Source organism: Vibrio sp. 2433-A1 (assembly GCF_056726085.1).
In genome coordinates this window covers 345705-402850 of record NZ_JBRESC010000001.1, presented here as the reverse complement: position 1 = coordinate 402850, position 57146 = coordinate 345705, and the positions used below count along the sequence as shown (strand labels likewise).

The window sequence follows — 57146 nt, the reverse complement described above, 5'->3', positions numbered from 1 at the left end:
AATGGATAAGCACAGGCGTTTGCATTGAGCCTTCCAGCACTTGACGGAAGTTCTGTTCATTTAGCTCGACAATAAAAGGTGATTGCATCTGAGTTTTCCTTGCAACGTGGTCTATACAGCAAAGATATGGGCTGAGTGATAAGAGTTCAAGGTAAGTGATTGTACAATGTCATGTTGATAAACAAAAATACCGCCAACTAAGGCGGTGTTTTTGTTCCCCGAAAGGGCAAGCGAAGGTGTCTATAAAACGATAAACAATGTTAGCGCAACACCGACACTCAGCCAGTTTAACTGGTTTAATGACATATTATTATTCCGAATGTAGCGCTTAAATCTATGGGTTAGGGTATGCCCTAATGATTAATTTAGCGTCTTATTGTTACGGAATAATTACAAACATACATTTTGTTTTAGGCGGCTTGTCTCAATATTTTGTCGAGTAGCCTAGTTGGTAAGAGTCGCTTTAGCACTGCAAACACCTTGGTTGGTGTTGTAATTCTATAGCGTATCTTCGGCTTAGAGGACTCTAACGCATCAATCAATGGTGCGATGCAGGACTTTGCGGGTAACACAAATGCATTATTAGATTTATCGTTATCTAGGCGCGCCATTTGTTGATGGTATTGAGTTTCATGTGCGCTTCCCTCAACATCAATCCAGCGTTTGAAGGCAAGTAAAGCATTAGCTCGAAATTGTGTTTCAATTGGGCCAGGTTCGATTAGGCTGATATAGATATTTGTGTCCATCAGTTCTAATCGCAATGTATCTGTCCATCCCTCAATAGCAAACTTTGAAGCATTGTAAGCACCACGATATTTCATTGCAGCAAATCCAAGCACCGAGCTATTTTGCACAATGCGCCCATGGCCTTGCTTTCGCATTGTTGGTAGTAATAAACATACCAGCTGATGCCAACCAAAAAAATTGGTTTCAAACTGCTCTCTAAGCGCGTCTGTTGGGAGATCTTCCAATGCTCCTGGTTGCCCATAAGCGCCATTGTTAAATAGGGCATCCAACTTTCCATTGGTAAGACGTAGCGTTTCTGTCACGCCTTTCTCAATACTTTCTGAACTAGCTAAATCTAGCTGTATACAGGTTAATCCCTCAGATTCTAGTCTCTGTACATCTTTCTGTTTGCGACAAGAGGCTATGACTTGATAGCCTCGTTTATGCAATGCGTGTGCACAGACGTAACCGATACCTGTTGAACATCCGGTAATGAGAATAGATTTGTTCATCTTGATCTAAAAAAGTTATCCATAAAGACGACTAGATTACTGGATTATTCATGGTGTTGTAATAGGTTTTTTAGCGCAGGCTCAATGCGTGAGTAGCTAAAGCGGAAACCAAGCTCGGTCAATTTCTTCGGCTTAGCTCGAATGCTATCAAACAGTAAGACTGAGCTTTCACCCATCGCAAGAGACATCACCCATTTAGGCGTCATAAGAATATGAGGCCGCTTGAGTGTCTTGGCTAAGGTTTGGCTAAACTGTTTATTTGTGACGGGATGGGGAGCACATAGATTAAACTCACCATGCGCATGAGGAGTTTCGAGGAGATAAATGATACCACGGACCATATCAAGCATGTGAATCCACGGCATGTACTGGTTTCCTTGCCCAAGCGGGCCGCCTAGCCCGAGACGGTATGGAGGCAGCATTTTATTTAGAGCACCTCCCTGCGGTGCTAAAACTACGCCGGTCCTTAGTAAGCAAACTCGGGTCATCTCAGATCGCGCACGATTGGCAATCTGTTCCCATTTTGCGCATACCTCATGAGGAAAGCCTAGATCACTCACATGTAGCGTTTCATCAAAAGGGTGTTCTTGTTGGTCACCATAGTAGCCTACTGCTGAGCCGCTAATAAAAACTTCAGGAGGTGTCGTGCTTGCGTGTATAAGTGCCACTAAATCTTCAGTCAGTTTCCAGCGGCTATTACAGATAGTGACCTTTTGTTGTTTGGTCCAACGTTTATCGGCAATCGGTTCGCCAGCTAAGTTAATCACGGCATCAAAATCATTCAGATGGTGAAACTGCTTAAGATCAGAAATATAGATGACGTTGCCAATATCCGTGTGGCTGAGTATGCGTTTGGCCGCTTGGGGTTGTCGAGTGAGTAACACCACTTCATGAGTGGTTAAGTGTTTTAATAATTCTCGGCCGATAAACCCTGTTCCACCTGTCAGCAATACCTTCATTTGAATCTCTTTCACTCCGTTAGAATCGGTTTTTATGCCACCGTTAGTCTTTAACCATAGCCAACTATTGTTACTAATTATAGCGACTTAGCACTAAACGTGATCACATGTAGCAATATCACACAATTCACATTTAGTTACATTTATCATGCGCTATGTTGCTGCTATCACATCAGAAAGGGGAATTGTTTGCCATGCTTACATTTGGCAGGGTAATAAGATTAAGTGAGGGCAACAAATGGAAGCAATGACCGCGCTGTTAAAAGCGCTTTTTGGTAGCTTACGTGACTTGATGCCAATAATTCTTGTGATTGCTTTCTTTCAGCTCGTTGTTCTACAAGAGCCCCTGCCTAATTTAGTCTCGATCCTCTTTGGACTTCTACTTGTCGTTTTCGGTTTAACCTTTTTTATTTTTGGCTTAGAGATGGGGTTATTTCCCATCGGAGAAAGCATGGCTCAAGCGTTTGCGCGTAAAGGCAGTGTTTTTTGGTTATTGATCTTCTCATTTTGTCTTGGCTTTGGCACTACGGTCGCTGAACCTGCTTTAACAGCTGTCGCCGGAGAAGCTGCAGAAGTGGCCGCTGAAGGCGGGATGATCGCTAACGAAGCGCTTGCGATGGAAGAGTATGCCAATGGTCTTCGTTATACCGTGGCGTTGTCTGTCGGTATCGCGATTCTATTAGGAGTGCTGAGAATCCTTAAAGGTTGGCCGATACAGTACATGATTATCGCAGGCTACATCGGCGTAGTCATTCTCACTATGTTCGCTCCGCCTAGCATCATTGGTGTTGCGTATGACTCAGGTGGCGTGACCACATCGACGATTACTGTCCCCTTAGTGACAGCGCTTGGCGTTGGGCTTGCTTCCGCAATTAAAGGACGAAACCCTATGATCGACGGGTTTGGTTTGATCGCTTTCGCTTCTTTATTGCCGATGATGTTTGTCATGGTGTACGGGATGGTGGTGGCATGATTGCGTGGAGTCACTTTGCTGAAATATTCATTGATACGGTCAGCGATGTTGTACCGATCGCGAGCATCATTTTTGGCTTCCAGTTTGCCGTATTAAGAAAACCCATTGCCAATCCTACCAAGGTGATGCTTGGTTTCTTCTATGTCATACTTGGCTTATCTCTTTTTCTTATCGGTCTTGATCTCGCCTTGTTTCCACTTGGTGAGACGATGGCAACTCAATTAACCGCGCCAAATTTTATTAAGCAGTTTCAGCTTTCACTAGGCGCTAACTTTGAGTGGTTTGATTACTACTGGGTTTACCTTTTCGCCTTTTTTATTGGTTTTAGTACCACTATTGCAGAGCCTTCGCTTATTGCCGTTGCTCTAAAGGCTAATCAAGTGTCGGGCGGCAGTATCAGTGTCAATGGGCTAAGAATTGCCGTCGCGCTAGGAGTTGCGTTTGGTATCTCACTTGGGAGCTACCGGATTGTAGTTGGTGACCCGATTCATTACTACATCATTTTCGGCTACGTGATTGTGGTTGTTCAAACTTTCTATGCACCGAAATTGATTATTCCATTGGCCTATGACTCCGGCGGGGTTACGACTTCGACCGTTACCGTGCCGTTGGTTGCAGCATTAGGTTTAGGGCTTGCCTCTACAGTTCCGGGGAGAAACCCGATGATTGACGGTTTTGGCTTGATTGCGTTTGCGAGCTTATTTCCAATTATTTCGGTGATGGGCTACGCGCAAATAACGCAGTGGCTCAATAAAGAAACAAAACGAGAGGATGAAGAAAATGCGCTTTAAATTGCTATTGGCCTTCGTTGAAGACAGTAAAACAGATGCGGTTTTGACTGCTGCAAGAGACGCAGGATCAACCGGGGCGACAGTAATTAACAATGCTCGAGGCGAAGGGCTTAATCAAAAGAAAACCTTTTTTGGTCTGACGTTAGATGTACAAAAAGATGTGCTCTTGTTCGTTGTGGAAGAGCATTTAGCTCGTCATATTCTCGAAACAATCAGTGATGTTGGAGAGTTTGATCAGGAGTCAGGGCAAGGTATCGCGATACAGATCGATATTGAAGATGCCGTTGGGGTCGCACACCAAGTAGAGAAGCTAACTAAAGTGGTTGAGGATGAATTATGAGTCAGCAAACGAAAGTCCGCGTTCGGGATGTCATGGTCAATACTTATGTGATGATTGATGGCTTAACAACGGTGAAAGAGGGGATCCAATTGGCGCGAGAGCATGGTGTTAAAGCGTTGGTGGTCAATAAGCGTCATGATGATGATGAGTATGGGCTGGTTTTAATGAACGATATCGCGAAGAAAGTTCTCGCTCAAAACCGCTCTTCGGAAAGAACGAATATCTACGAGATTATGACCAAACCCGCTTTAAGTGTTGAGCCTGAGATGAACGTAAAGTACTGCGCGCGCTTGTTTGAACGGTTCGGTATTAGCCGAGCACCTGTGATTGAACAGGGAAAAATCATCGGTATGGTCAGTTATAATAATATCGTGATTAATGGTATGGCTAGGGATGACTAATTGGCCCAGAGTGCGTAGAATTTCCTGATTAATTTTGAGGAGATGATGTCGTGAAACTCTTTTTTGCCTCTGATCTGCATGGCTGTTTGCCTGCAACCGAAAAAGTACTGGCTGAGTATAGAAAATCTGGTGCTGAGATGCTGGTTATTTTAGGTGATGTGCTTAACCATGGTCCGCGCAACCCGGTACCAGAAGGGTATAACCCACCAGCCGTTAGTGAGCTGCTCAACCATTATGCTGACCAGATCATTGCTGTACGTGGTAACTGCGACAGCGAAGTTGACCAGATGCTGCTCTCGTTTCCTATGATGATGGATTACGCTTGGGTACTGTTACCCTCAGGGCAGCGTTTGTTCTTAACTCATGGCCATCTTTATAACTCGAATAAGCGACCACCACTGAAACAAGGTGATGTTATTGTTCATGGTCACACGCATATCCCAGTTGCAGAGTTGGATAATGGTCAGTTTATTTTTAACCCTGGCTCGATAACTTTCCCACGCGATGGTTACCCAGCGAGCTATGGTTTGCTAGAAGACAATCGACTTAGCGTGGTTACTTTTGACGGAGAAGTTCTCGCTCAAACGTCACTTAGCTAGTTGAAGGGCAGCCTTACTTGGCTGCCATAACTTTGAGGGCGATGAGATAGGTTATTTTCGATCTGAGTGGCCAAGATCTCTTTCCGGATCAATTTCGTCTCTTACGCGTTGTTTTAGCACTTTTGCTTCAGGAAAACCGCCATCCTGTTTTCGCTCCCAAATCATCTTCCCATTACAGTGGATTTCGAATCTACCACCAGTATCAGGGTGTAATGAGACGGTTTCGATTTCTTCACTAAATGTGTGCAATAGCTCTTGTGTTAACCAAGTTGAACGTAGCATCCAGTTACACTGGCGACAGTAATAAATATCAATTTTAGCTTTTTTCATGCCACCTTCTTCAGACTAATAATTTAACGCCAACCGCGAATGTGAGAACTTCAAAACAGATTTTTATCACCTTGTTACTATAATGTGTCGTAAGGTAAGCGCCAAGGCTACCACCTAAAAACGAACCCAGTAATAGTATAGGCAACCAAGGCCAGTAAATAGGGGCACCGGCTTGAGCGACGGCTATTCCGCCAATACCATTCCAGAATAGACCAACGCATAGCATGGTCAGGGCAACAGATTGTTTGTAACTATAGCCAAACCATCGAACAAGAAATAGAGTGACGAGTAATCCTGATCCTGCAGTTAACGAACCATTTATTATTCCGATGAGCATTATTCCAATGCCACCAATGATCCAACCAACTGAGTCACGGTGAGACTGAACCTCTTCCTGACCAAGTTGCTTTTTGAGGCGAGAGTAGATACCCAGAGCTAAAATCATTGCCCCTAGCATTTTTTGAGCAATGTTTTCTGGAATGAGAAGAACAATATTGGCGCCGATCACGACGCCAATACTACCCACGAAAATCAAGTAGAGCGCAACGCCAACAGAAAAGCTTTTATTTTTGATATGCGTGTACGCTGCGCCGAGTCCCAGAGCAACACTGGCTATTTTATGTGTAGCCAAAGCGACTGAGAAAGGTAAACCAAAGAAAATGAGTAACGGAAATTGCAATAACCCCGCTCCGCCTCCAGAGAGTGAAGCGAGCGTATTGGCTAACAATGAGCCGATAAAGAGGGCGAAGGTATTAATCCAATCCATGATACTAAGAAAAAAGGAAGGGGCTTGAGGCCCCTTTAATTGAATTTAGTTACTGAAAAGTACGGTAGAGCCGTGATTCAGACTGGTCAGCAATAAGGTCTTTTCATTTACGATATCGATGCGACGGCTTTGCTGCGCATCCATCTTAAAGATCTGAGTGATGAGCTTAAGTTGATCTTCTGTAAAGTCTTTGCTTTGCGCAGAGGAGATATCTTTGAATTCAGTTGGAGAGACCAGCAGGTAGTTGTCGCTAATGTCCCAATTACCGGTTTCAGATATGTTTATAACACTCTCAGCAGACTCATCGTCATTAGCGTATAAATGCACTATGGCAACACGAATATAGGTATTGTTCGGTAAATACTTCACGTTAGAAGAAACGTCTACTCTACGTAGTGGGCCAACGGACTCTTCTTGAAGTGGCGCTGTAATGACGGTAACCATCTTTGATTGCCATTCATGAGAAGTAATAACTTGCTCAACTTTTAAGTCGCTACCCCAGTATAGCCATCCACTAAAAAATGCTGAAAAAACAAGTAGGCCAGCTGCAATTTTTTGATTCATTGTGATGCTTCCTATTGGCAAACTTTACTTAGATCTTCTTGCTCAGCGAAGATACGTAATGTGATGTTTTCACCAGAGTGAGCTAAAGAGTGAATATAGTTCAGCACAAGTTGGTTATTTTGGCCTCCGGTTGCAATTACTTCAATTGGTGCTAGGTCACCCGAGTGTGTCTCATTGTACTTTTTCACACATTGCTTAATTGACGGGTACCACTGAGTTAATTCTGGGTGATTAATTGGAGTTTTCACCGGAATATTGTCAAATACACCCAGTTCGCGGAACTCTGACTCTGCTGTACCGGTAAATAGCACTGCGCATAATGGTAGGAATAAAGCCAATGCTAAGAAGAGTTTAGACATTATACTCCAACCTGAGCGAAGAGCCGGTTGTTCCACTGGTTTTGGCTGCTGCATTTCTTCAGCTTGAGGGCTAATCGCTACCTCTACGACTGCCTCGGTATCAATGATATCGACAATTTTTACGTCGTCCGTCTTAACGCTTTCTTCGATATCAGATTCGCCGCTCATTAGCGGAGTAGTACGTTCTACAGTACAAATCAACTGATAACCACGCTTTGGCACGGTTTTTACAAACATTGGAGACTTAGTAGAATCTTTAAGGAGCTTTCGCAACGTCGAAATTGCTTGTGTTAGGCTTGAGTCATCAACCTCAAAGCCTTGCTTGCGCCAAACGAAATCATGCAGATCGTTTCGGGAGACAATTTCACTCGGTTTTTCACAAAGTAGCAGAAGAATACGGCTCTCATTACTTCCTAAGCGAATAAGCTCATTATCGGTTTCCTTATCGATAAGAGAGTTTGTATTTGGGTCAAAAGTGAATCTGTTTGCAAGATTAAACTTAGTACCTATATTACTCATCAATCATTGGCCATTTTTGTAAAGTTTCAGAAGATAGTACTTGCCCAGTACTGACTGTCACTTATGCGGAAAGTGTTCAGTTTAGAAATTTTGACTTTTTAGAGGTGCAAGGATAGTCAAAATAAAACCAAAAAAACACTGTTTTTATGTGTCCTGACCTTGAATTTACAATTGTCACCCTCATGTTAACTGACAGATTTAGGCCAATTACCAATTCTTAGTATGAATGTATTGGCTTGATAAGTATAGAACTTATGGAGTTATCATGAGCGAAACTGCAACACATAACAAAGAAACTCGTGGCTTTCAGTCAGAAGTAAAACAACTACTTCATTTAATGATTCATTCTCTTTACTCAAACAAAGAGATTTTTCTTCGCGAGCTGATTTCGAATGCGTCTGATGCTTCTGACAAACTGCGTTTTCAAGCATTGTCCAATTCGGAACTTTATCAAGGCGACGCCGATCTAGGTGTAAAACTCTCTTTTGATGAGATATCTAACACTTTAACGATTTCTGACAATGGCATCGGCATGAGCCGTGAAGATGTTATTGAGCACCTAGGTACTATTGCTAAATCGGGTACAGCGGACTTCTTCTCGAAATTGTCCGAAGACCAATCAAAAGACTCTCAACTGATCGGTCAATTTGGGGTTGGTTTCTACTCTGCCTTCATTGTGGCAGATGCTGTGACCGTCCGTACTCGTGCTGCGGGTTTAACGCCTGAGCAAGGTGTGCAATGGCACTCTGCTGGCGAAGGTGAGTACACAATTGAAGATATCAACAAAGAGTCACGTGGTACGGATATCATTCTTCATATGCGTGAAGAAGGCAAAGAGTTCCTGAATGAGTGGCGTTTGCGTGAAGTGATCAGCAAATACTCTGATCACATCGGTATTCCAGTGTCGATTCAAACCGCGGTGCGTGATGATGAAGGCAAAGAAACTGGCGAGAAAAAGTGGGAGCAAATCAACAAGGCGCAAGCACTTTGGACTCGCAACAAATCAGACATCACCGAAGAAGAGTACCAAGAGTTCTACAAGCATGTTTCGCATGACTTCGCTGATCCTCTAGTTTGGAGTCACAACCGTGTAGAAGGTAAAAACGACTACACAAGCCTACTTTACATCCCGTCTCAAGCGCCTTGGGATATGATGAACCGTGACCACAAATCAGGTCTAAAACTCTACGTGCAGCGTGTATTCATCATGGATGATGCTGAGCAGTTTATGCCATCTTACCTACGTTTCGTTCGTGGCTTAATAGATTCAAATGATCTGCCATTGAATGTTTCTCGTGAAATCTTGCAAGACAACAAGGTGACTCAGTCGCTACGTGGTGCTTGTACTAAGCGTGTTCTGACTATGCTTGAGCGCATGGCTAAGAATGATGAAGATAAATATCAAACGTTCTGGAAGCAGTTTGGTCTAGTAATGAAAGAAGGTCCTGCTGAAGACATGAGCAATAAAGAGAAGATTGCAGGTCTTCTGCGTTTTGCCTCTACTGAAGTGGACTCTGCGGATCAGACTGTGGGTCTCGCGTCTTATGTTGAGCGTATGAAAGAAGGTCAAGATAAGATCTACTACCTAACTGCGGACAGCTATGCAGCGGCCAAAAACAGCCCTCACCTAGAGCAGTTTAAAGCCAAAGGTATCGAGGTTGTTCTAATGTACGATCGTATTGATGAGTATGTGATGAACTACCTAACTGAGTTTGATGGTAAGCCGTTCCAATCAATTACTAAAGCGGGTCTTGATCTCAGCAAGTTTGAAGACGAAGCGGAAAAAGAGAAGCAGAAAGAGACTGAAGAAGAATTTAAGTCTGTGGTTGAGCGTACCAAAGAATATTTGGGTGACCGTGTTAAAGAAGTTCGTACGACATTCAAACTGGCAAGTACACCAGCTGTTGTTGTGACTGATGACTTTGAGATGGGCACTCAGATGGCGAAGCTTCTAGAGGCAGCGGGGCAAGCGGCTCCTGAAGTGAAGTACATCTTTGAAATTAACCCAGAGCACGCTTTAGTTAAGCAAATGGCGGATGAAGCTGACGAACAAGCGTTTGGTCGCTGGGTTGAGGTTTTACTTGGCCAAGCCATGTTGGCTGAGCGCGGTTCAATCGAAGATCCATCCCAGTTCTTAGGTGCAATCAATACGCTTTTGACTAAGGGCTAATAGCTCATTTGGTACAAAAAGCTCGCATATTGCGGGCTTTTTGATTTATTTGCGCTCATCGTGAATAAAATTGCGCGAAAGAGTAGGGAATGTGAGTGTTTAAGCATTCTTTAGTCGTAAACCGCGCTTTGGTTTTAAATTGTATGGTAGAATGCAATCTTGAAACCAAGTGGACAGGCGTGTAATGTGCACGCCTGTTTTATTGTTAAATACAAGAACGGTTATACCGAAACTTACCGTGAGAAGCGGCGAAGTCGTGACTTGGCTAAGTATAGTGAGCTTCGGTATAAATCATTATTATCTTAAGAGGATTCAACATGCGCATCATTCTTCTAGGTGCTCCAGGTGCAGGTAAAGGCACACAAGCTAATTTCATCATGGAAAAATACGGTGTTCCGCAGATCTCTACTGGTGATATGCTACGTGCTGCTATCAAAGCAGGTACAGAGCTTGGTAAACAAGCTAAAGCTGTAATTGACGCTGGTCAGCTAGTTTCTGATGAAATCATCCTTGGTCTAATCAAAGAGCGTATCGCTCAAGATGATTGCGAAAAAGGTTTTCTACTAGATGGTTTCCCTCGCACTATTCCACAGGCTGACGGTCTTAAAGATATGGGTGTTGACGTAGATTACGTTATTGAATTCGACGTTGCTGATGACGTAATCGTTGAGCGTATGGCTGGTCGTCGTGCTCACCTACCATCAGGTCGTACTTACCACGTTGTTTACAACCCGCCTAAAGTGGAAGGCAAAGACGACGTTACTGGTGAGGAACTTGTTGTTCGTGATGATGACAAAGAAGAAACAGTACGCGCGCGTCTAGGTGTATACCATGATCAAACTGCTCCACTAATCTCTTACTACGGTAAAGAAGCTGAAGCCGGTAGCACTAAGTACCTTAAGTTTGATGGTACTAAGCAAGTTGCTGAAGTTAGTGCAGATATCGAGAAAGCGCTAGCATAAATCGCTAACAGCGATTTTTGAAAATTTGTTATAGTGAAAGCGACCTTTATTGGGTCGCTTTTTTTATGCTTGCGCTTTGATCCATGATGGACCTTTTCACGTAGAGAACGATTTGAGTATTGATAGGAACCTATGCAAAATAATAAAAAACAAGGTGTGTTACTGGTTAACTTAGGGACACCTGATGAAGCAACTGCTCCAGCAGTAAAACAATTCCTTAGTCAATTTTTGCATGATAAGCGTGTTGTTGATATGACTCGCTGGCTATGGTGCCCAATTTTGCATGGTGTCATTTTGCCTATTCGTGCACCAAAGGTCGCCAAACTGTATCAGTCGGTTTGGACGGAACAGGGCTCACCTCTTATGGTTTACTCTAAACGTCAGGCTGAGAAGTTAAAGCAGTTGCTGGATATGCCCGTTGAGTTAGGCATGACTTACGGTAATCCAAGTCTGCAAACGGGGATTGAGTCACTGTTATCTCAAGGGGTTGAGGAAGTCATCGTGCTGCCTTTATATCCGCAGTATTCAGGTACCACAACGGCAGCAGTTTCTGACGGCTTGACTAAAGCATTTAAAAAGATCCCCGTTACGCCAAGTTTCCAGTTTATCCGTGATTACCACGATCATCCCACTTATATCAAAGCACTAGCAGAAAGTGTTAAACGCACATGGCAAGAGAAAGGAAAAGGAGATTACCTACTCTGTTCTTACCATGGTATTCCAAAGCGCTATGCTGATAACGGTGATATTTATCCTCAGCACTGTCAGCGCACGACAGAACTATTGGCAGAAGAGCTAGGGTTAACGTCAGAGCAAATTGGTATGACTTACCAGTCTCGTTTTGGACGAGAGGAGTGGTTACAGCCATACACAGATAAAACCTTAGAAGCACTGCCTACCAAGGGGATTAAAAAGCTTGATATCATGGCTCCAGCTTTTTCCGTTGATTGTTTAGAGACATTGGAAGAGCTTTCGGAAGAGTGCCGTGAGATTTTTATTGAGCATGGCGGAGAAGCGTTCAGATATATCCCATGCTTAAATGATGAACAACTTCATATAGAGATGATGGCGGAGCTTATTCGCCGTCATTAGATGAAAAATTGTTGTTCAAGTAGGCTGCTGTGAGGCAGCCTTTTTTATGTCCACGATTTGCTGAGTCAAACGTGTCAAAGGAATCGTATTGATCGTCCTTATATTGAAGTGATCGAGATCTCATTATTATTATTGAAAATTAAGTGAAAGATAAATCTGGTGTGACCCAGACCCATATAGTCACATGGTATAAGGGGTGTGGTGTGATAGTGATCACCTCTCGTCATTTTTGATATTTTTATCTTCATTTAAGTTATTGAAAATAAAGAGTTAAATTTCTTTTCTGTTTTTGACGGTGAGCCATGTCTCACTAAGTAGCTATTTATTTTTTATTGGAAAATAATTCTTGCAGTATGAAAAGCAAGCCAGGGAGGCAAACCTTCTTTGCGGTCAATGGTAAAGAATTACCGAGATCAGAACCGCGGTTACTTTTGATACTTTAAGGCAGATTCTAATGAAAAAACTATTTACGCTAAGCGCACTTTCTCTTGCTTTCGCTTCATCGGCATTCGCGGGTTCTTCATACGTAACAGGTAACGTTCAATTCCATGATGATGGTCGTATCCACGGTTCTAACGCGACTTCAACACTAGAAGCTGGCCATACTTTTGATAACCAGTTTGGTGGTCTTACGGTTTACACAGAGTTTGATGGTATTCAACTCGGTAAACTAGAAACAGAAAATGGTGGTGCAGGCAATACGACTCCAGCAATCACTGTCGGTGGTGAGCAGTCATTTAACATTACCGATCACCTATGGGTTGCAGCTGGTTACCAACACCTACTCTCTGCAGGCGAAAGCCTTCAATACCGCCCGTTAGTTAAGATTGGCTACAACTTTGACAACGGCATTTCTCTAAGCAACCGTACTCGCGCGCACATTGATGCAACTGACGCCGATGCGAAGACCGACTACCGCATGGATAACCGCATTGGTTACGTAGTCAATGAAGATGTTAGCCTTAGCTACAACAACGTATACATGATTGAAGCAGAATCTATGGACCATGAGCTTCGTGCAACGTGGACACGTCAAGGCGTTCAGCCATACTTCGAGTTCCGCTCACAGGCTCACGGCGCTGAAACCGTAACAGGTGACAGCCTAGTGAACAACGCATTTGTATTTGGTGCATCTTACGGCTTCTAAGCCAAACTTATTACTGTCCGAAAAAAGCCCAGCATTTGCTGGGCTTGCTTTTATTGGTTGCCTTTATAGTGGCGGTATTCAAACACCTGACCTTTTTCATTAAAGGCGTACACTGAGTACTCATCCTTTTTATCACCATACTCCATGCCTGGAGAACCCATTGGCATTCCTGGTACAGCAAGACCTTTCGCATTACGCGGCGGATTTTCAAGGAAAGCTTTAATGTCTTCTGCGGGAATATGTCCTTCAAATACATAGCCGTTAATCTCAGCTGTATGACATGATGCTAGCTCTGGTGTTATGCCTAGCTTTTGCTTAATCGGATTCATATTTTCATGTAGCTTTTCTTTGACGGTGAAGCCTGCGTCTTGCATGTGTTTTGTCCACTCGGAACAACAGCCACAGTATGGCGACTTATGATTGAGAACATCTGCCGCTACAGCATTGCCTGATAAGAGAACTATTGCGGTAAGAGCGATAGTTTTGCTATTCATAGGAACCTCTACGAAGTTTTAAATAATCTTAATCGGTTAGCGTTACTAACCACGGTAATCGAAGAAAGGGCCATAGCTGCCCCTGCTACAACGGGGCTCAGTAAAAAGCCAAACGTTGGGTATAAAACACCAGCAGCAATAGGAATCCCCAAAGAGTTATAGATAAACGCTCCAAATAAGTTTTGCTTCATATTTCGAACGGTTGCTTTAGAAAGTTCAATGGCTCTAATGATTGAAAGTGGTGACGAGTTGAGTAGTGTCATTTGTGCACTCTCGATAGCGACATCACTACCGCTACCCATTGCAACCCCAACGCTAGCCAACGCCAGTGCAGGGGCATCATTGACACCATCGCCAACCATTGCAACGCACTTACCTTGTCGTTGTAAACCTTCTATATGACTCGCTTTCTCGTCCGGTAAGACTTGTGCAATTACTTGTTTAATTCCTAACTGTACGGCGATTGCTTCCGCTACCATCTGATTGTCACCTGTGAGCATAACAGGGGTAATATTCATTGCTTGTAAGGTGGCAACCGCTTTTTTTGCGTCCGGTTTAATTGGGTCGGCTATCGCAATGACCCCTTGTACTACTCCGTCCATTTGGACGATGATCGGTGTCCATGCATTGCTGAGGTATTGAGTTAAAGTTGGACGTAGAGCCTGTAAATCCCACTGATTTTTTTCAGCAACATTGAGTGATACCAGTGAGATAGCGTTGTTTTCGTATAACGCTTCGACACCTTGTCCGCGATGGTTTTTAAAATCAGTGACATCAACGAGCTCGATGTTTTGCTCCTTAGCTCTATTGACGATAGCCTTTGCTAATGGGTGTTCTGAGTATTGTTCAACGGAAGCGCTAAGAGAAAGAAGTTGAGACTCATTTTCCCTCAAGGAATAGATAGCTTGAACTTGTGGTTTACCCTCGGTCAACGTGCCTGTTTTATCAAACACAACCGTATCGATTTTACTCGCTGATTGTAAAACATTGGCGTCACGGATAAGAATGCCCATTTCAGCCGCTTTTCCGACCCCAACAGTAACAGATAAAGGAGTTGCTAGACCCAGTGCGCATGGGCACGCGATGATCAAAACAGTCGTTGCGACGACCAACATATAGCTCGCGCTTGGCTGAGGGCCAACTAAATACCAAATCACCGCTGAGATAAGTGCAATAGCGACGACAACAGGAACAAATACTGCAGAAATTTGATCGGCAAGCTTTGCAATTTTGGGTTTGCTACTTTGGGCTTGGCGAACCATAGTGACAATACGTGCTAGCATTGTATTGTTACCAATGCCCTGAGCTTGAATAACCAGAGAACCATCTTGATTGATAGTACCCGCAGAGACGGTATCGCCGCTCTGTTTATTAACCGGCATTGGTTCACCTGTAAGCATGGATTCATCTAAGTAAGATTCACCTGATTGAACTCGTCCGTCGACTGGAACTTTTTCGCCCGGTTTTACTCTCAATAGCATGCCAAGTTGAATAGCCTTGATATCAATAACTTGCTCACCTTGGTCTGTCACTAAATTGGCAGTTTGAGGTTGGAGGCCAATTAGTGCTTGAAGAGACAGGGTGGTTTTAGCTTTGGCCTTGGCTTCGATATAGTGGCCAAGAGAGATAAGGCCGATGATCATGGCACTTGCTTCAAAGTAAACATGGCGCGACGGTGCTGGGAAAAAACCTGGCACTAGCACAACTAGCATCGAGAATGTCCATGCAGAGCCAACCCCTAATGCAACCAGTGTGTCCATAGTCGCACGTTTGTGAGTAAGCGCTTGCCATGCGTTAACAAAGAATGAGCGGCCCGCTGTTGCAAGTAACCAAAGACAAATTAGGCCGATAACGCCCCAAGCAACTTGGTCTTGGGGACTGCGAATCATCATATTTCCGCCCAGTACTCCCCAGAGCATCAGTGGTGCCCCGACGGCTAAACCAAACCAAGCGCTGCGTTTGTGGTGTGCTTGTATCAATGCTTGCTGTTGCTGCTGTTTTAGTTGTTGCGTTTCTGAGTCAGTTACAAGTTGCGCTTGGTAGCCGGCTTTATTTATTGCAGGAAGTAGTTGTGTCTCAATTTGGTCACTCGCCAATGCGCTATATACGATTGCACTCTGTTCTGCGAGGTTAACTTGTGCTTTATTTATACCAGCAACGCTCAGTATTGCTTTTTCGACCGATGCAACACAGCTTGCGCAAGTCATGCCTGAGATCAGAAGCTGGTGGGTATGAAGTTGATCAATGCTGCTGTCTTCTTCCGATGAGGTTTGGAGGTCTTCGTTAACCTCTTCTTCTTGAGGGGCACTTAATGTGGCTTGATAGCCAAGTGATGCAACCAAAGCTTGTAAGGTTTCTAATGAATGTAGGGTCGAGATTGACAGCTCACTTTTTGAGGCGCTGAATTGACCCACATACTCATCCTCACTCAATGTTTTTTCAAGCTTGGCGACACATTTACCACAATTGAGTCCACTTAGGTGTAGTTGATAATGGTTACCTGCTTGGTAGCCAAGTTCTTTGATCGACTTTTCTATCTCAAGAAATGTTAGTGAGCTCTCTAGTGAGATAAAGGTTGGAGAACGCTCATAGATTACCGCATCAAGTTCTGAAGTGAGTTTGTTCTCAACCTTTTTCGCGCACCCCATGCAATTGAGCCCTGATAGGGGAATATCAAACTTAGCCATAACCTTACCTATATTAAAAGCGATGATAACTAAGCATAAACCTTATCTTAGGGGGAAGGTCAAACGTTATTGTTCAAAATGCAAAAACGTCAAACTTCGGTTTTTGCTTAGGTCTTTCCACGTTTTTTAATGCGAGTTACTTCTAACTTTTTTATTGATGAATATAAAGTTCCGTAAAATATTCAAAAATCAATGAGATGTAGATAACAATTTTAGTAGGGGGAGAGCGGTGTTTGGCTGTTTTTTTCTAAAATTAACGTTTTTTAAGTTTTATGTGTGCGTTTTAAGGTGTTGATTTTACGTGTCTTTTTGGGGTTTTTACTAAGTCTGTTTTGAAGTGAGTCAGATTTTTCTTTGGATGGTTTTTTGAAGCAAAAAAAGTTTGCCAAGATGAGCTCGTCCATAAATGGTTCTCCCCTTTAAGTCATGCAGCTAGGTGGTTTGTTGGGGAGTGCTAACAAAAAATAACATCTTACTAATAGGGGTTAATCTTATGTCTCATTTCAAAAAGACACTGCTAGGGGCAGTTGTATCAAGCTTGGTTTTAAGTGGTGCTGCATTTGCTGAAGGTGCAAACGCTGACGCAGCGAAGAACTACTTAACTAAGGATTCATTTGCATATGAAGTCTACGGTGTTATTGCGATGCAGGCCGCGTTTCGTGACTATGATACCGGTGTTCAAGCTGATGATGATAACCTTAGTGGATTACAGTTTAACAACGAATCACGTATTGGTTTCCGTGGTAAAAAAGACTTTGCTAACTTCGGGCCAACATTTATTTGGCAAATTGAAGGTGGCTACGTAGACCCAAGTTTTGGTGGTGAGGGAGCCGGTCTTGGTGAACGTGATACATTTGTCGGTTTTGAAGGTGAATCGTTTGGTCAGGTACGTATTGGTCGCGTATTGACACCTATGTATGAACTGGTTGACTGGCCCGCATCTAACCCAGGCCTAGGTGATGTGTACGACTGGGGCGGTACAATTGGTGGTGCTAAATACCAAGATCGTCAATCTAATACGATTCGTTGGGATACACCAACTTACTTTGATGCCCTTTCTTTCGATATAGCAGCGGGTGCTGGTGACAAAGCTGGTACAGGTAGTGGTGATGATTACTTTGGCGGTATTGCAGGCCACTACAAATTAGGTCCAATCCAGTTTGATGCTGCATATGAAGGTAACCGTAACATTCAAGGTGAAAATACAGAGTGGAGCAACGACTCTTACCTAGTTGGTCTTCAAGGTTGGTTTGAAAATGGCATCTCTTTCTACGCTCAGTACAAGATGATGGAAGCAAAATCTCGTGAAGGTGTGAATGAGAAACTCAATGCGATGTCGGCAGCTGTGATGTACACGACGGGTGACTGGCAGTACAAGATTGGTTACGCGGCTAACTTCGATTTAGAGCGTGATGGTCAAACAATCGATAATTCTGATGACAATGTAATCTCTGGTCAGATCATGTACTTTGTTGACCCATCAGCGGTACTGTACGCTCGTGCTCGTTCTCTAGATTTCGGTGATGAAGTGTCATACACAAATGGCTTTAAAGACGCAGATAACGGTACAACTCGTGGTAAGTCTGGCGATTACGTAGAATATTCTGTGGGTGTTGAATACTACTTCTAATCGAGCTTAAGCTTAAAGGGCGCATGCGCCCTTTTTTGCTTTGATACTAATTCAAATAAGTCATTGGGTGAACTGTCTTATTAACTCAGTGATTTATCTAAATTGGTATAAGACGAGAAAACCATAATGAAAAAAACAACACTAATAGGACTTTGCGCACTTCTTTCCGCGCCTGCATTTGCCGCTCGATTAACGCTTCAAGCAGAATTAGCTCCTCAAGTTCTTAACGGTGCGTACATCTCCCCGGAATTAGTCTCTGATGACAATGGTATTCAGCTAGAAAACGGGGAGAATCAACTTGCTGTAACTGTCGGTCAAATTGTATTTGAAGATGGTAAGCGCCGAAAATTTGATTCACAGCCGCTGTTATTGGAATTTGAAGCCGAAAAAGATGCGCAGTTAACTCTGACCTACAATAAATTTCGTACGATTGAAGATGCAAAGGCATTTGAAAAGAACCCTGTGGTTACCTTGAAAGACAAAGCAGGTAATGATGTTCGTTTTTCGGTGACTCAATTAAACAAAGGCGGTCTTCAGGGGTTTCGTGATTATCAAAGAGAGGTTGCAGACTACAACAATGCGGTGAATAAACAGCGGACAACGTCAGATATAACAAATTCTCCAACCGCAACAAAATCGCTCAAGCAGTCATTCAGCGACTTAAGTCGTGAACAACAGCAAGAGTTTATGCAGTGGGCTATGCAAAACTTAAAGTAATACCAAGGATTGTAGAATTACATATCGGTGCTAAAATAACGCGCAATTTTGGCACCATGCCGTTTGGCTTGGTGTGGTCATTTAGACAATCAAGGTATTTTACATGACGGTTAAAACTCGTTTTGCTCCTAGCCCTACTGGCTACCTTCACGTTGGTGGTGCACGTACTGCACTTTACTCTTGGCTTTATGCTAAAAACCAAGGCGGCGAATTTGTTCTACGTATTGAAGATACGGATCTAGAACGTAACTCTCAGGAAGCTGTGGATGCGATCCTAGAAGGTATGAAGTGGATGGGCCTAGAGTGGAATGAAGGTCCTTACTTCCAGTCTAAGCGCTTCGATCGTTACAACGAGATGGTTGATAAGTTACTTGCAGAAGACAAAGCATACAAATGTTACGCTTCTAAAGAGCTTTTAGATGAAGTCCGTGCAGAGCAAGAAGCAGCAAAAGAAATGCCTCGTTACGATGCAAACCACCCGAAAATTGTTGCTGCAAATGCAGAAGCAAAAGAAGGTGATGCGTTTGTTATCCGTTTCCGTAACCCGAAAGAAGGCAGCGTAGTATTTGATGACCAAATCCGTGGTCGTATCGAAATTGCTAACAGCCAGCTAGATGACTTAATCATTCGTCGTACTGACGGTGCACCAACGTACAACTTCGTGGTTGTAGTTGATGACTGGGACATGGGCATTACGCATGTTGTTCGTGGTGAAGACCACATCAATAACACACCTCGTCAAATCAACATCTACGAAGCATTAGGTGCACCAGTACCTACTTTTGCACACTGTGCAATGATCCTAGGTGATGACGGTGCGAAACTGTCGAAGCGTCACGGTGCAGTATCAGTAATGCAGTACCGCGATGAAGGTTACCTACCAAATGCACTAAACAACTACCTAGTGCGTCTTGGTTGGTCTCACGGTGACCAAGAGATCTTCTCTCAAGAAGAAATGATCAACTTGTTCTCTCTAGATGCTGTTTCCAAGTCGGCGTCAGCATTTAACACTGAGAAACTACTTTGGTTGAACAACCACTACATCAAGACATCTGCTCCTGAATACGTAGCGGAGTACCTACAGTGGCACCTAGACAACCAAAATCTAAACATTGAGAATGGTCCAGCGATCACTGAAGTGATTAAGCTTGTCGGTGAGCGTTGTAACACGCTAGTAGAACTGGCTGAGCAAATCCGTTACTTCTACGAAGACTTCGCTGAGTTTGAAGCAGGCGCGGCGAAGAAGCACCTACGTGGCGTTGCTAAAGGCCCATTAGAGCTTGCTCTTGCAAAAGCAGAAGCGCTAGAAGAGTGGACAACAGTAAACATCAAAGAAGGTGTTATTGCTGCAGTTTGTGAAGAGCTAGAAATTGGCATGGGCAAAATCGGTATGCCGCTACGCGTAGCTGTAACTGGTGGTGGTCAGTCTCCGTCTGTTGACGCAGTGATGGAACTTATTGGTAAAGAGCGCGTGGTTGCTCGTATTAAGATGGCTATCGCATTTATCGAAGAGCGTGAAGCAAACGCATAGTTTCCATTCTCTCGATTAGATATCAAAACCGCAGTTTAATACTGCGGTTTTTTTATATGTATTAAAGAGTGCTTATGGCAACTATTACGTACTGACGAATTGATTACTTGTACATATCAATTGGTTTTTTATTTCAAAAATACCTAATCTTGCCGAGTGTGGTGCTGGTTTTATTTGGGAAATGGCCTACAAAATATCGTCTTGAATTTAAGAATACTGTTTTTAGACGCGTTTTTTTTCGTGAAACACGCAAAAAGTGTGAAGGAACGCTAGCCCTTATGCCGCAATAGTTGAGAGTGTTTCCTGAAACTCCTCTGACTTTAAGGCAACTAAATGATGACATTCCCCCCCTTTATTAATTGAACTGATCCTCTTTATAGTCCTCCCCGTTGGTTACATATAGTCACGTTTATTGTTAGCTAAAGCACCGGATTAACCTGGAGCGAAATGACACATCAGGAAGTGAATGAATGGATCTTATCTCCACTTTGCTTGGAGAGATTGAGTGCAGGGTAAAAGCTAAACGATAACGACATTAATATTTAAGTATTAAGGAAACAGTAATGAAAAAATTAGCAGCGGTAATCTCAGCGTCACTTCTTCTCGCATCTGCACCTTCAATGGCAGAGCTTTATGTTGGTGGTAAAGTAGGTAAATCATGGTTAGATGACGCGTGCACAACAGCAAACTGTGATGACGAAGCATCTACAGCAGGTGTGTTCGCTGGCTACGAAATGTGGGATTTCCTATCAATTGAAGGTGGTTACGATTACCTAGGCAAATTCACTGCTGACGGTCTAAATGATGACAAAGTTGAAGCATTCACTTTAGCGCCTAAACTAAACCTTCCTATTACTAACGATATTTCACTTTACGGTAAGTTTGGTGGTGCATACGTAAAATACGGCAATCAAGATGATTATTCTTACCTAGGCGCTGCAGGTATCGAATTTGATTCACATGAAAATGTGACAGTTCGTATTGAATACCAAACAATTACTGATGCAAACAATGAGCAAGTACGTGCTATGGGTAACAGTGCAACACTTGGCTTCGTTTACAAATTTGGCGGCAGTGAAGAAGCAGCACCAGTTGTAGTTGTTGAAGAAGAAATGACTGAAGAAGTTGTAGTAGAAGAAACTCCAGTTGAACCTATTGTTGAAACAAAAACATTCGAAACTCAACAACTCGGTACTGGTAGCTTCAAGCTAAACAGCACTGAGCTAACCCAAGACAGTGCAGAACAACTAGACGAGCTAGTAGAGTTCCTAAATACTTACCCTCAAGCTAACGTAGAGATCGTTGGTTACACTGATACTTCAGGTGCTGCGGACTACAACCAAGTAGTTTCTGAGAAACGTGCTGAGTCTGTAGCAAAAACTCTAGAAGAGAGAGGCATTGATTCTTCACGTATTACTGCTCGTGGTGAAGGTGAAAACAACCCACTTGCATCTAACGAAACTCGTGAAGGTCGTGAGCAAAACCGCCGTGTTGAAGTGAGCGTTCCTGAATTTGAGTACCAAGTAGCTCAATAATAATTCTATAAATAACAGCGTCAGAAAAAGCCTTGACTTAGGTCGCAATGTAGATCAGGTAAGGGTCGGTCAACCGATTCTTATCTGATCTACACTGTGGTCGATGCCAAGGCTTTTTTGTTTTAATCACGGCTAGCATTTGCAATGCTAGAGTATTTGTTAATTGGCAATTATTTTAAATCGATACTGTTTAATCGGCCCATAAACTCCAAGATCTCTAAGTTTTCCTTATTGGCTGCGAGGAGCGCTTTTTTGGTTTTTGAGTAGGCGGCTAATCGTCCATGTTTTTTAATGGAGCAAACGACGCTTCGATAGATCAACTTGCCATTTTCATCATAGTTGCGCCATGCGGCGATATAGCATTCATCTTTAGCGTCTGGGTTATCTTTTGTCGGTCGAGGTTTAAAGATGATCTTAGGTTCAAGTGAGTGGGGTAGACGTGTCATGAGGTAAGGGTCTTTGAGTAGACGGCGCCAAAACTTGCCCCACATCTCGCTGCCCATTTCATTTCGCAACTTAATCGCTTTCTGCAGACCTTTCTTCTCTCCAATACGAATGTAGCCGACAGACCGGTGGATGACTTTGTCATCTGGAGTATGGATGTGAATTTTGAAGGCCGTTTTGGCCTTAGAAATGAAACGATGACCTGTGTTGGTCTCTAAGTTACTTTTTTTCATTGTTTAACTATAGATAACTTTGTTAATAATTATTTTAGATGAAAGTTGAGGGATGGTGAAGTCAAGAAAGCAAAAGGGCCAAGCATTTTTACTTGGCCCAAATATAAGGACGGTGTTTATGGTGGGATTCGACCTGTTAGCAACAGAGCGAGCTACACCTCTGTGCTACGGAGCGTAGTGTCATTTTGGTCATATCGCTACAGAAATTTCTGCATCACATCTCCGATCTGAATACTGCCTGCTAATTCTGCTTGATCGACAGATAGCTCTGCTTCGTTTTCATACACACGAGATACCGTTAGTGTTATGTCAGTTTCTGTGACTTTGTTTCGAGGTAAACCGCGCTGGTCGATGAACGAGCCCGTGTGCCAGAGTTTTAGCTTGTCACCTTCTTGTACGCCATGAACACGCCCCAGGTCGATTGTGATGGTATTGTCCCATTTAGCGACGACTTCAGGTAAGGTGATTTTACAAGAGACTTCTGATTCGAGGTCGAGCATGATGTTTCGACTGACACGTAGCATCATGTTGCCGTAGGTTGAAGCCCAAAAGCGAGCGCTTTTAGTATCGACTTGGCTTGTTTTGGCAAATGGCCAACGTGCCACTTCACGGTAGTTACGGTTATAGACTTCATTACCGGTTTTACCATCGAAAATCGTCATCTCTAGCGCAAACTGGCGGTTGATGACATCATCTTTAATTAGGTTTTTTTCAATCGTTGCCGTGAGGTCGGTAATTACCCCACCAATAATGTACTGCGCGCCTGTATCTTCAGCGATCATTTTAAGACGCTCGGGGTATTTCTTACTGATTTCAAAGTCGGTCGTCCCAACGGAAATAAAGCTAGCAGACTCTTGATCTAACTGGCGGTTGATGACGTTGGCAAAATCATCTCCAATACTGTATATCTGCCCCATGACCGCTTGCTGTGGAGAGGCTAGGTCAATGTTTCCAACTAAGAACGTTTTTTTATATTGGCTGACATGGCAACCTGTTGCCGATGGGTAAATATCGATGCGCGCTTTGACAAACATAACGTCTTTACGGGCTCTTTCTTCTTCGACTAAGATATAGCGCACTTCCGTACCGGTGAACTGATACTCTTTACGCCCACTTTCAAGCAATGGGCGGAGGTTAGCGATGCTACCGATATCAGCGCCTGAAAAGCTCACTGCTTTGTAGATTGCGTCTTCTAGCGCATTAACACGGGCGACTTCTTCTGATGAATCGATAGTCGAAGTCCCCGTGACTTCATACCAACCTGCCAGCGCGCCGTGTGCAAACAGACTTAAGTAGATGGCTGATAAAAAGTTCAGAAGCGATTTTTTCATGATTGATTACCAAGTTGGTTCATTTTTTGCTTAATTAACCTTAGCTGATTTAGGCATTGCCTTTCTGAATAGTTGCATTGATAGAAAAGCAAAGAATGTTCCACTTTTCGTTGTTTTGTAAAAGAGTCGACATTTAGGCCTTAATGTATCGGAGATTAGAGAATGAAAAAATGGTTATCGCTTGTGCCGGTGGTGTTTTTGACCGCCTGTGCGTATGCGCCAATATACAATGGTAAAGAACCTTACAATGGTTCACAGTTTATGCTGATGGACAGTCCGCGTCATACTCTTGACTTTTTTGTAGAGAGCATGACCGAGGACTTGATGGTTTCCAACACCAGTGTATCGGCTCGCACACCGATTGCAGTCACGTCATTTGTTGATTTGCAGAATATGGATACGACTAACTGGTTAGGTAACTCTGTATCGGAAGGATTTATTTACCAGTTTCAGCGTCGAGGGTTCAAGGTTGTTGATTACAAAACAACAGGATCGATTCAAGTGACGAATCAAGGTGATTTCGCTTTTAGCCGAGACTGGAAAGATCTTGCGCAGGAGCAAGATATTCAATATGTACTGACCGGTACCATGCTTCGTCAAGAGGGGGGAGTATTGGTAAATGCACGCGTTGTTGGTATGCAGTCAAGAATTGTGGTTGCCACAGCTCAAGGGTTCTTGCCAGCAGATCGTATTGGTCGAGATCTTGATACACTTAATAGCATTCGTACCCAAGATGGGGTGCTAATTCGTTCTGACCCAACGATAACTCAACCGTATACCGTGATTCTGCGTCCATAGGAGAGACAATGAAAAAGTTATTACTTGTGGTTGTTGCTTTGATGATGGTTGGCTGCCAACCTATGCAGAACATGCGTCCTGACCACTGGTTGACTGCAGTTGGTTACGCCAGCATCAGTGAACAAAAGGGGCGTAATGAAGATGAAAGGCAGGTACGTGCGATGCGCGCCTCTAAAATTGATGCGTATCGTGAACTCGCTGAACAAGTGTATGGCATGCGTGTAAGTGGCAGAGCCGATCTTAAAGATCAACGTCTCGGGACGGAGCTTACGTCTGGTGCTGTAGACGGTGTTATCCGTGGTGCTGAGGTTGTAAGAAGCTATAAAGTTGGTGACAGTTACGTGACTGAACTTCGTTTAGATATCGATAAGATGAACAAACTGCGTGATTACGGTGAAGTTCAACAGGTTCCAGAAAAAAGGCAGCAAACACTTTTCTAGTTGAAATATTCTCTCCAGATACAGAAAAAGCGGCAATCATTGCCGCTTTTATTTATTTGGGTTTTCTATGCAGTTGATGAACAAATTGGCTAGGCTTTAATATTTGTTCCAAGCGTAGTCACATTCTTCGTTTGGCCTTCGGCAGTATATGTCATGCCAAGCTTGCCTTGAGACTGTTTCATCAAGTTATTTAGCTTATTGTAGCTTAACTGTGCGCGTTGCAATGCTTGACCATTCACTTCATTCGCTTGCTGACATTGAGAAATAAGCTCACGGATTTGCTCTACCAGAGGGCTCAACTCTGGATTTGAGGTTAAGCTTTCAACGTCAGGATGGCGACGAATACGATCATCAGTGACTTGAAGTTGTTCAATGAGGGTGACTTTTTTGGTGGCTATCTGTTCAATATTTTTAGATTGACGGCTGGTAATGGCATGTTTTTCTTGCTCAAGAACATCACTAAGCTCTAGGGCATTCTTCAACTGAAACTCGACCAAACCATGTAGCGCTGCCATCTATTGAATTCTCACTTGTTATTTAAAGTCCGCCAAGTTCTTTTTCGAACTTCATCATATTATCTGCCAGCTTTTCCGGATCGACTGTGTAAGAGCCGTTGGCAATCGCTTCTTTTATCGCCGCAACTTTTGCCTGATCAAAGCTAGGTTGCCTAACCATTTGATTATGCATTTCTCCGACCGCTTTGCCCTGAGAGCTTAGTGAAACCGCGTCTTGCGCAACGGTCGATTTTTTTGCTGAATCAGAACCGCTAGTGGTCGAGTTATCATTGCGAACTGAGCTTCTCGTCGTTGTCGAGAGTGTTTGCCCTGAACGTATATTATCAATGCCTGCCATAGATGAGCCTTTTTAAAATAGAACTTGTACTGTCAATATCGACGATCACGGTGAGAACTTTAGCATTTTTATCAGATTTGCTAAAAGATAACTGTGACTTCCGAAATTCCAGATACTCGTCCTTCAATTATACGGTTGGATTTACTATTTTTCACTCTTATCTGTTCACCGTGTGAACCATCTGTCAGAGCAACCCCTTTTGTTGTAATGGTCATTCCTGATTTCACAGCTTTGATAGTAACGGTCTCATTCCGGCATACAATGCAAATGTCTCTGTCTTCAATGACTTCTCCAGCACGAAGGTTTTTCTTCGCTTTTGCGCCGATGACAGCATCGATTGAGGTAAATCCTTGCCGTCTAAAACGTTGTAGGTCTACCATACTAATAGTGACATCGTATTCAGAAATTAGCTGACCACGGGAAATTGGAGAGACCAGGGTGACCTGAGGGCCTGTGCGAATCAGGCGTACTGGTACATAGACTCGCCAATTGTCCTCGGGGCACTCAATCAGAACAGTAATATTACTGGAACTGGGGTTGGTCGACGAAGAAGAGCTCGATAGAGGACTTGGACAGTCAGTGGCAAAGATACGACTATCAATATTCGCCGCTTTCGCCTCAAGGTTACCTCCAATTGGCCACTCAATTTCGGCGATAATGTACTCTTCTGCAGTTTGTTGAATAAGCTTAATTTGACTTTCTGTTGCGGAAAATACTGAAAAACTAAAGAAAAAGAATAAAAAGCCGATAGACTTACGAAACTTTTTATAGAAAGCTCTACAATTAGTTATGGAAATTGAGCGTGATGATGTTCTAGGATATATCATTCTGTTTCTCTGGTTTTTCATGGCCACTACGTAGACTACCATTTTTTTTGCATGAAGTTTGAGATGGAGATGAGCTTATGACCGGTATTCTTGATTCAGTGAATCAGCGTACGCAACTCGTCGGTCAAAACCGATTAGAACTCCTAACCTTTCGCCTAATGGGGCGCCAGCGTTACGGAATTAACGTATTTAAAGTAAAAGAGGTACTTCAGTGCCCTAAGCTTACTTCAATGCCAAACTTGCACCCTCTAGTGAAAGGGGTTGCTCATATTCGTGGACATACGGTGTCAGTGATTGATCTTAGTTTAGCGATTGGTGGGCGTCCTACCACTGACGTTGATAAGGCATTCGTTGTCATTGCGGAATTTAACCGCACGATACAAGCATTTTTGGTGACGTCTGTTGAACGTATCATCAACATGCACTGGGAGGCAATCTTGCCGCCGCCAGACGGTGCAGGTAAGGCGAACTACTTAACCGCGGTTACTAATATCGACAATGAACTGGTTGAAATTTTAGACGTAGAGAAAATTCTTGCTGAGATTGCTCCGGTGGATGAGACTATGGACTCGTCGATTAGTGAAGAAATTGCCCAAGCAGAAACTGAAAAAGAAATTGTACGTCGTATTCTTATTGCTGATGACTCTACGGTTGCTCGTAAACAGGTAGAGCGCGCGATCACATCGCTAGGTTTTGAAGTTGTGTCGGCAAAAGACGGCAAAGAGGCGTATGATAAGTTAGTCGAAATGGCGGCTACTGGTAGTATTTATGATCAGATATCTTTGGTGATATCTGATATCGAAATGCCAGAGATGGATGGCTATACTTTGACTGCAGAAGTTCGTCGCCACCCTGATATGAAAGACTTGTATGTGATCCTTCACTCGTCATTGAGTGGGGTGTTTAACCAAGCGATGGTCGAGCGTGTTGGTGCAAACTCATTTATTGCGAAATTTAACCCTGATGAGTTGGGTAATGCAGTGAAATCGGCACTTACTAATTAAAAGAGAAGTGAATGACAGCAATAACTATAAGCGATCAAGAGTATCGTGATTTCAGCCGTTTCTTAGAGTCACAATGCGGTATTGTTCTTGGTGATAGCAAGCAATACCTCGTTAGAAGTCGTCTTAGCCCACTTGTTACTAAGTTCAAGTTGGCTTCTCTTTCTGATCTATTAAGAGATGTGGTGAGCGGGCGTAACCGTGAACTGCGAGTTGCTGCTGTCGATGCTATGACGACCAACGAAACACTTTGGTTCCGCGATACTTACCCCTTTGAAGTACTCGCTAATAAGCTACTACCGGAAGCAGCAGCGAATAAACGCCCAATTAAAATTTGGTCAGCAGCCAGTTCTTCAGGTCAAGAGCCATACTCAATGGCGATGACGGTATTAGAACAGCAGCAACGCAAGCCGGGCATGCTTCCAAGTGTTTCTATTACTGCAACCGACATCTCTGCAAGTATGCTAGATATGTGTCGTGCGGGTATTTACGACAACTTAGCACTTGGCCGTGGTCTTTCACCTGAGCGCCGGCGTACCTTCTTTGAAGATGCGGGAGACGGTCGCATGAAAGTGAAAGATAACGTAAAGCGCTTAGTGAACTTCCGTCCACAAAACTTGATGGATAGCTATGCGCTGCTTGGTAAGTTTGACATTATTTTCTGTCGAAATGTTTTGATCTACTTTTCGCCAGATATGAAGTCTCAGGTTTTAAACCAGATGGCTAATAGCTTAAACCCAGGTGGATACTTGTTGCTTGGTGCATCTGAGTCATTGACAGGTTTGACCGATAGATTTGATATGGTTCGTTGTAACCCTGGAATCATCTACAAACTAAAATAGAGCGCTCGACTCTTTCTAATCAAAGCCCAGCCTTATCGCTGGGCTTTTGCGTATCTACGGCCCAGAAAATAACTCGAGTACTAGGAGTCTAGCGAGTATACTTTTGGTGAGGCATTCCAAATCTCAACCCTATACTACGGCCAATTCTTAAATTGGCGTGGTTATTGCTGTACAGAACGTGAAAGCAAAATTGGACTAATTATAAAAGTTGGTACACATATTGCTTTGTAATATTACTAACGGTCAGTTCTTTAAGTAGAGGTCAACATGGCTATTTCTTTTGACAAAGCTCTAGGTATTCACCAATACACGGTGGGAGTACGTGAGCGCAATGCTGAGCTGATTTCTAGCAACATTGCACAAGCGAATACCCCTGGATATAAATCAAAAGGAATGGACTTTCAAAAGGCATTACAGGCGGCAACATCAGAGGCAAGCATTGGTCTTAGCCGAACTGATGGTCGGCACATCGCTGCCTCTACACAAGTGACAGGGGAAGTAATGTATCGTCTTCCAACGCAACCTGACACGGGTGATGGCAACACGGTGGATGTGGACTTAGAGCGTAACTTGTTTATGCAAAACCAGATTCGTCACCAAGCGTCACTCGACTTCTTAGGAAGTAAATTCAAGAACTTAACGAAAGCAATTAAAGGTGGTAACTGATGAGCTTATTTAACGTTTTCAATGTAACTGGTTCTGCCATGAGCGCTGAATCTGTTCGTCTAAATACGACCTCAAGTAACCTAGCAAACGCGGATAGTATCGCTAGTTCAGCGAAAGATACTTATAAAGCGCGTCATGCTGTGTTTGGAGCTGAGTTGAGTAAGGCAAAGTATGGCCGCGACTATACGGTGCCGGTGAAATTGATGGGAATTGTTGAAAGTGATAAACCGTTAAGTGCGGAATACAACCCTGACCACCCACTTGCAAATGATGAAGGCTATATCTACAAGCCGAACGTCAATGTAATGGAAGAGATGGCTAACATGATATCTGCTTCACGTTCATACCAAACGAACGTTCAAGTAGCAGATGCTAGTAAACAAATGCTGCTGCGTACGCTGCAGATGGGTCAATAAGGATAAGGAGGTAACAGATGGCCGGTAGCATTAATAATGTTGGTCAGAGTAGCTTGTCCTATATCGACCAGCTTAAACAGCTTCAGGATAAGAATAAGCCGAATGAGACAACTGGTAAGCAAGATCTAAAGCAAGAAGATTTCTTATCGTTGCTCACAAAGCAACTTGCCCAGCAGGACCCGTTTAAGCCGGTTAGTAATGACCAGATGATTGCGCAAATGGCGTCATTCGCAACCGTAGATGGCATTGGCAAGATGAACACTCAGTTTGAAACACTGAATGCGTCAATGACCTCCAATCAAGCACTACAGGCTTCATCCTTAGTTGGACGTGATGTCTTAGTACCAGGTGCTGCGGGCGTGAAGAAAGATGACGGCAATATGGCTGCTATGGTCAAACTACCTCAAGCTGTTGATAACGTGATGGTAAGAGTAGAAGACCAGATGGGACAGCTTGTCCGTACCTTTGAAGTCGGTTCTAAACCTGCGGGTGATAACCGTGTTGAATGGGATGGCAAAGATCAAAACGGTAATCCATTGCCGGCTGGCAAATACAATGTGAAAGCATCGGGTTTGTTAGATGGGAAGGCGAAAGAGTTTGAAGTTTCGACTTATGCAAACGTCAATAGCGTCCTTCTGGGTAAAGGTGATGGTAACGTACTACTCAATCTGGCTGGCTTTGAGTCGCCAGTTCGACTTGCTGAAGTACTAGAAGTTGGTAAGGCGTAACTCTTAATTAAGTCGTTATGCTAGCTAGATAGGAGATTTTGGAATGTCATATGTTGCACTAAGCGGCTTGGCTGCTGCTCAATTAGACTTGAATACAACCAGTAACAATATTGCGAACGCGAACACGTTCGGCTTTAAAGAGTCTCGTGCTGAGTTCGGTGATGTTTACTCGAATTCACTGTTCACTCACGCTAAGACGACACCTGGACAAGGTGTACAAGCGGCAAAGGTGGCGCAACAATTCCACGAAGGTTCAAGTATTTATACTAATAACCCAATGGATTTACGTATTGGTGGCACCGGTTTCTTCGCAGTCGCTAAAGACCGCCTGGCACCGACCTCTAATGAGTTAACTCGTAATGGTGCATTTCACCTGAACAAAGATAACTACATGGTTTCTTCGAACGATGAGTTTTTGTTGGGTTATCAGGTAAACAAAGATACGGGCGACGTACTTTCTTACGAACCGTCACCATTGAATATTCCGAAAGAGTTTGGCAAACCAAAGCAAACTGCGAATATTGAAGTAGGTGTGAATCTACCAGCAGGTGGTGAGTTGAAAGATCCCGCGTTATTTGATTACTCAGATCCTGAAACATATAACCGTTCAACGTCTTCGACGATCTATGACTCTATGGGTCAGTCGTACAAGCTTACTACTTACTACCTAAAAGATCAGAACCAAGCAAACACTTGGCAGACTTATTACACGGTGACTGATAGTGCGGGTGAGAAACCTCTGAACATAACTGGTGGTGATGTAACTTCACCGACAGGTCACGTTGGTCATACCATGAAGTTTAATAATGATGGTACGTTAGCAAGCCTTAACAACGGCCAAAATATTGTTTCTGAACCACTAGGTACTGGGGCAAACCCTGTTGAACTTAACGGTGCAGATGTTAACCAAACACTTTCATTTGGTCTAAATGATGCAACTCAGTTTGCAGCTCCTTTTGAGTTGACTAAGTTTGATGAAGACGGTGCAACTACAGGTTTCTTAACCAAAGTTGATTTTGACGAAAATGGTAGTGTGTTGGGCACTTATTCCAACGGTGAGAACATTATCCTAGGTCGTGTTGCCTTGGTTCGAGTTGCCAATGAACAAGGTCTAGATAAGAAAGGTGGTACTCAGTGGGATGCGACCCAGTTCTCTGGTGCTAAGATCTGGGGTGAATCGAACAAAGGTTCATTTGGTACAATTAGTAGTGGTACGCTTGAGCAGTCAAATATCGACATGACTCAAGAGCTGGTTGACCTGATTTCGGCTCAGCGTAACTTCCAAGCGAACTCTCGTTCTTTAGAAGTGCACAACCAAACTCAACAGAACATTCTGCAAATCCGTTAATCGTCTTACGTTGTTTGGCAATAATCTGTATAGCAAGCTGGTGGCAAAGATCAGCTTGCTATGTTGCCGCCTCTCACTCATTGCCTCCTCTATTTTCTCTATCAAACCAGCCGTTTAGACTTTAATTTATTGATATAAAAAGAATTTTATAACTTGGCATACCTATTGCTTTGTATTGATCAGAATTGTGATTATTGGAGCAAATTATGGATCGTGCACTGTTTCTTGCGATGAGCGGCGCCAAGCAGAATATGCAGGCATTACAGCTTAGAGCAAACAACCTAGCGAACGTCAGTACCACGGGTTTCCGTGCTGATTTGGCGCAAGCGCGTTCAATGCAGGCATACGGCGAAGGTGTTCCTAGCCGAGTGTTTAGCATGACAGAGCGTCCGGGACATAATTTCCAACAAGGTAGTGTGATTACTACGGGTCGTGACTTAGATGTGACGATTCAAGGTGATGGCTGGATCTCTGTACTGGATCAGACAGGTAAAGAAGGTCTGACACGTAACGGTAATCTAAATGTTGATGTGAATGGCTTACTGACCAGTGGCAATGGCCACTTAGTACTCGGTGAAACTGGCGCACCAATAACACTTCCAATTCCAGTAAGTAAAGTCGAGATTGGCAACGACGGTACAATTTCGGTGGTTCCTCAAGGTGCACCTGCAGATGCTATTGAAGTTGTCGACCGAATCAAGCTTACCCGTACCAATAATCAATCACTATTCAAAGATATCAACGGATTATTCCGTGCAAAAGATCCTAATGCGGCATACGAAGCGGATGCCGATGTAAAACTGCTCACAGGCGCAATCGAAGGCAGCAACGTTAATGCTATTGGTGAAATGACTAGCTTGATTGACTTGCAACGCCAATTTGAAATGCAAGTGAAGATGATGAGCACGGCAGAAGACATGGACAAAGCGTCTGATTCTCTGCTTCGTATGAGCTAATAGATTTTAGGAGAAGGTTATGCATCCTGCATTATGGGTAAGTAAAACGGGCTTAGATGCTCAACAAACCAATATTTCAACGATTTCAAACAACTTGGCGAACGCATCGACGGTCGGTTACAAGAAAAGTCGCGCGGTATTTGAAGATTTGTTCTATCAAAATATCAACCAACCTGGTGGTCAGTCTTCACAGAACACAGAACTGCCAAGTGGTTTGATGTTAGGTGCAGGTTCTAAGGTTGTGGCAACCCAAAAGGTACACACCCAAGGTAATACCCAAACGACCAACAACAGTCTCGACATGATGATTGAGGGTGATGGCTTCTTTCAGATCCTAATGCCAGATGGCAACATTGGTTACAGCCGTAATGGTCAGTTCACTGTGAATGACGAAGGCGTTATCGTAACGTCGGGCGCAGGCTATGCACTTGAACCCGAAATTGCTATTCCTGAAGATGCGCAAAGCATCACGATTGGTACCGACGGTGAAGTATCAGTGCGTATTCGTGGTCAGCAAGATAACCAAGTGGTCGGTCAAATTGCCACGGTCGATTTTGTTAACCCTGGTGGCCTTGAGCCTATTGGTCAGAACCTTTACATGGCAACAGGCGCAAGTGGCGATCCTCAAGAAGGTGTACCGGGGCTTGATGGATTTGGTGATATTCGCCAGTCGATGCTTGAGACATCTAACGTTAACGTTACTGAAGAGCTGGTTAATATGATTGAAGCTCAGCGTGTGTACGAAATGAATTCTAAAGTCATCTCTGCAGTCGACAAGATGATGAGCTTTGTTAACCAACAGCTTTAATCTAGTAGGAAGAGGGTAGAAAGATGAATCGATTACTAGCCATGCTGTTGGGGATCACCACACTATCTGGGTGTACGCTTATGCAGCCGCCAATTGAAACGCCGGATGTTGTGCAAGGTACGACTACCGTTGATGCTGTTGAAGGTGATAAATCGAGTGATGATGAGTCTGGCATTATCGATACGCTACGTGGCAGAAATGATCCGGTCTCTGGCGATCCAGCTTGGGCCCCGATTCATCCTAAGCATCAGCCTGAGCATTATGCAGCAGAGACAGGTTCACTATTTAACAGTGGACGTGTATCCAGTCTTTATGATGATTCTAAGCCACGTGGCATTGGTGACATCATTACTGTCACGCTAGATGAAAACACCAACGCATCTAAGAGTTCAGACGCTGACTTATCGAAAAACAATGATGCGACCATGGATCCATTGGAAGTGGGGGGAGAACAACTTAGCCTTGGGAAATACAACTTTTCCTATAACTTAAGTAATGATAATTCATTCAGTGGCAGTGCCGCGGCTAACCAAAGCAATAGCCTTTCTGGTTCTATTACGGTTGAAGTTATTGAGGTACTGGCAAACGGTAACTTAGTGATACGTGGCGAAAAGTGGTTAACTCTTAACACTGGCGACGAATACATACGACTGAGCGGAACCATTCGTCCTGATGATATTGATTACCAGAACACCATAGCATCCACCCGAATTTCGAACGCAAGAATTCAGTACTCTGGCACGGGTACACAACAAGATATGCAAGAACCGGGATTCTTGGCACGATTCTTTAATGTCTCTCTCTAATCCCAGCTAATGCCGTTTTTTTGGCACAAATACAAAGCTGGTTGAGTGTAGAGTAAAGGTACGGTTATGAAAAAGTGGTTTCTCCTTGTTGCAAGTCTGCTGTTTATCGCGACACAAGCGCATGCAGCACGCATAAAAGACGTTTCGCAAGTAGCGGGCGTACGTGGTAACCAATTGGTTGGCTACGGCTTGGTAACAGGTTTACCGGGAACAGGTGAATCCACGCCATTTACCGATCAAAGCTTCAATGCGATGTTGCAAAATTTTGGTATCCAGATGCCACCAGGCACAAAACCAAAGTCGAAAAACGTTGCCGCTGTTATTGTTACTGCTGAGCTACCTGCGTTTTCTAAACAAGGTCAAACCATCGATGTAACCGTCTCTTCAATTGGCTCAGCTAAAAGCCTACGTGGCGGTACATTAATGCAAACCATGCTCAAAGGCCTTGATGGGCAAATCTATGCCGTAGCACAAGGCAACCTTGTTGTTAGTGGTTTTAGTGCTACGGGAGCCGACGGTTCAAAAATTGTCGGTAACAACCCTACAGCAGGTATGATATCTAGTGGCGCAATGGTTGAAAGAGAGATACCTACTCCATTCAGTCGTGGTGACTTCATTACATTTAATCTACTGGAATCGGACTTTACCACCGCCCAGCGTATGGCCGACGCAGTAAATAACTTTCTTGGTCCGCAAATGGCATCAGCGATTGATGCGACATCGGTTAAGGTTCGCGCACCACGTGATGTTACTCAGCGAGTTGCGTTCCTTTCTGCGATTGAAAATATTGAGTTTGATCCTGCTGAAGGTTCAGCAAAAATTATTGTTAACTCTCGCACCGGGACCATCGTTGTCGGTAAGCATGTTCGTTTAAAGCCAGCAGCTGTAACCCATGGAGGGATGACCGTTGCGATCAAAGAAAATCTTAATGTCAGTCAACCTAACGCCTTTGCCGGTGGAGATACCGTTGTTGTGCCTGATACTGACATCGAAGTGACTGAAGAGCGGGGCAAGATGTTCAAATTCGAACCTGGTCTAACATTAGACGATCTAGTCCGCGCCGTAAATCAAGTGGGGGCAGCGCCTTCAGATTTGATGGCTATCTTGCAAGCATTGAAGCAAGCCGGTGCGATTGAAGGCCAATTGATTATTATCTAAGGGAGTGTAGTGATGGTTAATAATGGTAATGATATTGGCTTTATTCATGATCTCGCTAGCTTAGACAAACTTCGCCAGAAAGCCGTAGGTGGAGATGAGAAGAGTGAAAAAGCGGCACTGACGGCAGCAGCAAAGCAATTTGAAGCTATTTTTACTTCAATGCTTTTCAAGTCTATGCGTGATGCGAACTCTACCTTTGAGTCCGGCTTGATGGACAGTCAAAATCAGAAATTTTATCGTCAAATGATGGACGAGCAAATGTCGAGTGAGTTAAGCGCGTCAGGCTCTCTTGGTCTAGCTGATATGATTGTTGCCCAACTTACTTCTGGCAGCGTCGAAAACCAAAATGCTAACTCACGAAACGTCGACTTTGAAGCTATGATGGAGAAAGTTGACCGCATTCGCCAAGAACGGGCTGATACCACGACGGTAATGCAATCAGATAAAGTTGAACCATCAAGATTTAACTCTCCAGAGTCATTCGTTAGCTCGATGAAACCTTATGCGGAAAAAGCAGCAAGAGCTCTTGGGGTCGATTCCTCATTACTTCTCGCCCAAGCAGCACTCGAAACTGGCTGGGGCCAGAAGGTTATTAATAACTCTCGTGGTAGCAGTAACAACCTATTTAATATCAAAGCGGACAGAAGCTGGAGCGGTGATAAGGTAGCAACTCAAACTTTGGAATATCACCAAGGTGTACCCGTTAAAGAGCAAGCGGCTTTCCGTTCATATCAAAATTATGAAGATAGCTTTAATGACTATGTTCGCTTCCTAAATGAAAATCCGCGTTACACAACGGCACTGCGCCATGGTGGCAATAACGAAGAGTTTATTCGTGGAATTCACCAAGCTGGCTATGCAACAGACCCAAGTTACGCCGATAAAGTGCTTAGCGTAAAAGCGCGTATTGATCAGATGTAAGGAAGGGGCGGACTTCGTCCTACAGATTTTCTACGTGCTTTTTGAGATCCCCAACTTGTTCGTAGCTCACTCTTGAGTGATGACATATTAACCTGTTGAAATAAAAAGGGTTAATGCTCTCTCGTTGACCCTCAAAATTCTCCAGTTCTCCAGTTCTCCAGTTCTCCAGTTCTCCAGTTCTCCAGTTCTCCAGTTTGGCACAAATGTTGCTTTTATTAACTTAGATGTTCAGTTAATACTGATTTATATAGGTTTATTGGGGGCAATATGGCGTCTGATCTTCTGAATCTTGGTGCGCAAAGCGTACTGACGGCTCAGAGACAACTCAACACTACAGGTCATAACATCTCTAATGTAAATACAGAGGGTTATAGCCGTCAGTCGGTGATACAAGGCACAAATATGCCGCGTCAATACGGTGGGGAGACCTACGGTATGGGCGTACATGTGGACAAAGTTCGCCGCTCTTGGGATCAGTTTGCCGTTAACGAGCTTAATGTTTCGACCACTAGCCATGCCAATAAAATCGATGATGAAGCGAACTTGGAAATGTTATCCAACATGCTTTCATCTGTTTCCTCGAAGAAAATTCCAGAAAATTTGAACGAATGGTTTGATGGCGTTAAGTCTTTAGCCGATAGTCCAAATGACGTGGGTGCACGTAAAGTCGTGCTTGAAAAAGCTAACCTTATTACCCAAAACCTCAACGACTTCCATGAAACTATTCGTCATCAGGCTGATGTCACCAATAAGAAGCTTGATTTAGGTATCGAACGCGTCAACCAACTTGCGGTTGAAATTCGTGATTTACATCGTTTGATGATGCGTACACCAGGTCCACACAATGACTTAATGGATACGCACGAAAAGCTCATTGCAGAGTTGTCGGAATACACAAAGGTGACGGTGACACCACGTAAAAACTCGGAAGGTTTTAACGTTCATATTGGTAATGGCCATACTCTGGTTTCAGGGACAGAAGCCAGTCAATTGAAGATGATTGATGGTTACCCTGACGTTCACCAACGTCGCTTAGCCATGATTGAAGGTAAGGGTATTAAGGCGATAACCACCAAAGATATCGATGGTAAGTTAGGTTCGATGCTCTCTATGCGTGATGAGAAAATTCCGCAGTTAATGGATGAGTTAGGTAAGCTCGCAACCTCTTTTTCCTATGAAGTGAATAAGTTGCAATCTCAAGGGTTAGATTTAAGAGGTAATATCGGAGGGTTGATGTTTACTGATGTTAACTCAGATGTTGTCGCTAAATCCCGTGTTGTGACTTCGTCTAATTCAAAAGCAGACCTAGCGGTATACATCGAAGATACCAACCAGTTAATCGGTGGTGAATATTCTCTCCAGTACAGTGGCGGCGACTACTACATTACTCGTCCTAGTGGTGAACAGTTTATCGTGCCTGTGGTTGACGATGCTATTAGTTTAGATGGTATTCGGATTGATATTCGTAATGATCTTGCTTCGGGAGAAAGAGTGTTGATTCGACCAACCCGCAATGCCGCAGCACAAATGAGGGTTGAAACTAATGACCCAACAGCCATTGCAGCGCAAAGCTATGAAGCGTCGACCACTTTTGCCCAGGGCAATGCAAAATTTAAGATTGACCGAGCTGGAGGGTTGAGAGAGTTTGAAGTGGTGATTTCCCCAGATGGTAAACAGTTTGCTGTCACTGATACGAAAGGGAAAGTACTGCTTCAACCTCAAGACTATCCGCCAGAGGGAGTCGTGACTGTCCAAGGAACATCATTTGAGCTTACCGATGGAGCATTGCCGAATGACAAGTTTACGGCAAATCTTGTCCCATCAGAAGGTGATAACGGCAACTTGCTAAAAATGCAAAATCTACAAACAGATAAAAAGCTTAATGATGGCGAGTCAACCATTTTGGATATCTACCACAACCTGAATACGGATGTGGGTCTGCAAATGTCGACCGCTTCTCGGCTTACTGATGTATCACGCCTCGAAAAAGAAGCGGCTCAAGAAAGGGTTGCATCGATTGCGGGTGTGAACCTCGATGAAGAAGCGGCGAATATGATGAAGTTTCAACAAGCTTATATGGCTTCTTCGCGCATCATGCAGGCGGCAAATGACACTTTTAATACCATTTTGGCGTTGAGATAGGGAGGCGTAAATGTTGAATCGAATTTCTAGCTTCCATAACTATCAGTCAGTGCAGAATGATTTACGTCGTTCTGAAGCGAAAGTCCACCATAACCAAGCACAGCTCGCGTCTGGTAAAAAACTGATGAAAGCCAGCGATGATCCGTTGGCGACACATTACATTCAAAATATTGGCCAGCAGAAAGAACAGTTACGTCAATACACTGATGCGATTGTGTTGACGCGAAACCGTCTAGAGCACAATGAAGTGATTATCTCTAATGCGGAAGAGTTTACTGATGAAGCAAAGCGTACCGTAATGGAAATGATTAACGGCTCGCTTTCCCCAGAAGATCGACTAGCTAAACGACGAGAAATCGAAGAGTTGGCTAATAACTTCCTTAACTTGGTCAATGTTCAAGACGAATCGGGCAACTATATCTTCGCCGGAACTAAGCCTAAGAATCAGCCATTTTTCCGCGATAAAGATGGCGATGTGAGTTATGCGGGTGACGACTATCAGCGCAAGATGAAAATCTCTAATAGCTTAGAAATGCCCATAAATACTCCAGGCAGTAAGTTATTTATGGAGATTGATAACCCATTTGGTAGCTATGAACCTCAGTACAACTTAAAAGAAGCTTCAGAGCTGCTCTTAGAGCGTGCAATCAATACAAACCCTGATGATCAGTCTGAATATAAAGTGACGTTTGTTGATATGCCAGACGGCAAGTATGGTTATCAGCTCGAGCGTGATGGTTCAGTGGTCAAGGCGGATGTTTTCAATCCGGCTGAAGGCATCAAATTTGAAGGGCTGACAATTCAAGTGAAAGGCCAGCTTACCAAAGGTGATGAAATCACTTTAGACCGCCGTGATACGTACAGCATATTCGATACATTTAAAGATGCGATGTCCTTGTCATCGGGCTCAGTATCTGACGCGTCAAATACCGCTAAGCTTCACCAGATTACTCAAGAGTTTAACGCCGCGTTTATTCATTTAAATAAAGCTAGGACTGATGTGGGTGCTCGCCTTAGTACATTAGATATTCAGGAAGAACAGCACGAAGACTTCAAAATGACTTTAGCAAAGTCGAAGAGCAATTTTGAAGACTTGGATTATGCGGAAGCCATTATTGAGTTCAATGAAAACTCAAGGGCTTTACAAGCATCACAACAAGCTTTTGGTAAGACAAAAGATTTAACCTTATTCAATTACATTTAAGCTCTACGCCTTATGTGCAACGCCTTAAGTGCGAGCTAGTCAATTGAATCGTGTCACCAGCGGCTTTGAAAGAGGCAAGTGGTGGCAAAGTAAGCGGCAAACTTATTGCCGCTGCTTAAAAATGGTAAAGAAGTAAGCGTAATTAATTGTCGGTATTTAACTTAACTTATTGATATTAAGTTATTTTAAATCTATCTGGTAATGACTTTTAAAGTTGGCACGCTACTTGAATTATTCAGATTAGAGTTTAAACAACAAGCTTTGAGTCGGTGATATTCCGACTTAGCTACGAATTTACGGTCAGTGCTTCCAAATGAGACAAAGCTGGCCGCTTCGCAAGCAGTTGCGAACTCAATAGGAGAGCAAACTATGACCATAACAGTAAATACTAACGTTTCGGCGATGACCGCTCAGCGTTATTTAAATAAAGCGACCGGCGATCTTAATACTTCGATGGAACGCTTATCATCAGGCCAACAAATCAACAGCGCGAAAGATGACGCTGCGGGTCTACAGATTTCGAACCGATTAACGGCGCAGTCTCGTGGTCTAGATGTAGCAATGCGAAATGCGAACGATGGCATATCAATTGCTCAAACCGCGGAAGGTGCAATGAATGAATCCACATCGATCCTGCAACGCATGCGTGACCTATCGTTACAATCTGCCAATGGCACTAACTCAGCATCAGAGCGTCAAGCTTTAAATGAAGAAGTAACAGCTTTGCAAGATGAATTGAACCGTATTGCTGAAACGACCTCTTTTGGTGGTCGTAAGCTACTTAATGGTTCATTTGGTGAAGCATCATTTCAGATCGGTGCAAGTTCTGGTGAAGCGATTATCATGGGCCTAACCAGTGTTCGTGCGGATGACTTCCGTATGGGTGGTCAATCATTTATTTCCGCACCAGAAAATGCAAAAGATAAAGACTGGGGTGTACCACCAACGGCGAAAGATCTTAAGTTTGAATTCACGACTAAATCTGGTGAAGCAGTAACACTAGATATCATTGCTAAAGAAGGTGATGACATCGAAGAAGTTGCAACATACATTAATGGTCAAACAGATAAGTTAAAGGCATCGGTTGATGAAGATGGTCGCCTGCAAATCTTTGCCGCTGAACCAAACCTTGAAGGTAACTTGAATATATCTGGTGGTCTTGCTGGTGAGCTTGGTCTTACAGGTGGTCCAGGTACCAATACTACGGTTCAGAACATTGATGTAAATACAGTTGGTGGTGCGCAAAATGCCGTTGGTATTATTGATGCAGCTCTTAAGTATGTTGATTCTCAGCGTGCAGATCTCGGTGCGAAACAAAACCGACTAAGCCACAGTATCAACAACTTAGCTAACATCCAAGAAAACGTTGAAGCATCGAACAGTCGCATTCGTGATACAGACTTCGCGAAAGAAACGACAGCGATGACTAAAGCACAAATTCTGCAACAAGCGGGTACGTCGATACTTGCTCAAGCAAAACAGTTGCCAAACTCTGCAATGTCACTATTGCAATAGTAGTCAATACCTTCACTAGCAGTAACCTAGACGTAGGGTTAAGTGAAGGTATGATGGCAAACATAGGTGATGAAAATATAGAACTCTCTCTCATACCTGTTTTATAACTGAATCACTTATGTAAACGACAACCAGGCTGTGATCATTTCTCTCGATCTCCAACGGCATTGGTTGTCAAATAGCCCCGGTTCTCTCAAAGGAAGGTATGGCTAATTAGTTATACTTGGGGCTACCTCTTTCTAACGCCTTGCTCTTTTATCAGAGCAGGGCGTTTTCTCATTTTAGGCCTTATAGACTTGCCTCTAGTATCTCATTCTTGCGTCTATATCTAGCATATTTAGTCTGGATAGATACCCGACTGATTACGGCAAAACTTTAGCATCTAATTTCATATTTATTTGTTTCGTCATGTTTTCAATGAAATAGCTATTATGTAACTAAATTTACTTCAATCTGCTCTAAAGTTCATCAATTCACTGTCGTTATAAAGGTTACTTTGAGAGAACTCATTGGTTTTCCGAGACGTCGGAAACCTTTCGGATACTCCGGTAAATGGAAAATCAATAGGAGAACCACTATGGCGGTTAATGTAAACACAAACGTTTCTGCGATGACAGCTCAGCGTTACCTAAACAGTGCAAACTCAGCGCAGCAAACGTCAATGGAAAGATTATCTTCTGGTTTTAAGATCAATAGTGCAAAAGACGATGCTGCCGGCATGCAAATCTCGAATCGATTGAATGTGCAAAGTCGCGGTTTAGATGTCGCGGTTAGAAATGCAAATGATGGTATTTCGATGGCACAAACAGCAGAAGGTGCGATGAACGAAACGACTAACATTCTGCAACGTATGCGTGACTTGTCACTGCAATCAGCGAACGGTTCTAACTCGAAGTCAGAGCGTGTTGCCATCCAAGAGGAAGTAACAGCGCTGAATGATGAGCTTAATCGAATTGCTGAAACAACCTCATTTGGTGGGAATAAGCTGCTCAATGGTACGTTTGCAACCAAGTCATTCCAGATTGGTGCTGACAACGGTGAGGCTGTAATGCTGACCATGAACAACATGCGTAGTGATAACGTGATGATGGGTGGTAATAGCTATGTGGCAGCAAATGGCCAAGGCAAAGATTGGTCGGTGCAAGCCGGTGCTAACGATCTAACTATTTCCCTAACTGATAAGTTTGGTGAAGCACAAAATATTACTATCAATGCCAAAGAAGGTGACGATATTGAAGAGCTCGCAACTTACATCAACGGTCAGACTGATCTCGTCAAAGCATCGGTTGGTGAAGAGGGGAATCTGCAGCTATTTACCGACAATAATAGAGTCGATGGCGCAGCAACGTTTGGAGGCTCCCTAGCTGGCGAGTTAAGCTTTGGTGCAGCACAAGCCGTTACGGTTGATACTATTGATGTTACATCCGTTGCTGGGGCTCAGGAGTCTGTTGCAATCGTAGATGCTGCACTTAAGTTTGTGGATAGTCATCGCGCAGAGCTTGGTGCATTCCAAAACCGTTTCAATCATGCGATCAATAACTTAGAAAACATTAATGAGAATGTGAACGCATCTAATAGTCGAATCAAAGACACTGACTTTGCTAAAGAAACAACGGCATTGACTAAGTCTCAGATTCTTACTCAAGCTTCTAGTTCTGTTCTTGCACAAGCAAAGCAAGCGCCCAACTCAGCGTTGGGGCTTTTAGGCTAAAGAGCTGAACTCTTTAGAAACTTATAAAGTCATGACTTAAGTGAAAACCCAGCCTCGGCTGGGTTTTGTTTTATATCTTTTAAAAGTCGCAGAGCATAGATCTAACTTATAAGTCGGTACAGATAAAAGAAAACCCAGCTACAAAGCTGGGTCTCTTAATGATGGTGCGGAAGGAGAGACTTGAACTCTCACACCTTGCGGCGCCAGAACCTAAATCTGGTGCGTCTACCAATTCCGCCACTTCCGCATCAATTTGTAGTCATTACTGATAATTGGATAATCAATAAGACGTTGTATATGGCAGGTCTACCTGGATTCGAACCAGGGAATGGCGGCATCAAAAGCCGCTGCCTTACCGCTTGGCGATAGACCTGCAGTGCTTTCATAAGAAAGACTTAAATAATGGTGCGGAAGGAGAGACTTGAACTCTCACACCTTGCGGCGCCAGAACCTAAATCTGGTGCGTCTACCAATTCCGCCACTTCCGCATCAATTTGTAGTCATTACTGATAATTGGATAATCAATAAGACGTTGTATATGGCAGGTCTACCTGGATTCGAACCAGGGAATGGCGGCATCAAAAGCCGCTGCCTTACCGCTTGGCGATAGACCTGCAGTGCTTTCATAAGAAAGACTTAAATAATGGTGCGGAAGGAGAGACTTGAACTCTCACACCTTGCGGCGCCAGAACCTAAATCTGGTGCGTCTACCAATTCCGCCACTTCCGCAACAAATCTGTATTCATAACGCTAATTGGTAAAAGCGCTATGAAGTTGTATAAATGGTGGCTACGACGGGATTCGAACCTGTGACCCCATCATTATGAGTGATGTGCTCTAACCAGCTGAGCTACGTAGCCAATGGTGCGGAAGGAGAGACTTGAACTCTCACACCTTGCGGCGCCAGAACCTAAATCTGGTGCGTCTACCAATTCCGCCACTTCCGCATCAATTTATAGTCATTACTGATAATTGGAGAATCAATAAGACGTTGTATATGGCAGGTCTACCTGGATTCGAACCAGGGAATGGCGGCATCAAAAGCCGCTGCCTTACCGCTTGGCGATAGACCTGCAGTGCTCTAACTAAAGAGACTTTCTTTCCACCTAAGGAAAGTATGGTGCGGAAGGAGAGACTTGAACTCTCACACCTTGCGGCGCCAGAACCTAAATCTGGTGCGTCTACCAATTCCGCCACTTCCGCATCAATGTGTAGTCATTACTGATAATTGGAGAATCAATAAGACGTTTTTTCTATTCCTAAAAGAAGGAATGGTGGCTACGACGGGATTCGAACCTGTGACCCCATCATTATGAGTGATGTGCTCTAACCAGCTGAGCTACGTAGCCAATGGTGCGGTCGGAGAGACTTGAACTCTCACACCTTGCGGCGCCAGAACCTAAATCTGGTGCGTCTACCAATTCCGCCACGACCGCGTATCAAACATCATTGAGAGAATTGGTAAAACCTCAATGATACTTCCTAATTAAAGGAAGACTAAAACCAGCTTTAAAACTGATTTTTGAAATAGTGGCAGGTCTACCTGGATTCGAACCAGGGAATGGCGGCATCAAAAGCCGCTGCCTTACCGCTTGGCGATAGACCTGCAGGCATAGTCAAAAGACTATTCAACTCATGGTGCGGTCGGAGAGACTTGAACTCTCACACCTTGCGGCGCCAGAACCTAAATCTGGTGCGTCTACCAATTCCGCCACGACCGCATAAGTTGTTTATTTTAGATAATTTCAAGATGGTGCGGTCGGAGAGACTTGAACTCTCACACCTTGCGGCGCCAGAACCTAAATCTGGTGCGTCTACCAATTCCGCCACGACCGCATCTTGAATCTATCTAAATCATTACTGATCAATTGGTAAAAACCAGTAATGTTCCCTTTTAAAGGGGAATAAATGGTGGCTACGACGGGATTCGAACCTGTGACCCCATCATTATGAGTGATGTGCTCTAACCAGCTGAGCTACGTAGCCATCTTTTTGAGCGAGACAATATAAACCTTCGCGCTCTATGTGACAACCCTTTTTGTAAAAGGACTTCCACTTTGAATATGGCAGGTCTACCTGGATTCGAACCAGGGAATGGCGGCATCAAAAGCCGCTGCCTTACCGCTTGGCGATAGACCTGCAGACGACAATCAATAAAGATCATCTTTCTTCTAATCAAGAAGACAAAACATGGTGCGGTCGGAGAGACTTGAACTCTCACACCTTGCGGCGCCAGAACCTAAATCTGGTGCGTCTACCAATTCCGCCACGACCGCATCTATTCCTAATTACTTTCGAAAAAGCATTTAGGAATGGTGGCTACGACGGGATTCGAACCTGTGACCCCATCATTATGAGTGATGTGCTCTAACCAGCTGAGCTACGTAGCCATTACCATGTTTTTTGTTCTCAACAACGTGTTACCTTATTGTTGGGAACGGCGCGCATTATGCGAAGTTGAGTAAGATCCGTCAATAGTTTTTTTGAATAAATCAGCCAAAATGGCTCGTTCGGTTTCTTTTTAGACAAAGAGGCGTGTTAATGGTCGAAAACCGATAACAAAATGACATTCATCAAGGATCTTTACTAATCGGGGATTTAGCGAATAACAAAAAAAGCCAGCATGTCTGCTGGCTTTGAACTCAATGACTTGAGTGAGATTTATACGTTGAAGCGGAAGTGAACAACATCGCCATCTTTAACGATGTATTCTTTGCCTTCTAGACGCCATTTACCTGCGTCTTTTGCACCACTTTCACCGTTGTATTGAATGAAGTCGTCGTAACCAACAACTTCAGCACGGATGAAGCCTTTTTCGAAGTCGGTGTGGATCTTACCTGCTGCTTGTGGCGCTGTTGCACCCACAGGGATTGTCCAAGCGCGTACTTCTTTAACACCTGCCGTGAAGTAAGTGTGTAGAGTAAGCAGTTCGTAGCCTGAACGGATCACACGGTTAAGACCAGGTTCTTCGATACCCATGTCAGCAAGAAACTCTTCGCGATCTTCGTCTTCTAGTTCAGATAGTTCAGATTCAATAGCAGCACAGACAGCCACAACCACATTGTTTTCTTTTTCTGCGTACTCACGTACTGCATCAAGATATGGGTTGTCTTCAAAACCGTCTTCATTAACGTTAGCAATGTACATGGTTGGCTTCAGCGTTAGGAAGTTTAGGTAACCTACTGCTGCTAGTTCTTCTTTAGAAAGCTCAACTGTGCGTGCCATACCACCTTCCGTTAGTACTGGAAGCAGTTTTTCAAGAACAGTCAGTTCAAACTTAGCGTCTTTGTCGCCGCCTTTTGCTTTTTTAGCATTACGTTGGATAGCGCGCTCACAAGAGTCTAGGTCAGCCATTGCAAGCTCAAGGTTGATAACCTCGATATCTTCGATTGGTGATACTTTACCTGCTACGTGGACGATGTTCTCGTTTTCAAAACAACGAACAACGTGACCAATCGCGTCAGTTTCACGGATGTTTGCTAGGAATTTGTTACCTAGGCCTTCACCGCGTGATGCACCTGCAACTAGGCCAGCGATATCTACGAATTCCATCGTAGTTGGCAGTACTTTCTGTGGGTTTACGATTTTCGCTAGTGCGTCTAGACGAAGATCTGGCACAGGTACCACACCTGTGTTTGGTTCGATAGTACAGAAAGGGAAGTTTGCTGCTTCGATGCCTGCTTTAGTAAGTGCGTTAAACAGAGTTGATTTACCTACGTTTGGTAGACCAACGATGCCACATTTAAAACCCATGATAGTAACCTTATTCAGCTTTGAACGTGTGTAGACGGTTTTGTGCTTTTGATAGGCCATCCTTAATTAGAATGTCTAAACAGCGAACAGACTCATCTGCTGCTGCATCAAGAAGCTCTTGCTCTTTTGCCGGCGCTTTGCCTAAAACAAAACCGGCCACTTTATCTTTGTGCCCCGGATGGCCAATGCCGATGCGGAGACGATAGAAATCTTTGTTGTTTCCAAGTTTACTGATTGTGTCGCGAAGGCCGTTATGACCGCCGTGGCCACCGCCTTTCTTAAATTTAGCAACACCAGGTGGTAAATCTAGCTCATCATGCGCGACCATGATTTCTTCAGGTTTTATTTGATAAAACTTTGCTAATGCAGCAATCGCTTTACCCGAAAGATTCATAAATGTCGTTGGGATGAGTAGTCTAAGATCCTGCCCGTCGACCATAATGCGTCCTGTTAGGCCAAAGAACTTTGGCTCGTTCTTCAGGGTAACGTTGTGTACGCGTGCCAGTTCTTCTACTATCCAAGCGCCCGCGTTATGGCGAGTTCTTGTGTATTCAGGCCCAGGATTCGCTAGGCCGACAAGCAGTTTTATTGGTTGACTCAAGGTTAGGATCTCTCTTGGAATCTCAAAAAGCGCAGTATGATAGCACATAATTCTCATATCGGGCGAGATGAGGATTGACTTGTAGTTTGCGCCAATAAAAAAACACCCCAATGAGGGGTGTTTTTAAAATGGTTTAATCGAAAACTCGATTAGCTGAACATCGCTGAGATAGACTCTTCGTTGCTGATACGACGGATCGCTTCAGCAAGCATGCGAGAAAGGCTTAGTGTTGTCACTTTACCAGTCGCTTGCATCTCTTTAGACATGGTGATCGAGTCAGTTACGATTACTTGGTCTAAAACAGAGTTACCGATGTTCTGTGCAGCATTACCTGAGAATACCGCGTGAGTAGCGTACGCGAATACACGCTTAGCGCCACGTTCTTTTAGCGCTTCAGCTGCTTTACACAGTGTGCCACCAGTATCGATCATGTCATCAACGATTACACAGTCGCGACCTTCAACATCACCGATTAGGTTCATTACTTCAGAAACGTTAGCACGTGGACGACGCTTATCAACGATTGCGATATCGATGTCACCGAGTGCTTTTGCAGTAGCGCGAGCACGAACAACGCCGCCTAGGTCTGGAGAAACCACAACAGGGTTATCTAGGCCACGAGCTTGCATATCTTCAAGAAGTACAGGTGTACCGAAAATGTTGTCTACAGGTACATCGAAGAAGCCTTGGATTTGCTCTGCGTGAAGGTCGATAGTTAGAACGCGGTCAACGCCAACGTTAGAAAGGAAATCAGCAACAACTTTTGCAGTGATTGGCACACGAGCAGAACGCACACGACGGTCTTGGCGAGCGTAACCAAAGTAAGGGATAACTGCTGTAATACGGCCCGCTGAAGCGCGGCGCATTGCGTCAATCATCACTACAAGTTCCATTAGGTTGTCGTTAGTTGGTGCACAAGTAGATTGGATGATGAAAACATCACTACCACGTACGTTTTCGTTGATTTGAACAGCGACTTCGCCGTCAGAAAAACGAGAAACAGTTGCATCACCAAGAGAGATGTATAGACGATCAGCAATACGTTGGGCTAGTTCAGGTGTAGCGTTACCAGCAAATAGCTTCATATCAGGCACGGTGGAAACCTCAGGGTTGCGTCCAGTTTTTAAATAGATTGTGTGTGGGCTAAGCGATACTTAGCCAGTCTCTCGTGCAGAGGCGAAATATTCTTGCCTTTTGCAACAAAAGCAGAGACTGTGTCAGGCAGTTCGGCTAGCGTTGTGTCGGCGTCACTTTTGCTAGGGAATTCAGCAAAAACGCACGATCCAGTGCCAGTCAATCGCGACGGCGCGTATTGTAGCAGCCATGAAAGTTGCTTATCAACCTCTTGGTACAGCATTCGAACAATTTTTTCGCAATCGTTTCCGTAATTACCCTCTAGAAGTGTGGTTAACGGGCGTTTTGGCGTGTCTCTAGTCAGCTCAGGATGATTGAATATGTCTGCGGTTGCAATTGAGACATCCGGCCTAACCACGAGATACCACTTTTCTTCAGGATTTGCTTGAGTCAGTTCTTCCCCGACCCCTTCCGCACATGCGGCGAAACCACGGGTAAAAACAGGAACATCAGCGCCAAGAGCTAAGCCGATTTCAGCCAGGTCGTCTTCGTTTAAGTTGGTTTCCCATAAGTGGTTCAATGCAACAAGCGTTGTTGCGGCATTAGATGATCCCCCACCGATACCACCACCCATAGGTAAAATTTTGTTGAGTTCTATATGAGCGCCGAGTGAGCACTGGGACTTTTCTTGAAGTGCAGTGGCCGCTTTCCAGATCAGGTTATCTTTTAATGGAACACCTGGAATCTCTGGGGATAGAGTAATTTTACCGCTTGTATTGGCGGTAATCGTTAAATCATCACCATGATCCAGAAACTGAAATAGGGTTTGCAGTTCATGGTAGCCATTATCTCTACGGCCTGTGATGTAAAGGAATAAATTGAGTTTGGCGGGAGAAGGCCAGTGTGTGGTCTCTGAGATCATTCGTTGAACGTCCACTTTGAAATGACAATGTTGATGGAGATATCACCCTGGGTGAGTTTGAGTCTTTTTGGTAGCGGCAGCGTCGCTCCTAAATGTTGCACATCTTGATAGCTTTGATAATCGAGAGTCCATGTTTGCTTATTTAGCTGTTTTGTTAAAGAAGCTAACGTGTTGGTCTGGTTCAGTTTATAGTCATCGGCAAGGGTAGGGCGGCCGAGTAGCCAGTCATTAAGTTGTTCTACAGGGATGTTTAATCCAGTCAGCTGTTTAATCAGCGCAGCAGCGTTTGGGGCTCTGAACGATTTTCCGTCATAGGTCTCAACGGTAGCGATGCTTGGAGTCGCATTTAAGTTAAGTACTGTTTGGCCCAAAAAAGTGCTCATTCTTAGCTGAGTCTCTTGAGGGGAGTGCTGCCACTGAAAGTTAAGTGATTGGCGTTCTCGAGGGGAGATATAACCGAGTTTACCTGCGGCGCGGTAGTCTTTGATGAGTGCCAATCGCTGTTGATGACTTTGCCATTCTACGTTGGTTGTGCTGTCTATGTTAGCACAGCCCTGTAAAATCAAGCTGGTAACAAGGAGTAAAAAGAAGGCGCGAAAATGTGTCATTATTGTCGAATGTTTATCCAGTTTTTCCCAAAGTTCGCTTTCACTATATCATTGAAATCACGAACTCAAGAAAACATATCGGGATTCCCCTTTCAATAAACGGGGTCATCAAGTAAAATTCCGTCCCTATTTATCCATTATCTGATTCAGAGAACCATCGATACATGTCTTTGCTTGCTATAGGTATCAATCATAATACGGCCTCAGTCGAACTGCGTGAAAAAGTCGCATTTGGCCCGGAAAAGTTACCTGAAGCATTAAAGCAGCTTGGCGAGAACCCACTGGTAAACGGTTGCGTGGTTGTCTCGACTTGTAACCGCACCGAGATTTACTGTGACGTGAAAAACGGTACGAAAACAAAAGTCATCGATTGGTTATCTCAATTTCATCAAGTCAGCCCTGAAGATCTTAAGCCAAGCCTCTATATCCATGAAGAACAAGCGGCCATCCGTCACCTCATGCGAGTGTCTTGTGGGTTAGATTCATTGGTGCTAGGTGAGCCTCAGATCTTGGGCCAAGTTAAACAGGCGTATTCGGACTCTCGTGATCATAAAGTGGTAGACTCCGCGATGGAGAAGCTATTTCAAAAAGCGTTCTCGGTTGCCAAGCGAGTTCGCACTGAAACTGATATCGGCGGTAACGCTGTTTCTGTCGCTTATGCTGCGTGTACGTTAGCGAAACACATCTTTGAATCATTAGAGCAGTCGACCGTATTAATGGTCGGTGCGGGTGAAACGATAGAATTGGTTGCGAAACACCTAGCGGGTAATGGCTGTGCCAAGATGATTGTTGCTAACCGTACTAAAGAGCGCGCAATGCCGCTTGCCGAACAGTTTGGTGCAGAGGTTATTGGTTTACCTGAGATCCCAGAGCATCTATCGCGTGCAGATATTGTCATTAGTTCGACGGCTAGCCCGTTACCTATTATTGGTAAAGGTATGGTGGAATCAGCACTTAAAGCGCGACGATTCCAGCCGATGCTGTTGGTTGATATTGCTGTTCCTCGCGATATTGAGTCGCAAGTCGGCAAGCTCAGCGACGCTTATTTGTATTCAGTTGATGATCTTCAATCGATCGTCGAGAGCAACATCGAACAACGCAAAGTTGAAGCGATTCAAGCGGAAGCTATCGTCAGTGAAGAAAGTGCGGCTTTTATGTCTTGGATGCGTTCACTGCAAGCGGTGGATAGTATTCGAGAGTACCGCCAATCAGCTAATGAAATTCGCGAAGACTTGCTGAATAAAAGTTTACAGTCCCTTGCTGCGGGCGCAGATGCAGAAAAGGTATTGTTAGAGCTAAGCAATAAGCTGACTAACAAATTAATCCATGCGCCGACCAGAGCATTACAAAGTGCTGCAGAGCATGGTGAGCCAGCCAAGCTTGCCACTATTAGACAAAGTTTAGGTCTGGATAACTCTTAGTAACTAAGAGTGACAGACTTCATCAAACCCCTGAGTTAAAGAAAACTATGAAAGCCTCTATTTTAACTAAGCTAGAAACCCTAGTTGAGCGTTACGAAGAAGTTCAACACCTACTTGGTGATCCTGATGTGATTGGAGACCAAGATAAATTCCGTGCGCTATCAAAAGAGTACTCTCAGCTTGAAGAAGTGACTAAGTGTTTCCAAGCTTATCAGCAAGCTCAGGAAGATCTTGTTGCCGCTGAAGAAATGGCAAAAGAAGACGATGAAGAAATGCGTGAAATGGCGCAAGAAGAGATCAAAGATGCGAAAGAAACGATTGAGCGCCTAAATGATGAGCTTCAAATCTTATTGCTTCCAAAAGATCCTAACGATGACCGTAATTGTTTCCTAGAGATTCGTGCCGGTGCGGGTGGTGATGAAGCCGGTATTTTTGCGGGTGATTTATTCCGCATGTACAGCAAATTTGCCGAGAAGAAAGGCTGGCGGGTAGAAGTGATGTCCTCTAACGAATCAGAGCATGGCGGCTATAAAGAGATGATTGCTAAAGTCTCTGGTGATGGCGCATACGGTGTGCTTAAGTTTGAATCAGGTGGTCACCGTGTTCAGCGTGTACCAGCAACTGAATCTCAAGGTCGAGTACATACCTCTGCGTGTACCGTTGCAGTTATGGCGGAAATCCCAGAAGCGGAAATCCCAGAAATCAAAGCGGCAGACCTAAAAATTGATACCTTCCGTGCATCAGGCGCGGGTGGTCAGCACGTTAACACCACCGACTCTGCGATTCGTATTACCCACTTACCAACCGGTACGGTTGTCGAGTGTCAAGACGAGCGTTCTCAGCATAAGAACAAAGCGAAAGCGATGGCGGTTCTGGCTGCGCGTATTATCCAAGCTGAAGAAGCAAAGCGTGCTGCGGAAGTGTCTGATACACGTCGTAACTTACTGGGCTCAGGTGACCGTAGTGACCGTATCCGTACCTACAACTACCCGCAAGGTCGTGTTTCCGATCACCGTATTAACCTGACCATCTACCGTCTAAATGAAGTGATGGAAGGGGATCTCGCGAGCCTTGTTGATCCGGTAATCCAAGAGCACCAAGCTGACCAGCTAGCCGCTCTAGCAGAGAACAACTAATCCAATGCCGGCTGAAAGCAGTGTTGAATACACACTAAAGCAGGCCGTACAGCAACTTCAAGAGAGTGGCAGTGATTCGCCCTCTCTCGATGCCGCGGTGCTTCTTTGCCATGCACTCGACAAGCCTCGCTCTTTTCTTCTTACTTGGCCTGACAAAATATTAGACGCCCAGCAACTTGCTGCGTTCGATGATTTATTGCAGCGTCGCCTAACGGGTGAACCTGTCGCTTATATCGTTGGTGAGCGAGAGTTTTGGTCATTGCCGCTAAAAGTTTCTCCGACCACTTTGATCCCAAGACCTGACACTGAACGCTTGGTTGAAATCGCGCTAGATAAAGCGATGCAAATGGATGGCGACATTTTGGATCTTGGTACTGGGACAGGGGCAATCGCACTGGCGCTGGCATCAGAGCTACCGCAGCGACAAGTAACAGGGATTGACCTTAAGGAAGATGCTCAGCAATTGGCACAAAGCAATGCGAGTGCTTTGAATCTTAGCAACACTCAATTTCTTGCGGGCAGTTGGTTTGAGCCACTTGCCGCTGGTACAGAGTTTGCTTTGATTGTGTCAAATCCTCCTTATATCGAGAAAGAAGATCCGCATCTAACGCAAGGTGATGTTCGTTTTGAACCATTGAGCGCGTTAGTGGCAGATGAAAAAGGCTTGGCAGATATTAGACATATCGCCACACAGGCTCGAGATTACTTATTGGATAATGGCTGGCTGATGTTTGAACATGGCTTCGAACAAGGTGAGCCTGTCAGAGAATTATTACGATCGCTTGGTTATAACCAAGTGGTGACCTACAAGGACTATGGTGACAACGACCGAGTAACGATTGGTCAGTTTTCATCAGTGAAGTAAGAGAGAATAACAATGTACGAAGGTTTAAAACATTTCCACCTGCTAACTATCGCAATCAGTGTGACCTTACTGTCGGTACGCTTTGCAATGAAGATGGCAAACTCAAACCTATTAGAGAAAAAGTTCTTTAAGGTGTTCCCTCATATCAATGATACCGCTCTATTGCTATCGGGTATTGGTTTGATCTTTATCACTGGCTTTATTCCTTTCACGCCAGCCGCCCCTTGGTTAACAGAGAAGATTACCTGCGTATTGGCTTACATTGCACTGGGCTTTTTTGCCTTGAAGTTGGGTAAAAACAAGTTGCTTCAAGCATTCTCATTCTTCGGCGCGCTTGGCTGGTTAGCGATGGCTGGCAAAGTGGCTGTGAGCAAAACTCCGATGTTCTTCGGTTAATGATTTGGTTAAGAAGGTCTAATAGCCAATATGCTTGAGTTATTTGATGAAGATTTTGATGCTATGGAGCTCGTACAAGGGGCTTTAGCATTGAACAAAGCGATTTCTCCTCAGACAGAAGTTGAATGGGCTGAAGCTGAACTAAACCGGTTGGTTCGCGAGGCTGAATTGGCTTTATCGCATGAGGTGAATGAAAAGCAGCGCTTTGAGTCACTTCTTCGCCTGTTTTACTACGAGTGGGAATTTCAAGGAGATAAAGACAACTACTTTCGTTCAGAAAATGGCTTTATCGATAAGGTTCTTGAACAGCGTAAAGGCATTCCCGTAAGTCTTGGAGCGATACTGTTATTTATCGCTCGTAAGCTTGGTTTCCCTTTGGTGGGAGTGACTTTCCCAACTCAGTTTTTGCTTAAGTTGGAGTGGTACGGTGAGAAACCGCTCTATATCAACCCATTTAATGGTGAGTATGTTTCTGAACACACATTAAATGCATGGATGATCGGCCACAAAGGCCCGTTAGCAAAGTTGGAATCAAAGCATCTTGAGGAAACGGACAATCCAACGGTAATTGGTCGCTGGTTGGCATTATTGAAAAGTGCTCTACTGCGTGAAGAGCGCTATACTTTGGCGTTGAAATGTACCGATTTAGCATTAACGTTTGTGCCTGATGATCCATATGAAATTCGAGACCGAGGGTTTATCTATCAGCAATTAGATTGCCATCAGGTTGCTTTAACGGATTACCAGTTTTTCATTGACCAGTGTCCCGATGACCCAGCGGCTGAACTGCTAAAGAATCAAGTGTCAGCAATGAGCAACACTCAAGTTACCTTACATTAAGCCCAGCCCCGAAAAGCTGGCACTACACAAAATAGAGAGAAGAAAATGGAACAGAAAATTGTTCACGTAGGTGATATTCCTGTAGCGAACGACAAACCATTCACGTTGTTTGCGGGTATGAACGTTCTTGAATCTCGTGATCTTGCGATGCAGATTTGTGAGCACTACGTAAAAGTGACAGAAAAACTGGGTATTCCTTACGTATTCAAAGCGTCTTTCGATAAAGCTAACCGCAGTTCTGTTCACTCTTACCGTGGTCCAGGCCTTGAAGAAGGTATGAAAATCTTTCAAGAGCTAAAAGATACCTTCGGCGTAAAAATCATTACTGACGTTCACACTGAAGCGCAAGCTCAGCCAGTGGCTGACGTTGTTGACGTTATTCAACTACCAGCATTCTTAGCGCGTCAAACAGACCTTGTTGAAGCTATGGCTAAGACGGGCGCTGTGATCAACGTGAAAAAACCTCAGTTCATGAGCCCAGGTCAAGTTGGTAACATCGTTGATAAGTTCAGCGAATGTGGCAACGAAAACATCATTCTATGTGAGCGCGGTTCATGTCACGGTTACGATAACCTAGTGGTTGATATGCTTGGCTTTGGCGTGATGAAAAAAGCGTCTAACGGCAGCCCAATCATTTTTGACGTGACGCACTCTCTTCAGATGCGTGACCCATCAGGCGCAGCATCTGGGGGCCGTCGTGAGCAAACTGTTGAACTGGCAAAAGCGGGTCTAGCAACGGGTATTGCAGGTCTATTTATTGAAGCGCATCCGAATCCAGATCAGGCACGCTGTGATGGTCCATCGGCACTGCCTCTAGACAAACTAGAGCCGTTCCTTGCGCAAATGAAAGCGCTGGATGATCTGATCAAAGGTTTTGACCACATCGATATTAAGTAAGTCTTATTTACGGATCGAGAAGCCGGCACTTAGCCGGCTTTTTTTATACCTCAAACAGATTGATAGAGGTGAGTTATTGATATGTTATAACCTATAAGTAACTCGCTGAAAGTGAAGAAGATTTTGTCAGCGTTATCATAATCTGTTGAATGGTTAACCAACGTCACAAACGGCTCGAAAGCACATGAAAACGTTTGCCTGTGATCGTTTATGAGTACGAGTGAAATTTTGATGGTTTGTTACACATTTGCATGAGATTAAAGTGATCAGGCCAACATAAATATGAAATCAGACTGTCACGTTATTAAGGTTAATTTAAACTAGTTCAAGTTTTACTACTTTCTTGATGCGTAATCTTTCGCGCATGTATTTTCCAAGAGAGTAGTGTTAAAAGCAGTGGAAACCCCAAAAAGTTTAAAAGGTATGACAATGAAGCAAGGCCTGATCGTCAAAAGCGCAATTAGCGCAGCAATCTTGGCAACTCTAGCTGGTTGTGCAACAGCACCTCAGCATGAGTGGCAAGCAGATAAAACTTACAAGCTGACAGTTCTTCACACCAATGACCACCATGGTCGCTTCTGGCAGAACAAATACGGCGAGTACGGTATGGCCGCTCGTAAGACGCTAGTCGATGAGTTACGTGCTGAAGTAAAAGCTGAGGGCGGTAGCGTACTGCTGTTTTCTGGTGGTGATATAAATACAGGTGTTCCTGAATCAGATCTTCAAGATGCTGAGCCAGATTTCAAAGGCATGAACAAAATTGGCTACGATGCAATGGCACTAGGTAACCATGAGTTCGATAACCCGCTAGACGTTCTATTTAAACAGGAAGAATGGGCTAATTTCCCAATGCTTTCAGCAAACATCTACGATAAAAAGACAGGCAAACGCATGTTCCAAGCTTATCAGATGTTCAATAAGCAAGGTATTAAGATTGCTGTTATCGGCCTGACAACGGAAGATACTCAGAAAATTGGTAACCCAGAGTACATTGGTGGTATCGAATTCCGAGATCCAAAAGTAGAAGCTAAGAAGCTGATTGCTGAACTTAAAAAGACAGAAAAACCAGATCTTATTTTTGCTGTGACTCACATGGGACACTACGAAGATGGTAAACGTGGTATTAATGCTCCAGGTGATGTCGCTTTAGCTCGCTACCTAGATGAAGGCTCTCTCGATATGATCGTTGGTGGTCACTCTCAAGAGCCTGTATGTATGGAAGCGCCAAACGTTGTTAAGAAAAACTATAAGCCTTCAGATGAGTGTAAGCCAGACTTGCAAAATGGTACTTACATTGTTCAAGCTCACGAGTGGGGTAAATATGTAGGTCGTGCAGATTACGAATTCCGTAATGGCGAGCTAAAAATGGTCAGCTATGATCTTATTCCGGTCAACTTGAAGAAGAAGATAAACGTTGATGGTAAGAGTCAGCGTGTATTTATTGAAGATGAAATTAAGCAAGATCCTAAACTACTTGACTTCCTACGACCGTATCAAGAGCAAGGTCAAGCACAGCTAAATGTGAAGATCGCAGAAACTAACGGTAAGTTAGAAGGTGACCGCGATGTTGTTCGTTTCAAACAGACTAACCTAGGTCGTTTGATTGCAACGGCGCATATGGAGCGCGCTAAAGCTGATTTTGCGGTTATGAATTCTGGCGGTGTACGTGATTCAATTGAAGC

56 protein-coding genes and 18 tRNA genes (2 of these 74 cut by a window edge) are annotated in these 57146 nt (G+C 44.0%); 37 read left to right on the top strand and 37 right to left on the bottom strand.

Translation table 11 applies throughout. The features are described from left to right. From ACU01J_RS01905 to ACU01J_RS01895, 3 genes are all read right to left on the bottom strand, one after another. Positions 1-88: the 5' end (the start) of a co-chaperone YbbN gene (locus tag ACU01J_RS01905; protein ID WP_481084170.1), read on the bottom strand. The gene continues 767 nt to the left of window position 1, outside the view; only the first 88 of its 855 coding nucleotides appear in the window; the start codon lies at positions 86-88; its stop codon lies beyond the left edge, outside the window. Positions 89-410: 322 nt separating this feature from the next. Then, a complete protein-coding gene (locus ACU01J_RS01900; protein ID WP_481084169.1) occupies positions 411-1238 on the bottom strand; it encodes an SDR family oxidoreductase in 828 nt (275 codons plus the stop codon). Between the two features lie 44 nt (positions 1239-1282). Beyond that, on the bottom strand, positions 1283-2197 hold the full coding sequence (locus ACU01J_RS01895; protein WP_481084168.1) for a TIGR01777 family oxidoreductase: 915 nt from the start codon (positions 2195-2197) through the stop codon (positions 1283-1285). A 238-nt stretch (positions 2198-2435) separates the two neighbouring features. On the opposite strand from ACU01J_RS01895, the gene ACU01J_RS01890 reads away from it, so the two are divergent. From ACU01J_RS01890 to yfcE, 5 genes are read left to right on the top strand one after another with little or no spacing between them, the layout of a single operon-like run. After that, positions 2436-3170, top strand: a complete 735-nt coding sequence (locus ACU01J_RS01890; RefSeq protein ID WP_481084167.1) for a DUF1538 family protein — start codon at positions 2436-2438, stop codon at positions 3168-3170. Then, positions 3167-3961 (top strand): DUF1538 domain-containing protein, encoded by a 795-nt coding sequence (locus ACU01J_RS01885; RefSeq protein ID WP_481084166.1) that lies wholly within the window; start codon positions 3167-3169, stop codon positions 3959-3961. Before ACU01J_RS01890 ends, ACU01J_RS01885 begins: the two co-directional genes overlap by 4 nt. After that, a complete protein-coding gene (locus tag ACU01J_RS01880; RefSeq protein ID WP_481084165.1) occupies positions 3951-4301 on the top strand; it encodes a P-II family nitrogen regulator in 351 nt (116 codons plus the stop codon). Before ACU01J_RS01885 ends, ACU01J_RS01880 begins: the two co-directional genes overlap by 11 nt. After that, positions 4298-4702 carry a CBS domain-containing protein gene (locus tag ACU01J_RS01875; protein ID WP_481084164.1) on the top strand — a complete coding sequence of 135 codons (405 nt, stop codon included), beginning with the start codon at positions 4298-4300 and terminating at the stop codon, positions 4700-4702. Before ACU01J_RS01880 ends, ACU01J_RS01875 begins: the two co-directional genes overlap by 4 nt. Positions 4703-4752: 50 nt before the next feature. Beyond that, positions 4753-5301 carry a phosphodiesterase gene (gene yfcE / locus ACU01J_RS01870; protein ID WP_481084163.1) on the top strand — a complete coding sequence of 183 codons (549 nt, stop codon included), beginning with the start codon at positions 4753-4755 and terminating at the stop codon, positions 5299-5301. Positions 5302-5352: 51 nt separating this feature from the next. Here the strand turns inward: yfcE and ACU01J_RS01865 are convergent, their stop codons facing one another. The 4 genes from ACU01J_RS01865 to ACU01J_RS01850 are packed head-to-tail and all read right to left on the bottom strand — an operon-like array spanning position 5353 to position 7839. Further along, positions 5353-5631, bottom strand: a complete 279-nt coding sequence (locus ACU01J_RS01865) for an Rdx family protein (RefSeq protein ID WP_481084162.1) — start codon at positions 5629-5631, stop codon at positions 5353-5355. A gap of 10 nt (positions 5632-5641) precedes the next feature. Further along, on the bottom strand, positions 5642-6397 hold the full coding sequence (locus tag ACU01J_RS01860; protein ID WP_481084161.1) for a sulfite exporter TauE/SafE family protein: 756 nt from the start codon (positions 6395-6397) through the stop codon (positions 5642-5644). Between the two features lie 45 nt (positions 6398-6442). Beyond that, a complete protein-coding gene (locus ACU01J_RS01855) occupies positions 6443-6961 on the bottom strand; it encodes a regulatory protein ToxS (RefSeq protein WP_481084160.1) in 519 nt (172 codons plus the stop codon). Positions 6962-6972: 11 nt separating this feature from the next. Further along, a complete protein-coding gene (locus ACU01J_RS01850) occupies positions 6973-7839 on the bottom strand; it encodes a winged helix-turn-helix domain-containing protein (protein ID WP_481084159.1) in 867 nt (288 codons plus the stop codon). Positions 7840-8104: 265 nt separating this feature from the next. Between ACU01J_RS01850 and htpG the strand changes: the two genes are divergently transcribed. The 4 genes from htpG (at position 8105) to ACU01J_RS01830 (ending at position 13210) form a co-directional block, all read left to right on the top strand. Further along, the gene (gene htpG, locus ACU01J_RS01845) at positions 8105-10009 is read left to right on the top strand and encodes a molecular chaperone HtpG (protein ID WP_481084158.1); all 1905 of its coding nucleotides are present in this window, start codon (positions 8105-8107) and stop codon (positions 10007-10009) included. Between the two features lie 317 nt (positions 10010-10326). Further along, complete coding sequence (gene adk, locus ACU01J_RS01840; protein WP_481084157.1) at positions 10327-10971, top strand: adenylate kinase; 645 nt, start codon at positions 10327-10329, stop codon at positions 10969-10971. 132 nt (positions 10972-11103) lie between these two features. Beyond that, entirely contained in the window at positions 11104-12063 is a 960-nt protein-coding gene (hemH, locus tag ACU01J_RS01835; protein ID WP_481084156.1) for a ferrochelatase, read from the top strand. Between the two features lie 454 nt (positions 12064-12517). Next, positions 12518-13210, top strand: coding sequence for an oligogalacturonate-specific porin KdgM family protein (locus ACU01J_RS01830; protein ID WP_481084155.1), 693 nt, complete (start codon positions 12518-12520; stop codon positions 13208-13210). A gap of 50 nt (positions 13211-13260) precedes the next feature. On the opposite strand, the gene ACU01J_RS01825 is transcribed toward ACU01J_RS01830, so the two are convergent. Both ACU01J_RS01825 and ACU01J_RS01820 read right to left on the bottom strand, forming a co-directional pair. Beyond that, entirely contained in the window at positions 13261-13704 is a 444-nt protein-coding gene (locus ACU01J_RS01825; protein WP_481084154.1) for a DUF411 domain-containing protein, read from the bottom strand. 8 nt (positions 13705-13712) lie between these two features. After that, entirely contained in the window at positions 13713-16391 is a 2679-nt protein-coding gene (locus ACU01J_RS01820; RefSeq protein ID WP_481084153.1) for a heavy metal translocating P-type ATPase, read from the bottom strand. Between the two features lie 493 nt (positions 16392-16884). On the opposite strand from ACU01J_RS01820, the gene ACU01J_RS01815 reads away from it, so the two are divergent. The 4 genes from ACU01J_RS01815 (at position 16885) to ACU01J_RS01800 (ending at position 21804) form a co-directional block, all read left to right on the top strand. Beyond that, positions 16885-18021: a porin gene (locus tag ACU01J_RS01815; RefSeq protein WP_481084152.1), complete on the top strand. Its 1137-nt coding sequence runs from the start codon at positions 16885-16887 to the stop codon at positions 18019-18021. Between the two features lie 123 nt (positions 18022-18144). Further along, positions 18145-18738 (top strand): YccT family protein, encoded by a 594-nt coding sequence (locus tag ACU01J_RS01810; RefSeq protein WP_481084262.1) that lies wholly within the window; start codon positions 18145-18147, stop codon positions 18736-18738. A gap of 103 nt (positions 18739-18841) precedes the next feature. After that, on the top strand, positions 18842-20269 hold the full coding sequence (gltX, locus tag ACU01J_RS01805) for a glutamate--tRNA ligase (protein WP_481084151.1): 1428 nt from the start codon (positions 18842-18844) through the stop codon (positions 20267-20269). 563 nt (positions 20270-20832) lie between these two features. Further along, positions 20833-21804 carry an OmpA family protein gene (locus ACU01J_RS01800; protein WP_481084150.1) on the top strand — a complete coding sequence of 324 codons (972 nt, stop codon included), beginning with the start codon at positions 20833-20835 and terminating at the stop codon, positions 21802-21804. Positions 21805-21974: 170 nt separating this feature from the next. On the opposite strand, the gene ACU01J_RS01795 is transcribed toward ACU01J_RS01800, so the two are convergent. Both ACU01J_RS01795 and ACU01J_RS01790 read right to left on the bottom strand, forming a co-directional pair. Continuing rightward, complete coding sequence (locus ACU01J_RS01795) at positions 21975-22481, bottom strand: Fe3+-citrate ABC transporter substrate-binding protein (protein ID WP_053441801.1); 507 nt, start codon at positions 22479-22481, stop codon at positions 21975-21977. 197 nt (positions 22482-22678) lie between these two features. Continuing rightward, on the bottom strand, positions 22679-23812 hold the full coding sequence (locus tag ACU01J_RS01790; RefSeq protein ID WP_481084149.1) for a flagellar assembly protein FlgT: 1134 nt from the start codon (positions 23810-23812) through the stop codon (positions 22679-22681). Between the two features lie 162 nt (positions 23813-23974). On the opposite strand from ACU01J_RS01790, the gene ACU01J_RS01785 reads away from it, so the two are divergent. Further along, a complete protein-coding gene (locus ACU01J_RS01785) occupies positions 23975-24610 on the top strand; it encodes a FlgO family outer membrane protein (RefSeq protein WP_481084148.1) in 636 nt (211 codons plus the stop codon). A gap of 8 nt (positions 24611-24618) precedes the next feature. Continuing rightward, a complete protein-coding gene (flgP, locus tag ACU01J_RS01780; protein ID WP_481084147.1) occupies positions 24619-25050 on the top strand; it encodes a flagellar assembly lipoprotein FlgP in 432 nt (143 codons plus the stop codon). A gap of 89 nt (positions 25051-25139) precedes the next feature. Here flgP and ACU01J_RS01775 read toward each other — a convergent pair whose 3' ends face one another. The 3 genes from ACU01J_RS01775 to flgA form a co-directional block, all read right to left on the bottom strand. After that, complete coding sequence (locus tag ACU01J_RS01775; RefSeq protein WP_481084146.1) at positions 25140-25565, bottom strand: flagella synthesis protein FlgN; 426 nt, start codon at positions 25563-25565, stop codon at positions 25140-25142. Positions 25566-25587: 22 nt separating this feature from the next. Beyond that, positions 25588-25902 carry a flagellar biosynthesis anti-sigma factor FlgM gene (gene flgM / locus ACU01J_RS01770; RefSeq protein WP_481084145.1) on the bottom strand — a complete coding sequence of 105 codons (315 nt, stop codon included), beginning with the start codon at positions 25900-25902 and terminating at the stop codon, positions 25588-25590. 80 nt (positions 25903-25982) lie between these two features. Then, a complete protein-coding gene (gene flgA / locus ACU01J_RS01765) occupies positions 25983-26729 on the bottom strand; it encodes a flagellar basal body P-ring formation chaperone FlgA (protein WP_481084144.1) in 747 nt (248 codons plus the stop codon). A gap of 77 nt (positions 26730-26806) precedes the next feature. Here flgA and ACU01J_RS01760 point away from each other — a divergent pair, with 77 nt between their 5' ends. The 15 genes from ACU01J_RS01760 (at position 26807) to ACU01J_RS01690 (ending at position 42951) form a co-directional block, all read left to right on the top strand. Continuing rightward, the gene (locus tag ACU01J_RS01760; protein ID WP_481084143.1) at positions 26807-27733 is read left to right on the top strand and encodes a chemotaxis protein CheV; all 927 of its coding nucleotides are present in this window, start codon (positions 26807-26809) and stop codon (positions 27731-27733) included. 11 nt (positions 27734-27744) lie between these two features. Beyond that, entirely contained in the window at positions 27745-28572 is an 828-nt protein-coding gene (locus ACU01J_RS01755) for a protein-glutamate O-methyltransferase (RefSeq protein WP_481084142.1), read from the top strand. 267 nt (positions 28573-28839) lie between these two features. Beyond that, positions 28840-29238 (top strand): flagellar basal body rod protein FlgB, encoded by a 399-nt coding sequence (flgB, locus tag ACU01J_RS01750; protein WP_481084141.1) that lies wholly within the window; start codon positions 28840-28842, stop codon positions 29236-29238. Beyond that, entirely contained in the window at positions 29238-29654 is a 417-nt protein-coding gene (gene flgC, locus ACU01J_RS01745; RefSeq protein ID WP_481084140.1) for a flagellar basal body rod protein FlgC, read from the top strand. Before flgB ends, flgC begins: the two co-directional genes overlap by 1 nt. Positions 29655-29671: 17 nt before the next feature. Beyond that, on the top strand, positions 29672-30382 hold the full coding sequence (gene flgD / locus ACU01J_RS01740; protein WP_481084139.1) for a flagellar hook assembly protein FlgD: 711 nt from the start codon (positions 29672-29674) through the stop codon (positions 30380-30382). Between the two features lie 43 nt (positions 30383-30425). Further along, the gene (gene flgE / locus ACU01J_RS01735) at positions 30426-31730 is read left to right on the top strand and encodes a flagellar hook protein FlgE (RefSeq protein WP_481084138.1); all 1305 of its coding nucleotides are present in this window, start codon (positions 30426-30428) and stop codon (positions 31728-31730) included. A 206-nt stretch (positions 31731-31936) separates the two neighbouring features. Next, positions 31937-32686, top strand: coding sequence for a flagellar basal body rod protein FlgF (locus tag ACU01J_RS01730; protein WP_053441809.1), 750 nt, complete (start codon positions 31937-31939; stop codon positions 32684-32686). Between the two features lie 19 nt (positions 32687-32705). Then, on the top strand, positions 32706-33494 hold the full coding sequence (gene flgG, locus ACU01J_RS01725; RefSeq protein ID WP_481084137.1) for a flagellar basal-body rod protein FlgG: 789 nt from the start codon (positions 32706-32708) through the stop codon (positions 33492-33494). 23 nt (positions 33495-33517) lie between these two features. Then, complete coding sequence (gene flgH, locus ACU01J_RS01720; protein ID WP_481084136.1) at positions 33518-34300, top strand: flagellar basal body L-ring protein FlgH; 783 nt, start codon at positions 33518-33520, stop codon at positions 34298-34300. A gap of 66 nt (positions 34301-34366) precedes the next feature. Then, positions 34367-35458, top strand: a complete 1092-nt coding sequence (locus tag ACU01J_RS01715) for a flagellar basal body P-ring protein FlgI (RefSeq protein WP_481084135.1) — start codon at positions 34367-34369, stop codon at positions 35456-35458. 12 nt (positions 35459-35470) lie between these two features. Continuing rightward, a complete protein-coding gene (gene flgJ, locus ACU01J_RS01710) occupies positions 35471-36379 on the top strand; it encodes a flagellar assembly peptidoglycan hydrolase FlgJ (RefSeq protein WP_481084134.1) in 909 nt (302 codons plus the stop codon). 267 nt (positions 36380-36646) lie between these two features. Beyond that, positions 36647-38521 (top strand): flagellar hook-associated protein FlgK, encoded by a 1875-nt coding sequence (gene flgK / locus ACU01J_RS01705; RefSeq protein WP_481084133.1) that lies wholly within the window; start codon positions 36647-36649, stop codon positions 38519-38521. Positions 38522-38531: 10 nt separating this feature from the next. After that, a complete protein-coding gene (gene flgL, locus ACU01J_RS01700) occupies positions 38532-39725 on the top strand; it encodes a flagellar hook-associated protein FlgL (protein ID WP_481084132.1) in 1194 nt (397 codons plus the stop codon). Between the two features lie 369 nt (positions 39726-40094). Next, the gene (locus ACU01J_RS01695) at positions 40095-41240 is read left to right on the top strand and encodes a flagellin (RefSeq protein ID WP_481084131.1); all 1146 of its coding nucleotides are present in this window, start codon (positions 40095-40097) and stop codon (positions 41238-41240) included. 577 nt (positions 41241-41817) lie between these two features. Beyond that, on the top strand, positions 41818-42951 hold the full coding sequence (locus ACU01J_RS01690) for a flagellin (RefSeq protein WP_394127668.1): 1134 nt from the start codon (positions 41818-41820) through the stop codon (positions 42949-42951). Between the two features lie 162 nt (positions 42952-43113). Here ACU01J_RS01690 and ACU01J_RS01685 read toward each other — a convergent pair. The 23 genes from ACU01J_RS01685 to lolB form a co-directional block, all read right to left on the bottom strand. Continuing rightward, a tRNA-Leu gene (locus ACU01J_RS01685) sits at positions 43114-43198 on the bottom strand. A 51-nt stretch (positions 43199-43249) separates the two neighbouring features. Then, positions 43250-43324 (bottom strand) — tRNA-Gln (locus ACU01J_RS01680). Positions 43325-43354: 30 nt separating this feature from the next. Continuing rightward, a tRNA-Leu gene (locus ACU01J_RS01675) sits at positions 43355-43439 on the bottom strand. A gap of 51 nt (positions 43440-43490) precedes the next feature. Then, positions 43491-43565: transfer RNA gene (locus ACU01J_RS01670), tRNA-Gln, on the bottom strand. 30 nt (positions 43566-43595) lie between these two features. Further along, positions 43596-43680: transfer RNA gene (locus tag ACU01J_RS01665), tRNA-Leu, on the bottom strand. A 54-nt stretch (positions 43681-43734) separates the two neighbouring features. Beyond that, positions 43735-43811, bottom strand: a tRNA-Met gene (locus ACU01J_RS01660). A 2-nt stretch (positions 43812-43813) separates the two neighbouring features. Next, positions 43814-43898: transfer RNA gene (locus ACU01J_RS01655), tRNA-Leu, on the bottom strand. Between the two features lie 51 nt (positions 43899-43949). Next, a tRNA-Gln gene (locus tag ACU01J_RS01650) sits at positions 43950-44024 on the bottom strand. Positions 44025-44069: 45 nt separating this feature from the next. After that, positions 44070-44154 (bottom strand) — tRNA-Leu (locus ACU01J_RS01645). A 69-nt stretch (positions 44155-44223) separates the two neighbouring features. After that, a tRNA-Met gene (locus ACU01J_RS01640) sits at positions 44224-44300 on the bottom strand. A 2-nt stretch (positions 44301-44302) separates the two neighbouring features. After that, positions 44303-44387: transfer RNA gene (locus ACU01J_RS01635), tRNA-Leu, on the bottom strand. A 95-nt stretch (positions 44388-44482) separates the two neighbouring features. Then, positions 44483-44557 (bottom strand) — tRNA-Gln (locus ACU01J_RS01630). A 30-nt stretch (positions 44558-44587) separates the two neighbouring features. Further along, positions 44588-44672 (bottom strand) — tRNA-Leu (locus ACU01J_RS01625). Positions 44673-44702: 30 nt separating this feature from the next. Beyond that, positions 44703-44787, bottom strand: a tRNA-Leu gene (locus ACU01J_RS01620). 73 nt (positions 44788-44860) lie between these two features. Then, positions 44861-44937, bottom strand: a tRNA-Met gene (locus tag ACU01J_RS01615). 78 nt (positions 44938-45015) lie between these two features. Next, positions 45016-45090, bottom strand: a tRNA-Gln gene (locus ACU01J_RS01610). Between the two features lie 52 nt (positions 45091-45142). Further along, positions 45143-45227: transfer RNA gene (locus ACU01J_RS01605), tRNA-Leu, on the bottom strand. Between the two features lie 37 nt (positions 45228-45264). Continuing rightward, a tRNA-Met gene (locus ACU01J_RS01600) sits at positions 45265-45341 on the bottom strand. 271 nt (positions 45342-45612) lie between these two features. Then, on the bottom strand, positions 45613-46704 hold the full coding sequence (gene ychF, locus ACU01J_RS01595) for a redox-regulated ATPase YchF (protein WP_481084130.1): 1092 nt from the start codon (positions 46702-46704) through the stop codon (positions 45613-45615). A gap of 10 nt (positions 46705-46714) precedes the next feature. After that, positions 46715-47305: an aminoacyl-tRNA hydrolase gene (gene pth / locus ACU01J_RS01590; protein ID WP_481084261.1), complete on the bottom strand. Its 591-nt coding sequence runs from the start codon at positions 47303-47305 to the stop codon at positions 46715-46717. A 149-nt stretch (positions 47306-47454) separates the two neighbouring features. Further along, the gene (locus tag ACU01J_RS01585; protein WP_481084129.1) at positions 47455-48399 is read right to left on the bottom strand and encodes a ribose-phosphate pyrophosphokinase; all 945 of its coding nucleotides are present in this window, start codon (positions 48397-48399) and stop codon (positions 47455-47457) included. 29 nt (positions 48400-48428) lie between these two features. Beyond that, positions 48429-49301: a 4-(cytidine 5'-diphospho)-2-C-methyl-D-erythritol kinase gene (gene ispE / locus ACU01J_RS01580; RefSeq protein ID WP_481084128.1), complete on the bottom strand. Its 873-nt coding sequence runs from the start codon at positions 49299-49301 to the stop codon at positions 48429-48431. Next, entirely contained in the window at positions 49298-49909 is a 612-nt protein-coding gene (gene lolB / locus ACU01J_RS01575; RefSeq protein ID WP_481084127.1) for a lipoprotein insertase outer membrane protein LolB, read from the bottom strand. Before lolB ends, ispE begins: the two co-directional genes overlap by 4 nt. 164 nt (positions 49910-50073) lie before the next feature. Between lolB and hemA the strand changes: the two genes are divergently transcribed. From hemA to ushA, 7 genes are all read left to right on the top strand, one after another. Next, positions 50074-51330, top strand: a complete 1257-nt coding sequence (hemA, locus tag ACU01J_RS01570; protein WP_481084126.1) for a glutamyl-tRNA reductase — start codon at positions 50074-50076, stop codon at positions 51328-51330. 47 nt (positions 51331-51377) lie between these two features. Next, positions 51378-52466, top strand: a complete 1089-nt coding sequence (gene prfA, locus ACU01J_RS01565) for a peptide chain release factor 1 (RefSeq protein WP_481084125.1) — start codon at positions 51378-51380, stop codon at positions 52464-52466. A 4-nt stretch (positions 52467-52470) separates the two neighbouring features. Then, entirely contained in the window at positions 52471-53331 is an 861-nt protein-coding gene (gene prmC, locus ACU01J_RS01560; protein WP_481084124.1) for a peptide chain release factor N(5)-glutamine methyltransferase, read from the top strand. Positions 53332-53343: 12 nt separating this feature from the next. Beyond that, a complete protein-coding gene (locus ACU01J_RS01555; RefSeq protein WP_481084123.1) occupies positions 53344-53727 on the top strand; it encodes a SirB2 family protein in 384 nt (127 codons plus the stop codon). A gap of 30 nt (positions 53728-53757) precedes the next feature. After that, entirely contained in the window at positions 53758-54567 is an 810-nt protein-coding gene (locus ACU01J_RS01550) for a SirB1 family protein (RefSeq protein WP_481084122.1), read from the top strand. Between the two features lie 45 nt (positions 54568-54612). Then, positions 54613-55464, top strand: coding sequence for a 3-deoxy-8-phosphooctulonate synthase (kdsA, locus tag ACU01J_RS01545; protein WP_481084121.1), 852 nt, complete (start codon positions 54613-54615; stop codon positions 55462-55464). 429 nt (positions 55465-55893) lie between these two features. Then, positions 55894-57146 carry the 5' portion of a bifunctional UDP-sugar hydrolase/5'-nucleotidase UshA gene (ushA, locus tag ACU01J_RS01540; RefSeq protein ID WP_481084120.1) on the top strand. 409 nt of this gene lie beyond the right edge of the window, so 1253 of the gene's 1662 nt are visible here — the first part of the coding sequence; it begins with the start codon at positions 55894-55896; its stop codon lies off the right edge, out of view.

Bases quoted from the DNA above. Each gene is read 5' to 3' on its own strand.
- ACU01J_RS01755 (WP_481084142.1), top strand. From the start codon at position 27,745: ATGACAGCAATAACTATAAGCGATCAAGAGTATCGTGATTTCAGCCGT.
- ACU01J_RS01695 (WP_481084131.1), top strand. From the start codon at position 40,095: ATGACCATAACAGTAAATACTAACGTTTCGGCGATGACCGCTCAGCGT.
- flgL (WP_481084132.1), top strand. From the start codon at position 38,532: ATGTTGAATCGAATTTCTAGCTTCCATAACTATCAGTCAGTGCAGAAT.
- ACU01J_RS01760 (WP_481084143.1), top strand. From the start codon at position 26,807: ATGACCGGTATTCTTGATTCAGTGAATCAGCGTACGCAACTCGTCGGT.
- ACU01J_RS01825 (WP_481084154.1), bottom strand. From the start codon at position 13,704: ATGAATAGCAAAACTATCGCTCTTACCGCAATAGTTCTCTTATCAGGC.
- ACU01J_RS01690 (WP_394127668.1), top strand. From the start codon at position 41,818: ATGGCGGTTAATGTAAACACAAACGTTTCTGCGATGACAGCTCAGCGT.
- hemH (WP_481084156.1), top strand. From the start codon at position 11,104: ATGCAAAATAATAAAAAACAAGGTGTGTTACTGGTTAACTTAGGGACA.
- flgB (WP_481084141.1), top strand. From the start codon at position 28,840: ATGGCTATTTCTTTTGACAAAGCTCTAGGTATTCACCAATACACGGTG.
- ACU01J_RS01815 (WP_481084152.1), top strand. From the start codon at position 16,885: ATGTCTCATTTCAAAAAGACACTGCTAGGGGCAGTTGTATCAAGCTTG.
- ychF (WP_481084130.1), bottom strand. From the start codon at position 46,704: ATGGGTTTTAAATGTGGCATCGTTGGTCTACCAAACGTAGGTAAATCA.
- gltX (WP_481084151.1), top strand. From the start codon at position 18,842: ATGACGGTTAAAACTCGTTTTGCTCCTAGCCCTACTGGCTACCTTCAC.
- ACU01J_RS01885 (WP_481084166.1), top strand. From the start codon at position 3,167: ATGATTGCGTGGAGTCACTTTGCTGAAATATTCATTGATACGGTCAGC.
- flgH (WP_481084136.1), top strand. From the start codon at position 33,518: ATGAATCGATTACTAGCCATGCTGTTGGGGATCACCACACTATCTGGG.
- ACU01J_RS01785 (WP_481084148.1), top strand. From the start codon at position 23,975: ATGAAAAAATGGTTATCGCTTGTGCCGGTGGTGTTTTTGACCGCCTGT.
- prfA (WP_481084125.1), top strand. From the start codon at position 51,378: ATGAAAGCCTCTATTTTAACTAAGCTAGAAACCCTAGTTGAGCGTTAC.
- adk (WP_481084157.1), top strand. From the start codon at position 10,327: ATGCGCATCATTCTTCTAGGTGCTCCAGGTGCAGGTAAAGGCACACAA.
- ACU01J_RS01900 (WP_481084169.1), bottom strand. From the start codon at position 1,238: ATGAACAAATCTATTCTCATTACCGGATGTTCAACAGGTATCGGTTAC.
- ACU01J_RS01875 (WP_481084164.1), top strand. From the start codon at position 4,298: ATGAGTCAGCAAACGAAAGTCCGCGTTCGGGATGTCATGGTCAATACT.
- lolB (WP_481084127.1), bottom strand. From the start codon at position 49,909: ATGACACATTTTCGCGCCTTCTTTTTACTCCTTGTTACCAGCTTGATT.
- ACU01J_RS01550 (WP_481084122.1), top strand. From the start codon at position 53,758: ATGCTTGAGTTATTTGATGAAGATTTTGATGCTATGGAGCTCGTACAA.
- ACU01J_RS01820 (WP_481084153.1), bottom strand. From the start codon at position 16,391: ATGGCTAAGTTTGATATTCCCCTATCAGGGCTCAATTGCATGGGGTGC.
- flgE (WP_481084138.1), top strand. From the start codon at position 30,426: ATGTCATATGTTGCACTAAGCGGCTTGGCTGCTGCTCAATTAGACTTG.
- ACU01J_RS01775 (WP_481084146.1), bottom strand. From the start codon at position 25,565: ATGGCAGCGCTACATGGTTTGGTCGAGTTTCAGTTGAAGAATGCCCTA.
- flgG (WP_481084137.1), top strand. From the start codon at position 32,706: ATGCATCCTGCATTATGGGTAAGTAAAACGGGCTTAGATGCTCAACAA.
- ACU01J_RS01880 (WP_481084165.1), top strand. From the start codon at position 3,951: ATGCGCTTTAAATTGCTATTGGCCTTCGTTGAAGACAGTAAAACAGAT.
- ACU01J_RS01800 (WP_481084150.1), top strand. From the start codon at position 20,833: ATGAAAAAATTAGCAGCGGTAATCTCAGCGTCACTTCTTCTCGCATCT.
- ACU01J_RS01555 (WP_481084123.1), top strand. From the start codon at position 53,344: ATGTACGAAGGTTTAAAACATTTCCACCTGCTAACTATCGCAATCAGT.
- prmC (WP_481084124.1), top strand. From the start codon at position 52,471: ATGCCGGCTGAAAGCAGTGTTGAATACACACTAAAGCAGGCCGTACAG.
- ACU01J_RS01865 (WP_481084162.1), bottom strand. From the start codon at position 5,631: ATGAAAAAAGCTAAAATTGATATTTATTACTGTCGCCAGTGTAACTGG.
- ACU01J_RS01730 (WP_053441809.1), top strand. From the start codon at position 31,937: ATGGATCGTGCACTGTTTCTTGCGATGAGCGGCGCCAAGCAGAATATG.
- htpG (WP_481084158.1), top strand. From the start codon at position 8,105: ATGAGCGAAACTGCAACACATAACAAAGAAACTCGTGGCTTTCAGTCA.
- flgC (WP_481084140.1), top strand. From the start codon at position 29,238: ATGAGCTTATTTAACGTTTTCAATGTAACTGGTTCTGCCATGAGCGCT.
- flgD (WP_481084139.1), top strand. From the start codon at position 29,672: ATGGCCGGTAGCATTAATAATGTTGGTCAGAGTAGCTTGTCCTATATC.
- flgP (WP_481084147.1), top strand. From the start codon at position 24,619: ATGAAAAAGTTATTACTTGTGGTTGTTGCTTTGATGATGGTTGGCTGC.
- ACU01J_RS01715 (WP_481084135.1), top strand. From the start codon at position 34,367: ATGAAAAAGTGGTTTCTCCTTGTTGCAAGTCTGCTGTTTATCGCGACA.
- ACU01J_RS01830 (WP_481084155.1), top strand. From the start codon at position 12,518: ATGAAAAAACTATTTACGCTAAGCGCACTTTCTCTTGCTTTCGCTTCA.
- flgK (WP_481084133.1), top strand. From the start codon at position 36,647: ATGGCGTCTGATCTTCTGAATCTTGGTGCGCAAAGCGTACTGACGGCT.
- ACU01J_RS01795 (WP_053441801.1), bottom strand. From the start codon at position 22,481: ATGAAAAAAAGTAACTTAGAGACCAACACAGGTCATCGTTTCATTTCT.
- ACU01J_RS01860 (WP_481084161.1), bottom strand. From the start codon at position 6,397: ATGGATTGGATTAATACCTTCGCCCTCTTTATCGGCTCATTGTTAGCC.
- hemA (WP_481084126.1), top strand. From the start codon at position 50,074: ATGTCTTTGCTTGCTATAGGTATCAATCATAATACGGCCTCAGTCGAA.
- flgM (WP_481084145.1), bottom strand. From the start codon at position 25,902: ATGGCAGGCATTGATAATATACGTTCAGGGCAAACACTCTCGACAACG.
- ACU01J_RS01890 (WP_481084167.1), top strand. From the start codon at position 2,436: ATGGAAGCAATGACCGCGCTGTTAAAAGCGCTTTTTGGTAGCTTACGT.
- kdsA (WP_481084121.1), top strand. From the start codon at position 54,613: ATGGAACAGAAAATTGTTCACGTAGGTGATATTCCTGTAGCGAACGAC.
- ACU01J_RS01850 (WP_481084159.1), bottom strand. From the start codon at position 7,839: ATGAGTAATATAGGTACTAAGTTTAATCTTGCAAACAGATTCACTTTT.
- ACU01J_RS01790 (WP_481084149.1), bottom strand. From the start codon at position 23,812: ATGAAAAAATCGCTTCTGAACTTTTTATCAGCCATCTACTTAAGTCTG.
- ispE (WP_481084128.1), bottom strand. From the start codon at position 49,301: ATGATCTCAGAGACCACACACTGGCCTTCTCCCGCCAAACTCAATTTA.
- ACU01J_RS01855 (WP_481084160.1), bottom strand. From the start codon at position 6,961: ATGAATCAAAAAATTGCAGCTGGCCTACTTGTTTTTTCAGCATTTTTT.
- flgA (WP_481084144.1), bottom strand. From the start codon at position 26,729: ATGATATATCCTAGAACATCATCACGCTCAATTTCCATAACTAATTGT.
- ACU01J_RS01895 (WP_481084168.1), bottom strand. From the start codon at position 2,197: ATGAAGGTATTGCTGACAGGTGGAACAGGGTTTATCGGCCGAGAATTA.
- flgJ (WP_481084134.1), top strand. From the start codon at position 35,471: ATGGTTAATAATGGTAATGATATTGGCTTTATTCATGATCTCGCTAGC.